Origin of the sequence: Ketobacter sp. MCCC 1A13808 (assembly GCF_009746715.1) — a bacterium.
In the GTDB taxonomy this organism is placed as follows: Bacteria; Pseudomonadota; Gammaproteobacteria; order Pseudomonadales; family Ketobacteraceae; genus Ketobacter.
This window is the reverse complement of sequence record NZ_VRKW01000014.1, coordinates 1-57,671: the sequence shown is the minus strand read 5'-3', so window position 1 is coordinate 57,671 and position 57,671 is coordinate 1. Positions and strand designations below refer to the sequence as shown.

Genomic DNA, 57,671 nt, shown 5'->3' with positions numbered 1-57,671 from the left:
GCGGGGGATTTTTTGCAGTTGGTAACAAACCAGAGCGGACGCTACTCAGTCGGGACGTTTGACCGTATCACCCACTTTCAGCGGTGCCTCGGCACGCAGAATCAGACCGTAGCTGACTTTATCGAAGGTCCGGAATACCATCAGAATACCGCGGCGTTCGTCGGGCAACTTAACCAGCTCCTGAGTAATGCGGTCTTTCACCACCTCGCCTTTATTCATAACCGCCAGCACATCACCCACTAACGCGCCGTCACGCTCACCGTAATTCATCACCACCACATCGTATTGGCTGACATTCCGTACGCCACTGAACACACTCAGAATATTGGCATCCACCTCCCCGTTTGGGGCTTTGGGATAGAACACGGAATCCACTTTACGCTCTTCGGTGGGAATCAGGCGATCACCGGGGCGAATATCCTCTTTGGAGTTGGTAATTTTGAACCGCGCCACTTCGTCTTCGTGTTTTTCGTAGCGCGCCATACCCATATCCAACGCCGCAAAACCCAGCACTTCCTTGGTTTTCGGATCCTGATAGGCTTGCCCTTTGCGATAGATGCCATACACCTGGTGCGCTTCTGACCAGTCACCCCGTGCGTACATATAATCATGCAGCCCCATCACAATATGCTGCTCGTCACCCGCCAGAATATAAGGGGACGCCATGATTTCTTCTTCGGTCATTACCCGGTTGTCTTTGAGGAAACTTTGGATATGTTCTAGGGGAATAGCCGGAATAACCGATGCCAGGGGTTCACTCCGCACTTGAGGGGTCAACTTAATGGAGTCACCCTTTTTGAACACCATCGGACCCCGTTCAACTTGCAGAACCGGTTGGCCGTCGATGTAAACCAGCTTAATCAGATCGCCAGGATAGATCAGGTGGGGATTATCAATCTGCGGATTAACCTGCCACAATTCTGGCCACAACCAGGGATCACTAAGGAACGCATTTGATATGTCCCAAAGGGTATCTCCCTGCTTCACCGGGTAGACATCGGGATGCCCCGGTTTCAATTCCACTGCCGAGGCTTGCATGGCGACACCGAGCAAACAGCCACCGACCAGCCTGAGAAATGATTTCATCATTGTGAGAATCCCTTTATCATTATCAAAGCCTGCTATCAGGCGCATTTTCACATACGGGAACTGGCAAACATCGGCGCGCCGATTTTGACCTACATTTTACTATAGACGCTTTAATCGCTTTTACAGTGCCGTGTTTTGCGACGTTTGCCTTTCAGTGTAGACAACATTGGAATAAACAGACAAAGCAAATCCTGTATGATCATAATCTTAGCAACATAATCTACAGTTATACTAGAAAAGTGGCATTCTCAAGATGGCAATACTGGATATTCTCGAATTTCCTGACCCTCGTCTGCGTACAAAGGCCAAACCGGTCACAAAAGTTGATGAAAAAATACGCAAACTGACCGACGATATGTTGCAGACGATGTACCAAGCGCCCGGCATCGGCCTGGCGGCGACACAGGTTAATGTGCACCAACGCATAGTGGTAATCGATGTCAGTGAAGAAAAAGACTCCCCCCTGATTCTGATCAATCCGGAATTTGAAATCCTGGAAGGCGAACAGGATTACGATGAAGGCTGTCTGTCCGTGCCTGGTCACTACGAAACCGTCACACGCGCGGAAAAGATTCTGCTAAAGGCCCTTGATCGCGACGGGAACCCCTATGAAATGGAGTGTGACGGCCTGCTCTCGACCTGCATCCAACACGAACTTGATCACTTGGATGGCAAACTGTTTGTTGACCACATATCCAAACTAAAACGCGAGCGAATCCGGAAAAAGCTGGTAAAAGAGCAGAAAGAGCGGGTAAGAGTACGCTAACGTGCGTCACTCTGCCAACTTACCCTTATTCATCCAACGCCTCTGCGCAGCACAGGAACCCGACCAGTGACATCCCCGTTAAAAATAATATTTGCCGGCACCCCGGACTTTGCCGCCAGCTCGCTACAGGCGATTCTGGACTCACCGCATCAGGTCATTGCCTGTTATACCCAACCCGACCGACCCGCCGGCCGTGGACGCAAACTGACCCCGAGCCCGGTCAAAGCCCTGGCCCGGCAACAGGGTATTCCGGTGTACCAACCATTGAATTTCAAACCAGAGCAAACCCTGCAGCAACTGGATGACTTAAAAGCCGATCTGATGGTCGTGGTGGCTTACGGCTTACTGCTGCCGAAAGCGGTGCTGGAAACCCCGCGCCTGGGTTGCATCAACGTGCATGCCTCGCTGCTGCCGCGCTGGCGGGGTGCTGCCCCGATTCAGCGGGCCATCGCCGCCGGTGACGTCGAATCCGGTGTCACCATAATGCAGATGGATGTGGGGCTCGATACCGGTGACATGCTGCTTAAAGTGAACACTCACATACAACCGGAGGACACTGGTGGCAGCCTGCACGACCGTCTGGCTGGCCTGGGTGCGAAAGCGTTGGTGCACTGTCTCGATCTCGTGGCAACCGGTCAGCTATCACCTGAACCGCAGCCTCATGACCTGGCGAACTACGCTCACAAACTCAGTAAGGATGATGCCAGGTTGGATTGGCGGTTATCTGCGACAGAACTGCATAACCGTATCCGGGCTTTTAATCCCTGGCCCGTCGCCCATACCGAGCTGGAGGGTGAGCGGGTGCGCGTTTGGCAATCCGCACTGATTGCAGGCACCACCACGTCCGCCGCCGGCACCTTAGTGAACGTGTGCAAAGAAGGCATCGATGTGGCGACGGGAGAAGGCGTATTGCGCTTGCAGGAACTCCAGTTCAGCGGCGGTAAACGCCTGACCGTGGAGGCCTTGTTGAATTCGAAAGGGGATTGGCTGGTGGCGGGGAAACAATTGCATTGAGTAACGCGGCAACCGACCTTAATACCCGCGCCCTGGCGGCTCAGATCCTGGTGCAGGTGCTGCCGCTGAATCGCCAGAACCTGCATCCCCGCTCGCTATCGGATCTGCTGCCGGCGGTAGCGGAGAAAGACAAGGATCAAGGGCTGTTGCAGGAACTGTGTTTCGGCGTGTGCCGCTGGTATACGCGACTGGATAAAGTCGCCACACCGTTTATCCGTCAGCCGTTCAAATCCCGGGATGCGGATTTGCATGCCTTACTATTACTCGGCCTGTATCAGATGCTCTATCTGCGGGTGCCGGATCACGCTGCCATCTCGGAAACCGTGGAAGCCTGCCGTCAACTTAATAAACCCTGGGCCGTGAAAGTCCTCAATGGCATGCTGCGCCAGGCACAACGCAACAAAAGCAACCTGGAAAACACATTGCCGGATAACCTGGCCATTAGCACTGCGCACCCGAAATGGCTGGTGGATGCACTTACGTCCGCCTGGCCGGCACAGGCGGAAAAGATTCTGCAGGCCAACAACGAACCCGGCCCCATGTGCCTGCGGGTGAATCGATTGCACGGCAGCCGCGACGCTTATCTGGCTCGCCTGAATGAAAAACAGATTAAAGCCCGGGCCGGCGAATTCGCCGACAGTGCCGTGTATCTGCAACAACCGGTGGATGTACTGGAACTGCCGGGATTCAGCGAGGGCCATGTTTCGGTGCAGGATGAAGCGGCTCAGTTAAGCGCACTGCTGTTAGCACCGCAACCCGGCGACCGGATACTGGACGCCTGCGCGGCACCGGGCGGAAAAACCGGACATATACTGGAGCTGCAACCGGCGTTGTCGGAACTGGTGGCACTGGATGTGGACAACACACGCCTGCAACGGGTTCAGGAAAATCTGACCCGGCTGCAATTGCGGGCCACCCTGGTGCATTCTGATCTGCAACAATACAACGCCGGGGCGGGCCTTTTTGACCGCATTCTGCTGGATGCACCCTGCTCAGCCACCGGGGTTATCCGCCGTCATCCGGATATTAAGTGGCTACGCAAACGCGCCGACATTCGGCAATTGGCTGAGACTCAATTACGCTTATTAAACGTTGCCTTTAACTTATTAAAGCCGGGTGGCAGTTTGTTGTACGCCACTTGCTCGGCTTTACCCCAGGAAAACAACCGCGTGGTGCAACTGTTTCTGGCGCATGAACCGCTCGCTCACGAAATCAAAATTGACGCCGATTGGGGTCAGGATGCCGGTATCGGACGCCAGTTGTTTGCCAACGAAAAAGCACACGACGGATTTTATTACGCGCATTTGATGCGCGAAGCACAAGGACACTGAACCACGAACGCCTATCATGATAGGATTGGGCACCACGTGAACGAGACGGGCGAATATGAAAATCATAATTCTCGGTGCTGGCCAGGTCGGTGGCACACTCGCTGCTAACCTGGCGAGTGAACATAACGATATTACCGTTGTTGATACGGATTCCGAGCGCCTGCACGAATTGCAGGACCGATACGATATTCGCACCATCACCGGCAAAGCGTCCTTTCCCTATGTGCTGCGCCAGGCCGGGGCCGACGACGCCGACATGCTGATTGCGGTCACCAACAGCGATGAAGTCAACATGGTCGCCTGCCAGGTGGCCTATTCACTGCACCGAACGCCCACCAAAATCGCCCGCGTGCGTTCCGCCAGTTATCTTTCCAAAGCCAGCGGCTTGTTCGGAAATGAAGCGTTTCCCATCGACGTCATTATTTCTCCTGAGCAAGTGGTGACGAACCACATTACCCGATTAATTGAGCACCCCGGCGCACTGCAGGTACTGGATTTTGCCGAAGGAAAGCTGCAACTGGTGGCGGTGAAAGCCTACTTCAACGGCCCACTGGTGGGACGTGAACTGCGCTACCTTCGTCAGCATATGCCCTCGGTGGATACTCGGGTTGCAGCGATTTTCCGCCGCGACCGGCCCATTATTCCAGAAGGCACCACGGTAATAGAAGCCGACGATGAAGTGTTCTTTATTGCCGCCAAAAATCACATCCGGGCGGTGATGAGTGAACTACGCGGGCTGGAACACAACTACAAAAAAATCATAATCGCAGGCGGCGGCAATATCGGTGAGCGCCTGTGCGATGCGCTGGAAGGGCGCTATCAGGTTAAAATCATTGAACGCAGCATCGAACGTTGCACCTTTCTGGCTGAAAAGCTCAACAAAACCATTGTCATTCGTGGGAATGCCTCGGACCAGGATTTGTTACTCGAAGAAAGCGTGGAAGACACGGACATCTTTATTGCCGTTACCAATGACGACGAAGCCAACATAATGTCATCGATGCTCGCCAAACGGTTAGGGGCACGTAAGGTGATGACGCTGATCAACAACCCGGCCTATGTGGATCTGGTGCAGGGCGGTGACATTGATATCGCTATTTCGCCACAGCAAGCCACCATCGGCAGTTTGTTGACTCATGTGCGACGAGGGGATGTGGCCAGCGTACACTCCCTGCGCAGGGGTGCGGCGGAAGCCATTGAAGCCATCGCCCACGGTGACGAAAAATCTTCCAAAGTCGTAGGCAAAGCCATCGGCGATATTGATCTGCCGGAAGGCACCACCATCGGCGCTATTATCCGTAACGATCAGGTGCTCATCGCTCACGATGATATTGTGGTGGAGTCCGATGATCACGTCGTGCTGTTCCTGGTGGATAAACGCCGGATTCAAGATGTGGAACGGCTTTTCCAGGTGGGAATTACCTTTTTTTGATGAGCAGGTATCACGATCTGCAAAATAATTGTTTTAATCGGGAATTGAGAATCTAACCATGCATCCAGCCGTGATTCTTCGCATATTGGGCATGCTGCTAATGGTCTATAGCAGCACCATGTTGATACCGGCGATGGTGGCGTTGCTGTATAACGACGGCGGAGAAAAACAATTCCTGTCAGCGTTTATCATTACTTTGGTGTCCGGCCTGCTGTGCTGGTTACCGGTGCAGAACCAGAAACAGGAATTGCGGGTACGCGATGGTTTTGTAATCGTGGTGTTGTTCTGGACGGTATTGGGTTGCTTCGGCGCTATCCCCTTGATGTTGGGAGAGCACCCCGGTATGAGTCCGACGGATGCCGTGTTTGAATCCATTTCCGGCTTAACCACCACCGGGGCAACCGTGGTGGCCAATATCGATGCATTGCCAAAATCGGTTTTATTTTATCGCCAGCAACTGCAATGGTTCGGCGGTATGGGAATAATCGTTCTTGCGGTAGCCATTCTGCCCATGCTGGGCGTCGGGGGCATGCAGTTATATCGCGCCGAAGCACCCGGCCCGATAAAAGACAACAAACTCACGCCCCGCATCACCGAAACCGCAAAAGCCCTCTGGTACATTTACGTTTCTCTCACCATCGCCTGCGGCTTGGCGTACTGGCTCTGTGGTATGAGTGCATTTGATGCCATTGCCCACAGTTTTTCTACCGTAGCGATTGGCGGCTTTTCAACCCACAACGCCAGCATCGGTTATTACGACAGTGCCGCGCTTGAAATGATCACCGTGGTGTTTATGTTACTGGCCGGTGTCAATTTCGGGTTGCATTTCCTGGCCTGGCGACGGCGAAGACTTGACACCTATCTGACCGACCCTGAATTACGTTTTTATATTACGGTGCTGTTATTGATCAGCGCGCTGGTGTTTATCGGCTTACTGATCACCAGTGAATTCAGTCAGTTCTGGGTTTCATTGCGTCATGCACTATTTCAAACCGTGTCCATTGCAACCACCACGGGTTATGGCATCGCCGACTTCTCCACTTGGCATCCGATGCTGGCAACTGCACTGTTAATGGGCAGCTTTATCGGTGCCTGCGCCGGTTCCACCGGTGGCGGCATTAAAGCCATTCGCGTGTTTTTGATGTTCAAACAAGGCTTACGGGAAATGCGCCGATTGATTCACCCGAACGCGGTGATGGTGATTAAATTATCCAACAAAGCCGTCCCCGATCGGGTGATTGAAGCGGTATGGGGTTTCTTCGGCATCTATCTCATTAGTTTCTGCGTGTTGTTTTTATCTATGCTCGCTACCGGTCTGGACTTTGTGACCGGGTTTTCAGCGGTGGCAGCGTGTATGAACAATTTAGGGCCGGGCCTGGGTGAAGTTGCTCTGCATTACGGCAACATCAGCGACACCGCCAAGTGGATTTTGTGTTTCGCCATGCTATTGGGCCGGCTGGAAATATTCACGTTATTGGTGCTCTTCACCCCCATGTTTTGGCGTCACTAAGCAACCGCTCGTTTGGTTTTTCCCAACGCGGGCCCGTTTATTACCCTATAGAATTAACGGCTTTCTGTAATTTTTTCACATTTTATCCCGCCAGTAAGCAAATCGCAGAAATCGCTGTCTATACTGAAAGTACATTCAACTACCCATAAGTATCATCGGCTATGTTCAATCGTGACGAGTGGATTCTTGAACAACAGAATCCGATGATTTCCAAAAAGAAATGGCAAACCACCGTTGATCTCATCGCTAAACTTTATGAAGCCCCGGCGGCCTACATAATTCAGCACACTTCGCGTGGCCTGCAAATTGTCATCAGCAGCAGCTCTCCCATTAATCCCTACCCGGCGGGAAAAGAATTTGCACACAGTGAATCTCTGTTCAGTCAGGCAGTCGTCAACAGCTGCGAACAACTCTATGTGAACCACGCTACCAACTCCAAGTTGTGGAAACAAAATCCAGTGGTGCAGGATCACAATGTGAACTCTTATCTGGGGGTTCCCATTTACTGGCCTGATGGTTCGTGTTTTGGTGCAATTTGCGTGGTGGATTTTGCGGTCACCCATTACAACAAAGCATTTCAGGAATTGATCTGGCAATTCCGGGATATTGTCGAAGCCGACTTAATGCTGAACAATCAGTTTCTACAATTACTGGAACTGTCCACCAAAGATGAGTTGAGCCGATTACTGAACCGGCGTGGTTTTTTTATTCAGGCTGAAAAACACATCCGCTTAGCGCAACGGCTGAATCAAAATGTCGGTGTCCTGTATATGGATCTGGATAACCTGAAAGCCATCAATGATCAGCATGGCCACCGCATTGGTGACAAAGCGATCTGCGCACTGTCCACTGCTGTGCGTAATGTCCTGCGTGAAAGTGATGTAGCGGGGCGTATCGGAGGCGATGAGTTTGTGGTGGTGATGCTGGCACAGGATCAACAGGCGTTGATAAAACTCACCGAGCGTATTCGTACCGAGCTTAGCAGTTTGTGTGTCGGTGAGCTGGAAAATATCGAGCTTAGTGCCAGCATCGGCAGCCGCCTATATGGTGCAACGGAGCTTATCAACATTGATAAGATGGTATCGGAAGTGGACGAGATTATGTATCGGGAAAAGAATCTTCATCACGCCGCCCAATCCGATGCCGGTTGAATTCAAGACCGCTTACTGCACCACCTCCGGTGACTTGACCGAAGTACCGCCGTCCAGACAGATTACACTGCCGGTAATATAAGCGGACGCGGGCGATGACAGAAAAACAGCTAACCCTTCCATATCCTGCGGCTGCCCCATTCGTTTCAGCGGTACTGCCTCGTTCTGCGCTTGCACCGATGCCTCATCCTTCATCGCAAATTTGGTCATACGGCTGGGGAATACACCCGGCGCAATGGCATTTACGGTGATGCAGCGGGCGGCCAGTTCTCCGGCCAGAATTTTGGTTAAGTGATTAAGCGCTGCTTTGCTCGGCCCATAGGCATAGGCGAGCATACTGGCTGTAACTTGTCCGGCCACCGAGGTGATATTAATCACACGGGCAGGATCCGCTTCGTTGCCGGCCGCTTCCAGCATCGGTAATAATTTTTGCGTCATCACAAAGGCGGATTTCACATTCAGGTTCTGGATTTTGTCCCAGGCTTCCGCCGGGTATTCTTCCAGCTTCGCACCCCAGGTCACACCGGCGTTGTTGACTAAAACGTGCAGCTTCGGCTCCCGTTCCTGCAATTGAGCCACCAAATCCAGGCAACCCTGTTCCGTAGACAAATCCGCCGCAATCCCGATGCATTCACCGAACTCAGACAAGGCTTCGGCGGTTTTCGCACAAGCATCCGCTTTACGCGATGCCACATACACTTTGGCACCGTGTTTTACCAAACCCTCTGCAATCATATAGCCGATGCCGCTGGTGCCACCGGTGACCAACGCCACTTTACCTTTGATTGAAAAAATTGATTCGCTCATTGAAAAATGCTCCCTTCCTTTCGGGTCAGATTAACTATTCGGTTTGTAATGAGTTTTCAGAATCTCCGCGGCATGCAACACATGCTCCTGCATCATAAAATCCGCGCGCTCCGCCTGCTGATTCTTCATCGCCATATAAATTGCCAGGTGATGGTCCTGTGCCCGCTGAAAAGCACGCATGGAATACCATTTGAAAGACCCGTTAAACACGATCGGGATATTGCGCGACGACCTGGCAAAGCGGATCAGTAAGTCATTTTGAGTTTCCAGTAAAATCGCCAGATGAAAGGATTTATTCATTTCCCGCCATTGCACCAGATCCGCTGCCGCCACATCACCTTTTGCCAGCATCGACTCGCCATCGCTCAACGCCGTTTTAAGGGTGGTATCCAGCGCCGCAGACATTCCCCGTTCTGCAATCAGCCGACATCCCAGGCCTTCAAGAACCGATCGTACACGAAAGGCGCTGAGAATATCCTCCAGGGAAAACTCCCGCACGCTGTACCCGCAATTAGGTTCGTAATCCAACAATCCATCCCGCGCCAGGACCCGCAATGCTTCCCGTATCGGTGTGCGCGATACCCGCATACGTTCGGCTAAGGCTGTTTCCTGTAGCCGGCTGTTGGGCGCGAATTCGCCTTGCAGCAATTGTTCGCGCAGGGTTTCAGTCACATTCAGGCCACGGGTAGATTTACTGCCCTGCATTATCGCCACAGCTCGCGGGGGAATATCTCATCTTTCTCCCACTGCTGATAATGGGGTTCGACCTCTTTGGCGGGAAACTTACGGAAATTGTCCCGAAACAGTTCCCGTTCCTGCGGATTGAGTGTGTTGTCTGACATAGTGATTCCCTCTGAGAAGAGAGTGGATTGTATACAATCTGGCGGCGGGTTTCATCCACGGATGAATGCACTGAACGCAACCACACATGCAATATCGTCGTTTGAGGCAGAGCGGATAAGACTGAACAATGGAGCCCTCTGCCAACCGCAACAGGACAGCGCCCATGCTTTCCCGATTTAGCTCCCGACTGATCGACAATATCCCCGCACATATAAACGCTAAATGGCGACTCAAATCATTGCGTAAACAACTACACGAGGGCTATCACCTATCAGAGTTCGACCATCATTATTTGCGTTACCGCACTGCCGGACGAGGTCAATTCCATCTGGTGTTTGCCGCCGATCCACCGGTGACCCTGGAGTGCTATGATTCTTTAATCCGTGAACTCAGCCCCCGTTACCGGATCAGCGTGCTTGAGCTGCCCGGTTTTGGCTATTCCTTTCCGAAACACAACTTCGATTTTGCTTTTGATCACTGCGTGGATGACCTGGCCAATGTACTAATGCATTGGCGAAGCGGGCCGTACGTTCTCGCTTTCCCTTGTGCGTCGGCCTTTTTTTCACTGGCACTGGCACAACGTTATCCTGCGCTGGTGTCTCATATCGCTATGATGCAGGCGCCCGATTGGCAGCAGGAACAACATTGGAAGCAACGGCTGGATCCGAAATCATTATTACGCACACCGGGGATCGGACAACTGCTGATGAAAGCGACGCAACAAAAAGTCGCCCGCGATTGGCTCGGCTATGCATCGAATACTCCGGCGTTTACCGAACAGGCCAGGCCGCATATTACCAATCAATTACACAAAGGCGGCTGTTATTGTCTGGCCTCGGCATTGCAAAGCAGTCTGCCGCAGAAAAGCCCTGAATTAGGCGGCATTACACAACCGGCTATGATGATCTACGGCGATCAGGATCGATCCCATCGTAAAACGGATTTCAACACCATTCGCTTGTACTCGGACGATATACGGGTTCAGGCCATTCCGGGCGCAGGTCATTTTCCGGAACTGGAATACCCACAGCAATTTTCCCGACTAATTGACCAATTGCTGGTGAACTCCGGTGTTCACTCCACGGCCATTTCCTGATTCAACCAGTTGATAAATAATTGCAGTCGAGAGTCATGATTCGATTTGGCACAAATGAAATAATAATCTGAATAAAGTTGTGGATGGCAATCTGACAGCCTGACCAAATGTCCGGCTGTTACGGTTGCTTCGACTAACGGCCAGGCCGCCATTGCCACACCGATACCATTTTTTGCAGCTTGCAAAGCCGTATCTGCATCATCGAAAAACATATTTTCATTTGCAAGCAGATTGGGTAGCCCCCAGGCGTCCGTCCATTGTTGCCACAAATCAGGTTGCGACAGGGTATGACACCAATTAAAGGCGGAAAGACATCGCAGATCGCCGTTCCAGTCTGACTTGTTCAACAACACCGGTGCAGCCACAGGAACTGCAAACTGTCGAAACAGTTTTTTTACATGAAGCCCTTTATCTATCGGTGGCGTAAAGCGAAAGCAACCGTCTATTTTATTGGCATCAAACGGTTTATACGTTAACTCTGATTCAAACTGTAATGAAACATTCGGGTATTGATGTTTAAATCTATGCAGCCTCGGTAACAACCAATGATTAGCAAAGTAAGGCTGAGCACTGATCACCAGTGGCTCACTTTTACTTTTATTGTGCGGGCTGATAATTTCCAGCGTGCTGTGCAACTGATCGAAAACAGATTCCAGCGTTGCACTTAATTTGGTTCCCTCGGGTGTTAATGCTAATCCACGAACCTGGCGCTGAAACAATTTACAGCCTATCTGGTCCTCCAGCCCCGCAATCTGCCTGCTCACCGCCGACGGCGACAAACACAGCTCATCGGCCGCGGCTTTAAAGCTCAAATGCTTTGCCGCAACAGAGAAGGTCCGTAATGTATTCAGGGAAGAGGGTAATGGCATCCGCATATTCAATCACATCCGGATGCCCGAACTCCACTCGAATATCAAAAACTCAGTTTTCCACCAAGCGTTTTGCCTGCATCCAGTTCAGGCAACAGGCAGTTGCTTCATCCAGCTTATCCTGCTGCCCGAAATAATAGTGGTTAGCGCCTTTTATCTCATGCATTTCCTTATCGTCATGACCTACCGCTTCAAATAAACGCCGGGTATGACTTGGCGTACAAGCGTCGTCAGCCGTGTTGCCAATCACCAGGGTCGGCACCGTAATGGTCTCAGCACAGGTTAAGCCATTCGCGTTGGAATCATCATAACTCCACTGGGATAACCAGCCTCGCAAGGTATTAAACCGGGCCAGACCAACCGGCCCGTTATTCACCACCTTTGGATCACCGAGATAGCACCAGTTGGCAGGGCGGTCGTTGGGATCCAAAGTCGGATCAATAAAACGCGGGTCAGCCATGGTGCCGTGAGTAACAAACGCAAATTCTTCACGGGCTAATCCATCCGCCCGATACGCTTCCAGCTTTTCTTTCACCCAAGCGGTAATGCGGCGGTTTCGGGCAATCTGCGCAGCACGATAACGTTCAATAAATTCTTTTGAATAGGGAGCCTGATTCGGATTATTGGGGTCATACAAATCCAGTTCCGGATCGCGTTTGGTGGGATCGTTCTCATCCAGTATTGACGCATCCATCCATTCGGTCATGGTGCCGGCGCGACTGATATGCGCAGCCAATAACATCAAGCCGTCAGCGGGAATTAAATTTGCGTCCACCAGATTAATGGGATCACCGGCTGGTGTTTCCGTTACCGTAGGGTTTTCTGCCTGACTCTGATAATACAGCGACAACGAACCACCGCCGCTCCAACCGGCCAGAACCACTTTTTTGTAGCCTTTTTTTTCTTTTGCATCGCGAATGCAGGCCCCCAGATCCAGCACCACTTTTTCCATTATCAACGCACTGTCTGTGCCGCGATAACGGCTGTTGCAATAAATCACATGGCAACCTTTTTTCGCTAAAGCCGACACCATGGGTAAATAAGATCCACCGCCGATGGGGTGCATAAATACAATCACTGTATCCGAGGGCTTATTCTCGGGCTTCAACCAATGGGCTTCCAGGGCCACGAAATCCATACTGCCCCCATAGGTATCTTTAAAGCTGGAAGTTTCGTGGAACGCCAGCACATAGGGAATACGTTGATACGGGTATTTTGCTGCGCTCATATCGGCTTCTCCTCACGACTGTCCGCCGATTCCGGAGATTTCATTTTCGAAAAATCCGCTTTGCTCATATCAACTCCCCGCATATCCAGGCTGTCCGCGGTCAGGTTTTTCAGTTTCATGGGACGTGTTTTTTCCGTCCAGGCTTTCAGCACATCGTGGGCTCTGGCAGCGTCCTGCTCCATAATCTCTTTGTAATCCGGCGCTTTTAACGTCAGCTCCACCTGCAATCCGTTGGGATCGTACATATAAATCGACTGCACAAATTCGTGATCGATCGGCCCGAAGCAAGGGCGACCCATTTTATTAATATGCCGACGCCAGGCTTTCAGTTGCTCCATGCTCTCCACTTCAAATGCAATGTGCTCATCAAATCCGTGACGGGCAATAAACATTTTTTCGTCCACGTCGTCGGGCACATCAAAAAACGCAATAAAATTACCGTCCGGGGTCTGAAAGAACAGATGCATATAATCCCGCTGCACGGTGCGTCCCGGCTCCTCATCGAATACCATGGCGGCCGCTAGTTTGAAGCCCAGCACCTCTTCGTAAAACCAGCGGGTTTGTTCTGCGTCCCGGCACCGATAGGCGGTGTGGTGCATGTTATTGGCAACTTTCAATGTGACGTCTGACATGGGCTCCCCCCTCATTTTTAATTGACTGATTGGTCACTATTCAATAGATTGTATACAATCATAGTCTAAACACCATTGCAACTGCGGAATTCGCTACCTCAGTTCACTTATTGCATACAAAAGGGGCTTCACATGGGCGCATTATCCGACGTAACCATTCTCGACCTTACCCATATGCTGTCCGGCCCTTATTCCAGCCAGCTGATGGCCGATATGGGCGCTAACTGCATAAAAATAGAACCTCCCGCGCGCGGTGAAGCTACCCGCAAGCTGCTCGCAGACGATGAGAACTATTCAATAGAAGGAGTGGGCGCTTACTTTCTTACACTCAGCCGAAATAAGAAAAGCGTCTGCATTGACCTGAAAAAGCCAGAGGGGCTGGCGCTGTTCTACGAACTGGTAAAGAAGGCGGACGTTGTCATTAATAATTTTGCCGCCGGCGTCCCGGCCCGGCTGGGCATCGATTACCAAAAGCTGAAGCACCACAATCCCGCCATCATCACCTGCTCCATTACCGGCTTTGGTGAAACCGGCCCGGAGCCCGATCGCGCCGCCTTTGATCTGGTAGCACAAGGCATGGGGGGCGGCATGTCGATCACCGGGGAAGAGGGTGCGCCACCTTTACGGGCAGGGATCCCCATCGGCGACCTGGGCGGCGGGCTGTTTGCCACTATCGGCATTCTCTCGGCCCTGAACCAGCGCCACAGTACAGGACGCGGACAGCATGTGGATATCTCGATGCAGGATTGCCAGATCTCCATGCTCAATTATATGGCGACTATGTATCTGATGAGCGGTGTGCAGCCACCGGCCGTGGGCAACAGCCATTTTGTTCATGTGCCCTATGGCACCTTTAAAACCCGCACCCGTTATCTGATTCTTGCCTGTATGGGTGATGCCTTTTATCTGAAGTTGGCCCACATGCTGGACGACCCCGAACTCATGTCACCCCGGTTTGCAACACAGCCGGTACGTTGGGCACACCGCCACTTTATCAATGAGCGGGTGCAACAGCATATCGAGAAACAAGACTGCGAATATTGGCTGCAACGCCTGAAGGAACATCGGATACCCGCCGCTCCGGTTAACGATTTCGCCTATGCTCTAAATGATCCCCAGGTATTGGCACGGGATATGGTCGTCGAGGTGCCATTAAACAACGGCACTAGCGTAAAACAGCCAGGCAATCCGGTGAAATTATCCGCCTCCCGAGCCAGTCCGATAACGCCTCCACCGGGCCTGGGTCAACATACTGAACAGATACTGTCGTCCTACCTGGATTTATCCCCTTCACAATTGGAAGAATTGCGAAACTCCGGGATTATCGCTTGATATTGCCTGCACTGACTGCCTTATAATCAGTATAACGATTATAAAAAAATGAAAAAAAGTTTTATGAGGGAGCAGTACCATGACCAATCGAGTCTACATCAACGAAGTAGGGCTGCGTGACGGCCTGCAGAACCAACCTAATCCGGTTTCCACGGAATCCAAACTGAAGCTGGCAGACGCTCTGATTGCTGCGGGTATCCGCCAGTTGGAAGCCGTGAGTTTTGTAAATCCTAAAGCAGTACCGCAAATGGCTGATGGAGCCCAGGTGTTGGCGGGATTGCCGACCATCGCCGATCTGAATGTCGCCGCGCTGGTGCCCAATATGAAAGGTTACGAGCGCGCCAAAGCAGAAGGGGTTAAATCCGTTGCCGTGGTCCTGGCTTCTACCGACACCTTCAATCTCCGCAATCTGAATATGACACTGGAGCAAACCAAAGCCACCTGCCAACAAGTCATTGCTCAAGCCAAGCAGGACGGCATTTTTGTGCGCGGCTACGTATCCGGCGCCATTGCCTGTCCTTATGACGGCACTACACCGGTTGACCTGGTGCACAAATTAACCCAGGACCTGATTGAATTCGGAGCCGATGAAATTTCCATTGCTGACACCATTGGAGCCGGTAATCCGCAACAAATCAACGACATTCTGGGGCCTCTGGTACAACAATACGGAGCGGACATTTTCAATCTGCACCTGCACGACACCCGCGGTCAGGCGCTTGCTATGGCCTGGGCCGGTATCACCCAGGGTGTGCGCCGTTTTGACAGTTCCATCGGTGGGCTGGGCGGTTGTCCATTTGCGCCGGGTGCCTCGGGTAATGTAGCGACAGAAGATCTGGTGTACATGCTGCAGGAATCCGGTTTCGAAACCGGCATCGATTTGCAGGGATTGCGCAACGCCGTCATCGTTGCAGAACAGGCTACCGGGCAATCCTTGGGCGGCAGCGTCGTACAGTGGATGAAATCCCAGGAACTACGAAAACAAAAAAATCAATCTCCCTGCATCTGACAGCAGGTTTAGACCCAACCAGGATCTGACACGCCTATGATGATTTCACCTGCAAAGTTCGGTGTGCTTTTGATGTTGCTTTTAGCTGCCTGTGCTGCTCAGGCAGACAAAGCCGATCGCGTCATTGAAGGTGAGAAAGCCAACACCAAGTTGGCAGCGGACTCACAACAGCGCATCAATAAAATCAGCGACAAAACTCAACAGCTGTTTCAAAATTTTCAATTGGAACTGAAACGGATTGACGATCTGACTCTTTATAATCAGCAAATGAAAGGACAGATCTCACGCCAGATGACCAGCATTACCGACACCACTCAAGCCATCGATGAGGTGGCTATTGTCGAGCGTCAATTATCACCACTTTTACATCGTATGGTCGATTCCCTGTCAACCTTTATCAAACTGGATGTACCCTTCCTGTTGGACGAACGTTTTGAGCGGGTTGCCTTTCTTCGCCACACGCTGGACCGCACCGATGTCACCCTGGCTGAAAAATTCCGCCAGGTGATCGAAGCCTATAACGTGGAAGTGGAATACGGCAACACCATAGAAAGTTATCGGGGCAATCTGAATCTGGGTGATCGATCCCGGGAAGTCGAGTTTCTTCGTATCGGGCGTGTCGCTCTGCTGTATCAGTCTCTGGATGGAAACGACCTGGGCGCCTGGAACAGCGATACGCATCGCTGGCAACCATTGGATGGACGCTATCGCCGGGACATTCGATTGGGACTCAAGGTCGCCAAAAAGCAGGCGGCACCTGAATTACTCCTGTTACCCGTTTTGGCACCGGAGTCCTGAATATGAAAACGTTACTTAGCTCAATATTGTGCGCTTTATCATTGGTCTTATTCGCGCCCGCGTTAACCGCCGCCAACAATCCTTTCGCTTCAAACGCTGAAATCGGTTCGCTTGACGAACTATTGGAGTTGGTAAAACAAGGTCGTATTGAACAGTCGAAATCCAATCAGCAGCGGGAACAGCGCTTTCTTGGTAATCAAAGTACGCAACAAAGCGAACTCGACAACGCCATTTCACAACGCAAGGCGCTTGAGCTTGAAAGTGAAAAACTGGAAGCAGACTACGACGCCCGCCGACAGGAACTCAACAAACTCACTCAGCGACTTGAAACCCGAATGGGTTCGCTGACCGAGCTTTTCAGTCATCTGCAAACCGCCACCAGCGATACTGCCTCACAATTACAGCAGTCGATAACCTCGGTGGAGTTGCCTTCACGGTCAGTGGAACTGGAAAGTCTGGCGGATCATCTTGGCAATAGCCGCTCATTACCGCGCATCGACGAAATAGAAAAACTGTGGTTTCAACTGCAGCGGGAAATGGTGGAATCGGGCAAAGTGAAACACCTGAACCTGAACGTCATCAATACCGACGGTCAATCGGTCAATGCCGACGTCGTGCGTATTGGCGCTTTCAATTTATTATCCGGTGATCGTTATCTGCAATACATTCCCGAAACCGGGAAGGTACTCGATCTGAATAAACAACCCGCCCGCTACATATCTGGCTATGCCGAAGATTTTACCCACAGCAAAGAAGGTTTCAATGCAGTCGCGATTGATCCGACTCGCGGCGCGTTGCTCAATATGTTATTGGATGAACCGGATTTTGTTGATCGCATTGAGCAAGGGGGTTTTATCGGCTACGTGATTCTGATTATCGGCGCCATCGGTATAATTCTGGCTCTGGAACGAATTATGTATCTGATCATGGTTACGCGGAAAGTAGCGGATCAGACCCGCAGCGAAACCATACGCAGTGACAATCCATTGGGCCGTATTCTGCTGTCCTATAAAAAGAATAAAAACCTGTCGCTGGAATCATTAGAACTTAAACTCGGCGAAGCCATTCTGCGCGAACGCGGGCCGCTGGAAAAACATCTGACGTTGATTAAAATCATTTCGGTGATCGCGCCTCTATTAGGTTTGCTGGGTACCGTTACCGGCATGATCAATACCTTCCAGACCATCACTTTGTTCGGCACCGGTGATCCCAAGTTAATGGCAGGTGGTATTTCCCAGGCGCTGGTCACTACCGTGCTCGGATTATCCGTCGCTATCCCGGTGGTATTTTTCCATACCCTGGCGAACACCCGCAGCAAAGCGGTATTGTCGGTATTGGAAGAACAAAGCACCGGCCTGGTAGCCGAAAAAGCGGAAAAGGATTCCGACTGATGTGGGCGATACTGGAAGCCTTTGCCATTGTCCGGGATTTTCATTTCGCCGGTGGGATTGTGCTTTGGGTTATCGGAACCAATACCCTGATCATGTGGACATTGATTTGCGAGCGCGGCTTATTTTATCGCTTTGGTTTGCAGCAAGAAATCAATCTGGCCGCCCAGAAATGGTTTTCCCGCGAGGACCGACATACCTGGTATGCACACCAGATTCGCTTAAAGTTAATCGCGGAAGTGCGCGCGCGTGCGCGTTTTTCGTTACCGGTTATCAAATGCATGATTACTCTGTTTCCGTTATTGGGGTTGATGGGTACGGTCACCGGTATGATTGAGATTTTTGATGTAATGAACGCGTTTGGAATGAGTAATACCCGCTCCATGGCGTCCGGCATTTCAAGAGCCACCTTGCCGACGATGGCTGGAATGGGTTCCGCGATCGTGGCATTGATGGCCTACCGAATCTTGTTTCGATACTACGAAAAACAAGCCCAGTTAATTGCAGATCGACTGACCCTTGTCACCGATAAAGGAGCAGATTAATGCGACGTCCGTTTTACCGCGTCACCGAAGAAGAAGAGAGTGGCATCGATATGACGCCGATGTTGGATATCGTATTTATTCTACTGATCTTTTTTGTAGTGACTGCTTCGTTTGTAAAAGAAACCGGTATCGAGATTAACCGTCCCCAGGCCAGCACTGCCACACCCAGGGAAACCGCCAATATCAAAATCGCCATTGATGCCAACGACAACATCTGGCTGGATAAGCGCAAAGTAGACGAACGCAGCGTAAAAGCCCTATTGGAACGGATGCATATTGAAAACCCCCAGGGTACGCTGATTATTCAGGCTGACCGCAGTTCAACCAACGACAAACTGGTGCGGGTAATGGATGCTGCGCGCGATGCAGGTATCAGTTCCATCTCCATTGCGGCTGAAGATCAGTAATCATGTTGAAGCGTTATTGCATCAGTTTCTCAATGGCGTCTGTCATCGTGACTGTGCTGTTTGCCATCATGATCGCCCTGATCAAAACCAGTGAAGTACCGGTGGACAGCAATGCAAACGCCAATGCCGTTAATTTCATCCGCATTAAAAAAGACAACTCGCTGCAATTGGAAGAAATTAAACCAGAGCCACCACCCGCACCGGAAAGTCCGCCCCCGCCAGCCGCCTTAAGTATTAAAGCCATGCAAACGTCAGAACAGTCTTTTACCATTTCAACCGACAATGAGATGGAGCCTCTGTCACTGGAGCCGGGGTTTTTCAGCGCCAAAGGGGATGATGAATATTTACCGGTGTTCCGGGTTCCGCCCCAGTATCCCAGCCAGGCTTTATTTGACCGCGTAGAAGGCTGGGTAGTGGTGGAGTTTACCATCGGCACTCAGGGGGAAGTGAAAGCGCCCAGGGTAGTCGATTCCACTCCCAAAGGTGTATTCGAACAAGCCGCACTCAGCGCAGTCAAACGTTTTCGTTTTAAACCCAGAACCATTGCCGGTACACCCATTGAAGTTCAGGGTGTACAGAATCGCATTCGCTTCTCACTGAAGAAATAACTATGGGAAAAACCTCGCATACAGAGCGCTCGCTAAGCCGATTAATCCGGATCATTATTTCCGGTTTTAGTATGGCTGCGCTGCTGTGTTTGGCATTTTCCTCCTACGCAGATGAGCCACCCGCCCTGACTGCCTTGGTCTATAAAAAACTGATCGAATCGCAACAAGCACTCGACGAAAAAAACAACGGACGTTCACTTTCAATTCTGCAATCTGTAGCAGGCAATCGTTTCAATACCGCTTATGACAACGCCATGATCTGGCACATGACCGGCTATATCGAATTCAAGCAAGGCAATTTGAAAGACAGCGCCCACGCCTTCGAAAAAGTGTTCGACTATGACATTCCGCTCAGCTTGAGTATCAGCAATCATAAGATACTCAGTCAGGTGTATATGAATCTGGGGCAGTATCAAAAGGCGCTACCCCATATTCAATTCTGGGTGGAGAACAACGACAAGGAGAGGGCGGACGCCAATGCTGTGCTGGCCCAATGTTATTACGAACTCAAACATTACAAGCAAGCTGCAAGCCATCTGCAGCAGGCCATCAATAACTATCAGGCCCAGGGTAAAACCCCCAAGGAACAATGGCTAAACTTATTGCAATCCAGTCAGGCTCAATTACAGGACCTGCAGCAACGCATACGCACCATTAAACTTCTGCTGACCTGGTTTCCGAAAAAAGAATACTGGATGGCTCTGGCCAGTGCCTATGCACAACAGGACAACATGGATAACTACCTGGCGATTCTGGCGTTGGCTGAGCGTAAGGAATTACTGGCCTCTGAATCTCAATATCTATCTTTGGCCAGTGTTTACTTAGCGCAGGGCGCGCCCATGAACGGAGCCCGGGTAGTGGAGGAAGGGTTAAGTAAGCAGCGTATTAAAGCCACATTGCGAAATCTGCGGTTTCTGGCGTCGGCCTATAGCCTGGCAAGAGAATACGAGCAGGCACTGGAGCCTCTGCAACAAGCAGCCACGCTGGACCAGGAGGGCGAAACCGATTTACTACTGGGAAATGCACTGTATCAACTCGCTCGCTGGCCCGAAGCCGCCAAAGCCTTTGAAACAGCGCTTGAAAAGGGTAACCTGAGCCAAACCACTAACGCTTGGCTGCTGTTGGGCCAGACGTACTTGAACACCAAACAATTCGATCGGTCTCTGGCTGCTTTTGAACAAGCTGCACAGGATGACGAAAAATCAGAGCAGGCTCAACAGTGGCTAAAGTATGTGCGCTATGAGCAACAACGGGCTCAAGCAGGCGACGGTTCGGATGAAAAGGACAATTCAACGTGAAAGCCATTCAGATACAAGCAGACAAATCCCTCACTTGGCAGGACGTTGCCGATCCAGCGCCACCGCAAGCTCACCAGATCGCCATTAAAGTCCACGCCACTGCCATCAACCGTGCTGACCTGATGCAACGCCTGGGTATGTATCCGCCACCACCGGGAGCCAGTGATATTCTGGGATTGGAATGCGCCGGCGAGGTCAGCGCGGTGGGTAAAGGCGTTTCCCGCTGGAAGCCAGGGGACAAAGTGTGCGCTTTACTCAGCGGAGGCGGTTTCGCTGAAACCGTCGTGTGCCACGCCGACCACGCGCTTCCGGTACCCGCTGGCTTCAGTTTTCAACAAGCTGCTGCGCTACCGGAGGTGTTTGCTACTGCCTGGTCGAACATTTACATGCTGGGCAACACGCAGCCCGGTCAAAAAGTGTTGCTGCATGCCGGTGCCAGTGGTGTCGGCACCGCGGCCATTCAATTGTGTAAACAGTTCGGTAATCCGGTGTTCGTCACCGTTGGTGAGCAGGCGAAATTGGACCGGTGCCTTGAGCTGGGCGCTGCTGCGGGCCATCTGCGCCACGACGGTGACTTTACCGAGGTGGTTAAAACCTGGGCCGGAAAGGACGGGGTGGCCACAATTCTTGATCCAGTTGGTGGTAACTATCTTGAACAGAACCTAAAATGCCTGGGCACCGATGGTCGTTTGGTTATTATTGGCCTGATGGGCGGGCGCAGCGCCGAACTGGACCTGGGCCGTCTGCTGATCAAACGTATACAAGTCATTGGCTCCACGTTACGGAGTCGTGATAACGAGAGCAAAGCACACATTATCTCGCAGTTGAACAACAAAGTGTGGCCATTATTTACACAAGGTAAGTTGAATCCGGTCATTGATCGGCAATATCCTATTGAACAAGCCAATGCTGCCTTCGACGTCGTGGATCAAAATAAAACCACAGGCAAGGTCATTCTGAATCTGGCTCATTAAAGGCCCACAAGTTGGCCTCATTTCTCGGCACATTTTTATAAAAAGACATTAGTTAAGAGGGGATATATGGCAGTGGAGACACTGGAAGTGGGGGTGGAACCCGTTGATTTGGTTATGTTTTCCTTTAAAGAAGACCTAGTCGACCCGAGTCTGGCCAAGCATTTCAACACCAAAGAACTGGATCAGACGATCAACAGCTCGGCTCACCGAGCGCTCCAGGTTTGTAATGCCACCGCTCAGCTTATGCTGGCCAAGTACATTACCGACAAGGTAGACGACGTTAACGCCGCTAAGCTCAGAGCAGAACACATCGCCTACGACCTGGGTGACGAGGAATACGATCCCGATCAGCCCCGCAACAACCCCTTCGAAGAACCCATACTGGCGGCCGCCTGGCAAGCCGGTTACGACAGTGCCAAGCATTCGAAACGGCTCAAACCATTGGCAGAGCTGGAAAGTAAATACTGGAATGAAGGTGTCAATACGGAAGACTCACGCTCTCAGTATGAGCTGTGTGCCCTTCAGCTGTATAAAATTGCTGCTCAACTGGAGCGAGGCAAAAATGCAGAGCGGGCTAAGCACCTGGCAATGGAAATGTGCCGATATCATGAAGGTGAAACCCCCTCGATCAAACGCCAGATAGAAATCGATCGTTTCATGGCCAGACAAGCCGAGCGCATAGCAGAAGAGATTGATTTTTAGGCATATTGCTGTAACGACCCGTTCAGATCTATCACCCCCGGTACCCTGCTCTCCGGCTGGCAGGGTCGCGGAAAACTCCTACACTTAGTTTGTATTCACTGACTAAAAGCTGGGAGTCATTCCCCTAACCCATGGCACTTGAACTCATTCCGTATCACAAAAAACGTGTGCTGATCATCGAAGATATGGCAGAAATGCGTACGTCCTTAAAATCGATGTTGAACAACATGGGGGTTAACCTGATGGAAACCGTCGGCAACGGCGAAGAAGCCATCATTAAGTTGAGCTACAACAACTACGATATCGTGTTTTCCGATTACGAGCTTGGACGTGGAAAAGACGGCCAGCAAGTACTGGAAGAAATGAAAGCATCCGGGAAAATGCCAGCCTCCACCGCCTACATCATGGTTACCGCTGCCCAAACCGTGGAAATGGTCATGGGCGCCTTGGAATACGAACCGGATGGCTATATCGCGAAACCGGTCACTTTGGATATCTTACGCACTCGACTCAATCGAATCATCCGCACCAAAGAGGTGTATCGGGAGATCAATCAGTTCATCGACAGGAAAGACATCGACGGCGCCCTGGAAGCCTGCAACCGGCTGGCGGTGGAGCGGCCTAAATTCGCATTACCGGCTTACCGCATTAAGGGCAAGCTGCTACTGAATGAAGAACGCTACGAAGAGGCCCGCGATATTTACGACACCGTGTTGGGCATTAAACGCGTCGCCTGGGCGGTACTGGGCATGGGTAAGGTCGAATTCCAGCAAGGTAACTACGAGGCCGCACAGAAATTACTGGAAGGTTTAACCAGAACCAAAGCCAAATACGTTGAAGCCTCCGACTGGTTAGCCAAAGCGCTGGAAGCACAAGGCAAATACAAGGCTGCACAACAGGTATTGGAGCAGGCGGTTGAGCAGTCCCCGAAAGCGATCCGGCGGCAACAGGCGTTGGCTCGCCTGGCCGACCTCAACGGCGATGCGGATGTCATGTTCAAAGCCAGCAAAAAGGCCAGCATACTGACAAAAAACTCCGCCTTCCGCGACGCCGACAACCAAATCCGTTATGCCAAAGCTCTACAAAAGGTGCTTAAATACGGCGGCATGCGCGAGCAAAAGATTGCCAGTAAAGAAGCCATGGTGGCACTGGAATCGGTCAAAACGGTCACCGATCTAACCTCGCTCCAACTACTGAAATGCGGACTGGTGGAAGCGCAAACCCTGTTCAATAGCAACCGTGAAGACGTCGCCAGAATTGCCTATAGTGGCTCCCTCGCCATGATGGGGGACGACCTGCAATTGTCCCCAGACGACAAACTGGATCTGCTTGCAGCCAAGCTGGTCATGGAAGATGAAGCCAGCAGTCAAGCGTACGCCGCCACTCTACTAAACGAAATCGGAAACGATCCGCGATTACTAAAAAAATATTACGGCGTTCTGGATTTTCACTTGATACCGGATCCGCAAAAACGCCACGCACTACTCAAACAACGCGGCGCTGAATTGCTGCAACTGAAAGACTACGAAGGTGCATGGGAGATCTACTACAAAGCCACCCGACTGCCCATCACCGACAGCGACTGTCAAATTGCAGCTCTGCAAGCGGCGGTAGGCTTGTATCGGGAAGGCCCCCGCTCCAGCGAACGGTTGCAGCTAACCAACGCGCTGTTCGGTGAATTGCAGGATATGAGCAACAACGACCCCCATTACCCCGAACTGGAAAAACTACGCCTGCAATGGACACGACAGACTCAAGAAGATGACGACCAAAGCACAACTGGCTGAGCAACTGCTGGCCGCTTCCATACATGAGATTAAAAATCGCTTTGGTCTGATGTTCTCCCAACTCGATACGCTTTTGACGACACTGCCGCTCAATGAGCAGCATCAACACGACGCCGAGCACATCAAAAGCGAAGCCCAATTCGTCGGCAGTGAATTGGTGCGGGTATTGGCCAGCTATAAAGCCTTAATGTACGGAGACACTGGCAACGACACATTAGAGCACGATCAGCAATTTGTGCTGGATTTTCTGGAAGAGAAAATCGCCCGCCACAGCAACACCGTAAGAGCCCACGCCCTACAGCTGAACTACGAATGCGATGAAGATCTGGACGGCTTTTTTGATCCCGCTCTGATTAGTATCATTCTGGATACCGCCATCTACAATGCTGTAAAAGAACACGCCAGAACCCTGCTACTGAGTGCCGAAAAACGCGTGGCAGAGGGCAGCGCTGAGACATTGCTAATCCGCATCGAAGACGATGGACCCGGTTTTCCGCAAAGTGTGCTCGAAGACACCGGCAATCCCGCAGCCCCGGGCCACACCCGCCCGCTCCGCGACGATGGCCATTCCACCGGCTTGGGGCTGTACTTTGCCCGCACACTGATTGCCCAACATCACGCAGGCGGCCGCCAGGGTCAAATTCATTTAGGTGTCAGCGATCACCTCGGTGGTGCCAGCGTCACCCTGATTTTGCCACAATAGGCTAATCTGCCTCCTCAAACCCTTCATTCCACTGCTAAAAACCCGACTAGACCAAGCAAGCCGCGTCATTATCAGGCTATAATACGCCTCTTTTTTATGTACCAAGAACAAGGTTACACATGAGCGAACAGCACGCATCCGGTCCGCAATCGGGCCTTACTTTTCAGGAACTGATCCTCACGCTACAGAATTTCTGGGCCTCCCAAGGCTGCATCGTGGTTCAACCCTATGATATGGAAATGGGCGCCGGTACCTTCCACACCGCCACCTTTTTACGCGCCATCGGCCCGGAAACCTGGAACGCGGCCTATGTGCAACCCAGCCGCCGCCCCACTGACGGACGCTACGGGGAAAACCCCAACCGACTGCAGCATTATTATCAGTTTCAGGTTGTGCTCAAACCATCGCCTGCCAATATTCAAGAGCTGTACCTGGAATCCCTTCGCCTGCTGGGAATCGATACCAACGCCCATGACGTGCGTTTTGTGGAAGACAACTGGGAATCTCCGACACTGGGCGCCTGGGGCCTGGGCTGGGAAGTCTGGCTCAACGGCATGGAAGTCACTCAATTCACCTACTTCCAGCAGGTAGGCGGCGTCGAGTGCTACCCGGTCACCGGTGAAATCACCTACGGACTGGAGCGGCTTTGTATGTATTTGCAGGGCGTGGATTCGGTTTACGATCTGGTCTGGACCGACGGCCCCTTCGGTAAAGTCACCTACGGCGACGTGTTCCATCAAAACGAAGTAGAGATGTCGACGTTCAATTTTGAACACGCCAATGTACCCAAACTGTTTGAGCTGTTCGATTACTACGAAGCCGAATCCAATAGCCTGATGGAAAAACAATTACCGCTACCGGCTTATGAGATGGTGGTAAAAGCCTCACACACGTTCAACCTGCTCGATGCCCGTCGCGCCATTTCGGTCACCGAACGTCAACGCTACATTCTGCGAGTGCGTACCTTGTCCCGCAATATTGCAAAAAGCTATCTGGCAGCCCGCGCCCGTCTGGGATTTCCTATGGCACCGGTCGATTTACGCGATGAAGTATTGGCGAAACTGGCGAAGGAGGACGAAGCGTGAGTACATTGGATTTTCTGGTAGAACTGGGCACCGAAGAATTGCCGCCCAAAGCACTGAAAAAATTATCCGCCAGCTTTCGCAGCGGCATAGAAAAGGGTTTGGCAGAAGTCGGCTTGCCACACGGCGAAGTCGTCGCCTATGCGGCGCCGCGCCGGTTAGCGATTTTCATTAAAGACCTCACCATTCAGCAACCGGATCGAATTGAGAATATCGACGGACCGCCAATGAGAGCCGCCTTTGACGCAGACGGTAAACCAACGAAAGCGGCGCTTGGTTTCGCCCGCAAAAACGGTGTCGAGGTTTCCGATCTTGATAACAGCGGCGAAAAACTACGCTACGTTAAAGAAGTCAAAGGCAACCCGGCAAAACAATTACTACCGGACATTGTCGCGCAATCGTTAAACGACTTACCCATTCCGAAACGCATGCGTTGGGGTGCCAGCCGCGTTGAATTTGTCAGACCAACACAGTGGCTGGTGATGTTGCTGGGTAACGAAGTCGTGGATTGCGAAATACTGGCGCAAAAGGCCGGACAGGAATCCCGCGGCCACCGCTTTCATCATCCGCACACGGTCCGTATCAGTTCTCCGGCAAATTATCAGGAAGACCTGCGCGCAGCCTGGGTAATTGTCGATTTTGATGAACGTCGTCAGATGATTCAACAACGGGTTGAACAACTGGCGCAACAGGAAAACGGTCGCGCCATCGTACCGCATGACTTGCTCGACGAAGTAACCGCATTGGTGGAGTGGCCTGTACCGTTGGTGTGTTCCTTCGAAGAACGATTTCTGCAGGTGCCCCAGGAAGCGTTAATTTCCACCATGCAGGATAACCAAAAATACTTTTGTCTGCTGGATGCCTCAGACAAATTACTACCGCGTTTTATAACCGTCGCTAATTTGGAAAGTACCTCACCTCATTTTATTGTGGAGGGCAACGAAAAAGTCGTGCGGCCACGCCTGAACGACGCTGAATTCTTTTTTAATCAAGATAAAAAACAGCCCTTGGAAGCCCATAACGAGCGTTTAAAAAATGTCGTTTTCCAGGCAGAACTCGGCAGTGTGTATGAAAAAGCGGTGCGCGTATCCAAACTGGCTGCCAGCATTGCTTCACACCTTTCCGCTGATGTTGCACTGGCCGAACGGGCAGGGCTTTTGTCGAAGTGCGATCTTTCCACCGAAATGGTCGGTGAATTTCCCGAATTGCAAGGCATTATGGGCACCTATTACGCACGCCACGACGGCGAAGCAGAAGCGGTTGCAATCGCCCTAAACGAACAATACCAACCGCGTTTTGCGGGGGATGAACTGCCCGCATCGGTCACCGGACAAGCCGTCGCCATAGCCGATAAAATCGATACTCTGGTCGGCACACTCGGCATCGGTAAACACCCCACCGGCGACCGCGACCCGTTCGGATTACGTCGCGCCGCATTAGGTGTATTGCGCATCATTGTCGGCCGCAACCTAAACCTGGATCTATTGGATTTGGTTGACCAGGCTACTGCAAATTACGGCAGCCAATTAAGCAATAAAAAGGTAAAAGCCGATTTTCTCGCGTTTATGAATGGCCGCTATCAAACCTGGTTCTCGGAAGAGGGTATTGATGTGGATATTGTGAAAGCGGTATTAGCAGTTAATCCCACCAAGCCATTGGATTTTTATCAACGTGCTACGGCAGTACAGGCGTTTAAACAACTACCACAGGCAGCTGCGTTAGCGGCCGCCAACAAACGCGTCGGCAACATTCTTTCCAAGCGTGACCAGACGCAAGCTTTACCGCCACTCAACAATGAATTGTTGCAACTGGAAGAGGAGCAAGTACTCGCCAGCGCCATAGGGCTTCATCAATCTGACATAAAGGACGATTACCCCTCCCGTCTGCAATCGTTGGCTGCATTAAAAGAGCCAGTCGACGATTTCTTTGCTAAAGTAATGGTCAACGTCGACGACGATGCTTTGCGTAACAACCGATTGGCGTTACTTAGCCAGCTTCACGGTCTGTTTCTGGATATTGCCGATATAGCCGAGCTGCAATAATTTTTTTGCTAGCGAATGCCCCGGAGAGATCAACATTTTCGACGGGGCTTCTAAGAAAGTGGTGGTGATGAATTCGCTTCGCGGACTGATATTTAATATTTGTTACGTTCTAAGTGTAATCCTGCTCAGCGTACCCTTTATGCTGATGGCTCCTTTCCTGAATATTTTTCACCGGGCAAAACTATTCGTATTCTGGTCTTCTGTAGTACAAAAGTTACTGGAGTGGATTTGTGGTGTCCGGGTAAAGATCATCGGCGTCGAGAATATCCCGCAACAGCCGGTGGTCGTGGTATCCAACCACCAGAGCACATGGGAAACCCTGGCGTTATATCGAATGCTGTTTCCGCTCTCCACCGTTCTGAAAAAAGAGCTGACTTATATACCGTTGTTCGGCTGGCTGTTACTGATGGCCAAACCCATCGTCATTGATCGTAAAAAGAAAGCCACGGCGATGAAGGAAATTCTGCGGCAGGGTAAGCAGCGTCTTGAAGAAGGGTTATCGGTGCTGATCTTTCCCGAAGGCACCCGCGTCCCCCCTCATGAAACCAAAGATCATTTGCCAGGGGGTGCCTTGTTAGCGGTCAAAGCCGGATGCCAGGTATTGCCGATCGTCCATAACGCCGGCCTGCACTGGCCAGCCCATAAACTGGCCAAGGTTCCTGGAGAAATAATTGTCAAAATTGGAAAGCCCGTTTCGGCAGCCGGCCGTTCAGCAAAAGAGCTGAATCACTCACTGGAACAATGGCTGAACCGAGAAAAGTCCGAATTATTGCAGCCTGACATCCCGCCTGATTAACCACCTCGTCAGGCTCACCGACATCGGGAGCCACTCTGATGTTTCGCTAGGTAACACAATTATCCACAACTGGGTCTAATTGCTACCAGATCATTCATTCCGCTCTGAACAAGTAAGTCATCACTTACCGGCTAACCGCAAACCGGCTCGACACCAAAACGATAACTTGTTGTTTATAAAGGATTTATATTAATTCAAACGGGAGAGCACCAAGCCTGCTGATAGTTAGTATTTACTATCTGAATTCAGAACTTCGCTCCGTAAAGAAACCTGATTTCCAATTTCCATTCACAGAGTTATCCACATCTTTGTCCAGCGGTATTAATTAGGCGATAACTTGTTTAATGACATCCAGGTTGACTGGTTTGAGCAGGTGATGGTCAAAAGGGGAGACGTCTTGTTCTTCCTTGCTGAGTTCCTGTCCACTCAATGCCACCAGAATACAGGATGTGCCCTTGGCAAGTGAGCGTAATTGCGCAGCCAACTCCAGTCCCGCGCAGTCAGGCAGGTTCAAATCCATTAACACCATATCCGGAATAGAGTGATTAAAAGAGGCTATGGCCTCTGCCCCGGTCGCGGCCTGAGATACCTCCAAGCCCAGGCTTTCGATCAACATAGCGGTGATAACGCGGGTATCGTGATCGTCTTCCACCAACAAAATATGGTTCGGAGTTACTTCTTTTTGCGCTATTTTAATTTGCCCCAGATGCAATAAAATGCGCTCCATTAGCTGACTTTCATCCACCGGTTTACTTAGGTGATCTGAATACCCGGCGGCCAGGCAACGCTCCCTTTCGCCCCGCATCGTCGCCGCAGTGAGCGCCAGAATCGGCCCGGTGAATCCCTCCTTGCGCAATATTTGTGTCGCTTCCAGGCCACCCATAACCGGCATCTGAACGTCCATCAGAATCAGATCGAACGGGGATTTGAGTTGCTGCGCTTGTCTGACCTGATTGATGGCATCCTGACCGTTAATCGCGAAGATCACCTGCGCTCCGGTATTTTCAATCAGATGTCCTAATAGTTGACGCAGGTCCGGCAGGTCATCCGCTATTAGAATCCGGGCGTTGATTTGCTGTGCATTCAGGCGGGGACGGTTGGCTTCAATAAGCTCGATATTCAGTAATTGTTGCTCAACTGATTCTTCAATACCCGCTTTTATGGTGACCGTAAAGCAGCTGCCTTCTCCTGACACACTGCTCACCTCTACACCTCCACCCAAACGTTGAGCCAGGCGCTGACTAATCGCCAGGCCTAAACCGGTACCGTTTTCGGAACGGCTCTCCACATTTTTTGTTTGTGAAAACGGTTTAAACAATTTGGGTATCTCGTCCTCTTCGATACCGATTCCGGTATCCTTTATGGCAAAGACAATTTCCGCCGCTTTCGCATCGCTGTGCCCGGCTGCTTCCGTATTAGCGATGTCCGGTTCCTTTTCCTGCTCGCTGCTGTCACTGCCTTCCGCTATGCCCTCAGCAAAGTCCCAACTGACTTGCAGTGTAACGGACCCGCTGTCGGTAAATTTTATCGCGTTGCCAAGCAGGTTCAGCAGAATCTGACGTAATCGGGTGGGATCAGCTTCAATAAATTTCGGTAACGCCTGATCTGCTTCGACCAATAAACGGATATTTTTATCTTCAGCTCTCACCAATATCAAATGGTAAACGTCGGATAAAAATTCCGGGAAATTCACTGCTTTATTTTCCAGCTCAAATTTACCGGCTTCTATTTTTGATAAATCCAACACGTCGTTCAGCAAACTTAATAAATGCTGGCCGTTGCGTTTGATTATCTGGAGGTGATCGTCGTTGTCGTTGCGCGTCTTTTGTTTTAACAAAAGATCGGTGTACCCCAGAATCGAGGTCAGCGGAGTGCGCAATTCATGACTTAAATGCGCGAGAAATTCACTTTTAGACCGGTTTTCTGCTTGCGCCCGTAAACGTTCAACCCGCTCAACTTCCATCTCACGACGCGCAATCGCGTAGCGAATGGCTCTTGCCAAGCGGGATTGCGTTAAGTTCGATTTCACCAGGTAGTCTACAGCTCCTGCAGACAAGGCTTCCTCGTCAAGTCGTTCATCATCCTGACCTGTGAGCATAATAATGGGACTGCTAAAACCTAGCGCCGTTGCTTCTTTTAACAAAGACACGCCGTCTTCGGGCCCCAAAGCATAATCCATCAGGCAAACATCATGCTGGTTCGCGGAAAGTTGTTTTCTTGCGGTTTCCAAATCGGAAGCCCAATCCAAACGATAACGTCTGGAGAATATATCGTCTAACAGATCCCGCGTAATGATGTAGTCGTCTTCATCATCTTCAACCAACAGCAGTTTAATTTCTCGCACAGCCTACCGCCTCAGTCCGTTTGCTTATCGGAACCGGGCAATTCCACGAACTCGACCCAATAACGACCCAGTATCTGCATTAAATCCACCAAGCCTTCAAAGGTAACCGGTTTCGTTAAATAAGAAGCAGCACCCAGGTCGTAGCCACGTAACATATCCTCTTCGGTTTTCGAGGTAGTCAGAATTACAACAGGGATTCGCCGCAGCTTGGGATCGCTCTTCAATTCAGCAAGTGCTTCACGGCCATCCTTACGCGGCATGTTCAAATCCAGCAAGATCAAACCCGGCCAGGGATTATCGCTGGAGGCAAATTTGCCCTCGCTACGCAGATACTCCATAAGCTCTACACCGTCGTTAACAATTTTCAGAATATTAGTGACTCTACTTTCCTGTAACGCTTCCTTCGCTAATAGCTGATCATCAACATCATCGTCAGCCATCAATATGACGATTGATTTGCTTTCAGAATTCATACTCAATCAACTCTTTGGTTAACGTATCGACCTTATCGCTCTGATACGCTGGTAAATCAATAATAAATGTAGTGCCCGCATCCAGTTCACTGCTTGCCCACAGCTCACCCTGATGTCGTTGCACTATACGCCGACAAATTGCCAAACCAATGCCTGTTCCCTCGTATTGCTCTCGTCCATGTAACCGCTGAAAGGGGGTAAATATTTTTTCAAGATACTTCTCGTCAAAGCCGATGCCGTTGTCTTCCACTTCAATGCGAAACCACTTAACAAACGAACCCGCCTTGCCATCTGTATTTTGTGTTTCTGCCACCCTAACACTAATTTTGGGCGTCACGCCCGGCCGGGTAAATTTTAATGCGTTGCCCACTAAATTCTGGAATAACTGCTTCATTTGGCTCGAATCAGCTTCAACGGTCGGCAAGGCCTCAACATTGATTTCTGCGCCTTTTTCTTCGATGGCAATTTCAAGCGTATCCAGGATTTCTTTCATCGTCTCATTCAGGTCCACTGACTCGATGGGGTTGGACCGGGTTGTCACTCTGGAAAAGGTCAACAAGTCTTCAATTAGCTTGGACATTCGCTCGGCTGCATTCTGCATCCGATAAACGTAGTCTGCGCCATCTCCCAAGGCTTCAGAATAACGGGACGCCAAACGATCTCCAAATGCCCTGATTTTTCGCAAGGGTTCCTGCAAATCGTGGGAGGCTACAAACGCAAAATCCTGCAATTCCCCATTACTGCGCTGAAGCTCTTCAGAAAAGTGTTTCAACTCCCTGGTGCGCTTTTCCACCATCGCTTCTAACCAGGCGGCTTCCGTTTTCTGGCGTTTGATGGCCCGACTAACCAACACACCAATTACAATAACCAGCACTAAACCAATGCCATTCGCTATGATAATGGTGGCCTTAACTTTCGACCTGCTTTTCCGCGCCTGAAGATACTGTTGGTTTAGCAGTTCAAATTCCGCCTCTTCCATTTCGGAAATCAGTGCGCGAATGCGAATCATGCTTTCATGGCTAATCAACATATTGCGGGAGGCAACCCGATCCGAATTTACATTAACACTTTTCTGATTAATATTCTGAGTCATTTGGTGCAAGCGTTCTTCGATGACTTTCTCCAACTGACGAATGCGTTGCTCCTGCTCCGGCAACTCCGATTGAATGCCTTTTAGCGTAGTGATATTTTCCTTAATACTGTTCAGCGAAATAAAGTAAGGTCGTAGTTGATCGGCTTTACCTGAAATCAAAAAACCGCGTAGTCCCAGCTCAGCATCCTGTACAGATGAATACACATCTTTTACTGCCCTCAACATCGACTTGGTATTGCTCGTGCGCGATTCGTTCATCACCAATTCCGATATGCTGGAATAGGATTGAATTGCATTGATCGCCAGTAAGGAAACTAACGCCAGCACGCTGAATGACCAAAGACGATTCAGTACCGCAAATCGCTCCAACATAAATCAGGAAGCCGAGTCGGACAGGTTATTCAGGAACTCGCCGCATGCTTTACATTCATCTAACATTCTTTCGATACTCAATAATATTTTTTCGGGTGGGGTGGACTGTTGAATCTGCAATTTGACCAATTCAGCGTTCATTGTGATGTTATTCAGTTGATTGCGCAGATGATGCCGGGTTGCCGCTATATCGTTAGGGTCGCTCACAATGAATTCCTCAACCTGGTACGTTACTATTGAGTGCGCTTAATTGACTATTTTCATACTGGTTCAATCGGTTGTACAACGTCTTCAAACTGATACCTAACATGGTTGCCGCTTTCGGCTTATCGTCATTGACCTCTGCCAATGTTGCCATGATTAATTCTTTCTCCATCTCCTGAATCGTTTTCCCGGCCGCTAAAGATGGTGTCGTCGGGAGTTCTTTGGAAAAGGGTGAACTCAAATCGTCCGGAAGTTGCAGATTGTCTTGTCCGGGATCGGTCATAATAAATGAACGATGTATCGCATGCCGCAATTCCCGAACATTGCCAGGCCAGGAATAGTTCTGTAAGCGGGCCATCGACGCTTCATCAATTGTCAGTGCGCAGCCCTGGTCTTCATTCAGTTCAGCTAAGAACGCGTTACACAGCAAAGGAATATCTTCTCGACGCTGACTCAGCGTGGGCGACTGCACGGGAAAAACCGCCAAACGGAAATAAATGTCTTCGCGCAAACACTGCTCCGTTGCCAATTGCTCACGTGTCCGGTTGGTGGCGGATAGAACGCGGCAGTGCACGTCTATTTCCTGCGTGCCACCCAAACGAGTAATTCTTCCTGTCTCGAGCACTCGCAGTAAATTCGGTTGCAGTTCCAACGGCATCTCGGTGATTTCATCTAAAAACAAGGTACCGCCGTGGGCCCGTTCAAATAATCCCGCTTTGCGGCTTGCTGCTCCGGTGAATGCCCCTTTTTCGTGTCCGAATAATTCACTGCCAATCAATTCCGTTGGCATCGCGCCACAGTTGGCAGCAACAAAGGCGCCTTCACATTGCGAGGCATTGTGTATCGCCCGTGCGATCAGCTCTTTGCCGCTGCCGCTTTCGCCCATGATCATTACGTTCGCCTGCGAAGCTCCGACACGTTCAATCATTTTATACAATGATTGCATTGGAGCTGATTCACCTATCAACACACCAAAATGACGTAAGACTGATGCGTCCTTGTTGGATTCTGCTAATTCCACCTTCGCCAGAAGAGCGCGGATCTTATCGATGTCTATCGGTTTCAACAGAAAACTTACATCTGATCCGGCCACCGATCTGATCATATTTTTTATCGCTGCCTGGCCGGTGATGAACGTGATATGGCGAGGCTTACGTGATGTAGGAATACTATCAAGAACTTCAAAACCACTACCATCCGGGAGCATAATATCCAAAAGAAGAATGTCGAAAGAGCCTACTGCCAGCTGGGTTTTCGCTTCTTCGACTGAAGCGGCAGCAACCACTTGATGGCCAAGAATCTCAAGGATCTCCTGGGTTGCCATGGTAAAACTGGTGTCATCATCCACCATTAATACTTGCATAGTTTTGTCCGGTCCTTGCCTGAATATTGAGGGCATCAAGATATATCACATCTCAATAATCACTACCAGAATGCGCTAGTGCAATGCCCCGAAGTTACTAGTTGGTGAGCCTAATCTCGCAAGGCTCACAGCTTTATTTGCTTTGACTCTATATATAGGATTCAGTACGCAGCCGCGTCATCAACAAGCCGACAGCCTTCGCAAAAATCGTCAACTACCGAATTGGTGTATCTGAAGAGTTATTTAACGATAAATGCGATTCAGTTCGTATCCACCGTTTTCCTTGTCTAAGCATGAGCAAGAAGCCTGCCACGTAAGATTTACTCAAACTTTTTACCTTTTTACGTGGATTCGCTCTTTTTACGTCCACACCCAGTCCTTTAAAAAGTGGGTTTTACAATTTCTCTGTAAGGCTTACAAAAATTGATGGAAAAACACACTACTTTATTCAACACGGGATAAACCCGGGCTAATTTACCATGGCTGGCACGATATTAGCTTTGTCAGTACTCAATCATTCAGCTTAGGTAAGAACACGATAGGGATGGAGAACAGGATGAACGCTTTTAAGCTTTCAAAACTAGCAGGGAGCCTGGCATTAATAACCCTCGCAGCGACGGGTTGCAGTACCACTTCAACCAACATTGCAGATGATGAAGCGCAAGTATCGATGGAGACCGGCTCCGATCAAAACACCGGATCCGTTTCTGTTCCAGGTGCGGTATCCGTTCAAACCGAAAGCGAGGCGGCGGTAGCAGAAACAGCAATGCAAAGAGCGGCTGCTGAGGACACGACGAGGGATCCGGAAACCGTCTTGGAAGCGAGTCGTAAAATTGTCTATTTCAACTTTGACTCAGCGGAGCTTACAACAGAAGCGGAAGTAGAGCTGGACGACATCGTTGAAGAAATATCTGCCAACGATATGCAAAGCACCCGGATTTATGCTGCCGGCTACACCGATTCCATGGGTCCCGAGGTTTATAACCAAAGTCTTTCGGAAGAAAGAGCGCTATCGGTCATCGGTTACCTTAAAAGGCAACTCGATGCCAGCGAATGGAAGGTGGATTATTTTGGAGAGGAATTTCCTAGCGCCTCAAATGATTCTGAGCAAGGGCGGGAAAAAAATCGCCGAGTTGTTATCGAGTACGTTTCGTCAAATAACCCCGATGAATTAGTCAGCATGAATCGGGAAGTAAGTAGTAAAGAGTAAGTCACCTAGCTAAATAACCTAACATTGTTTTCAGGAGGAAAGAGATATGTTTGGATGGGCAATTACATTTTTAGTAATAGGGCTGATCGCCGCCGTACTTGGTTTTTCCGGTATCGCAGGCACAGCAACCAACATAGCGTGGATACTATTCGTTGTCGGTATCATTCTCGCGGTTGTATTCGCGGTGATGGGAAGGGGACGACCCAGGGTCTGACGCTATAGAACACACTTAACATAAACAGGAGCCGGCATTCGCCGGCTTTTTCTTTTCCTGTATAAACGTTCTTAACATTGCTCGGCTTTTTTTACAGCCAGTAAACTCGCTTCTTTCTGCACTCCATTTAGTCGTCGTTTTACTTTGTAGTTTTACAAACTCAAGGTTTGTAATGGATACACATGGAGCTGTAACTCTTATAAATAAATCTTCGGTTGCCGCCACATTATTTCCTTTCGCCTTTTCAAATAGCACAATAAAATCATTAATAATCAATAACTTATATTAATTTATTATTTATGGCACGGTACTTGATATCTAATTAATCAGAAACGATAAAACGGAACATTAATTTAAAACCAAGGAGTTACACCATGAAAAATTTATTATTCCCAGCTCTGCTTGTATCGAGCCTTTTCCTCGCCGCTTGTGATGTTGACGAAGGTGGACCGGAAGAACTCGGCGAAAACATTGAAGAGACTACACAAGACGCGGGCAACCAAATCGAAGATCTTTGTGAAGATGCTAAGGATGGTATGGACGCAAAAGACACCGACTGCTAATAGCGATTACACGCAACTTAAATTTACGGAAGACTAAAATTAGACAATTGGAGACTCAAATGAAAACTACACTAGCTTACTCAATGATTGCAGCCATGTTAATTCCAGCAGCCTCTATGGCTCAGGATAGAAAGGAATCCGGAGTTTACATTGGTGGCGCCTACGGTATGTATAAAGTAGAGGGCGAAGGTAAGAACGAAGGCGATGCCAAATTTGATGATGATCAAGATGTGTTTCAAGCCATCTTGGGTGGTCAGGTAAACAAATATTTCGCTGTCGAAGGTAGCTATATCAACTTCGGAGAATACGGTGGCAACCTGGCAAGCGCCGACGTCGACGGTATGACTCTGGCTGTGAAAGGTATTCTGCCTATATCCGATGTCTTCTCCATCTATGCTAAAGGCGGACAACTTTGGTGGGATGCGGATTATCAAGTAGGTGAAGGCCTGCTGGAAGCCAACGGCTCTACTGACGGATCAGAACCTTTCTATGGTATCGGCGTTGCATTTGCCGTAACCGATCGCATGGATATCAATTTGGATTACACCCGTTACGAAATTGAGCTGGAAACCGACGAAGTTGGTCTGCTTGCCAGCGACAGCTACGACTCCGACCTGGACCAAGCCAGTGTTGGTGTCCGTTACTTGTTCTAATGAACACGCTAACCCCTGTTTCATAGGTACTCCTATACCCAACTCTCTGGTCAGGGGAGTTGGGATTTTTTTAGGCACTTTTACCTCTCTGAACACACAGTCCGGATGAAAAGAAGAAATAGAGTAAAGCGCATCAAAGTACGTAAGCCAAACCAAGGAAGTAAAACTCAAGGACGTAAGAAACGCTTTCGAAAGAAAGGGAGAAAAATATGAAATCATTTATCGAAACCACCATAATTTCAGTCGCGACAGCGGCTCTGTTTATCGCCGGACCGGTCTTTTCCGAAGACCAGCATCACGAGAAAAAGATCGAAGCCATGTCAGAAGGTGCACAGCGCTATTTTCGTAATGGCTGGCAGGAAGGCAAAATCGAGACTGCCATTTTGTTCAATGAAAGCCTGAACAGCTTCAAAATTGACGTAGAAGTCAACGATGGTGTCGCTGTATTGGTTGGCGATGTCTCGAGCGGAATAGAAAAAGATCTGGCAGAAGAAATCGCTTTGAGCGTAGACGGCGTGGAATCTCTGGACAATCAACTGGTTGTGAAGTCCGACGCTGAGCGGATTAAACCTACCACTGAAGAAGATTCGTTTCTCGGTTCAGTAGAAGACGCCTCCATCTCGGCTCAAGCTAAAATGAAACTACTGGCCAACGAATATATTGAAGGTATGGACATCAACGTTGGCACTAAGGGTCATGTAGTGACTCTGGAAGGTCAGGTTAAGACTAACGCTGAAAAAGATTTGGCTGAAAAGATAGTCGAGAATATTGACTCTGTAGTCATGGTAAAAAATGAGCTGAAAGTAGTGAGCAGCTAATGATTCGGATATCTTTCCTGAAAATATAAAAGGGCTACTGATTTGTAGCCCTTTTGCTGTAAGCCATTAAAATGATAGTAATTACTTACTTTGTGGGATCCCATTATTTGCAAAATCATATCTTATTGATTTTTAAGCCTTTTCATAATTTACGGTATTATTCAACCTCAATGAAATCCCGTAAACTATGCTCTACTGCCCACCAAATCCCATAAATCATGAAATCTTTTTAAAATCATATACTTAATGGATATCTAAATAAATCCAGAGTTGCGCCTATCAGGCATACGACACAAGGAACCTAGAACCTTTTAAAGGCTACAGTTATGCACAGGCTTACCCACATCCTAGGTATCGTATCAAGTAATTGGCACGATACTGCATTTTTTATTCGACTGCACAAAGTTTAGTCATTTTAGATAGCATGCAGCAGCATGCTACAAGTCACCCAGCAAGGTTTTATACCTTTCCTTCTTTAAGAAATCAGAATCGATTTTGACCAATTTTCCATCTTCAGCGCTTATGAATGCGAAAGATTTGTCCTTTCCACCCGAATATCTAACCGTGTAGCCTCCAACTTGCCAAAGCTCTACATCTTTATTACTAATAAAGGTTTCTCGCAAAATGCCTAAGTTTTCAGCGTTACAGGTGGAGTCACCACCGGAAAACAGGTCATCAAAGAACACTTTGATTGGGCAACCATAGTCTAAAGACTTATCGTTGGTCATATCAGTAAACGCGATGTAGTTTTTCCCTTTATCATTCCCATATCGAATGATCAGTATGTTATCCTCGCCACCGACATCACCAATCAATGTGAATTGGCCTGGTAGCTTAACTTTCAGATCCGAATATAAGAGTTCCACTTCAGGCTCGGCATGAACACTCATCGTTATCATCAGAAAGAGTGTAGCTATCGTGGTCTTGATCATAATCAAATGCCTCTCAGTGCCATCACAATCTCGGATTTAAAGTTCACACCTACCTTCACTTTACATGTGTTGTATATAGAAGTATCACCGGACAAAATTCTCTTACCAATCTTCGCTAGTTGCTTGATTGCATAAGTTGAGCTGGGAACACCCATCGGCCTAGGCACGAGATCCATAGAATCAGAACAAATATTGGCCTGCTCTAGAGCACCATAAGCCACTACTGCTGCCGACTCATTTACTGATTGTGGCGTGGTTAAATTCGGCCCCCAAAAGTAATTAATCACAGCGGCAATATAGTCACGATCATGTACATCCATTTATAAAAGCTCCCTTATCATGGGGTAAAATTAAACTTTTTATATAGCTAACACACAAAGAAAGGGATCAGATTGCATGTTTTTTCGAGAATTTATTATATAAATAGACACCTTCCACATAAACTCAAGCGCCACACGATAACCGTCAGCTTGTGTTGTGTGCAATTAAGAGAACAGCTCACTATCCAAGATAATTGCTCGTTCACCCTTTTTTTCTGTTTTTTTAGTGACCCCAACTTTATCTAGTCTTTCAAGTGCTGAACTTACACGGCCAGATAAAGAGGACTTACTGCAAGACTTTAGTTCGTTATTCCATCTTGACAACTTAATCATTAACTCTTTTACAACCACTATTTCTTGTTGCTTTCCGGTTTGGTAAATATATGCGATCAGTAAACATAAAACCCATTTGTATTTATCGCCGTACGCATCAACTAAGCATTTGATAACAACATTATTCTTCAATAATCCATTAGTGGAAAGCGCTAGGTACGCGGCTACTGGCAGGGGGATGTCTCGTTTCTCTTCAGGTGATAATGAAATTGATACTCTCATTATCGCATTCCAGTGATTTATTTCTTGTTCAAATTCGAAGCTACGCTCTGAATAACCATATCCACATACTAGACATGCTTTTTTGAAAAGCTTAGTTTGATGTGGCGTAGCACATCGACATTTTACACATTGAAATATTTCTGGATTATAAAAACAACCCAAATCATCCTCATTAAAGGGGCGAAAGCGATTGAAATAGGTGTTAGATTTGTCGTTGCAAGTATATAGCGTAGATGGACATTCACGCACCAAATCTTCCCAAAAATACCAATCAGTATTTTCTTTTGAGTTCGAATATAGTAAGTATCCACCCCATTGATCACACCAACTAAAAAGGTCATTTTCTTCTATCACTTGATGTAATGTTAAAGGTGGATTACTGATCTGGAAACCAAACGTAGCCCTGTGCAGAAACTCTTTGTAAATTTCTCTTGCTTTAGCGCTTGTTGATATCTCTGTTAATTTAATGTCGTTTTTTACAATGGCACAAGCATCAAAAACAACTATGCATCTCGATGTACACCGAGAGTATGCACAATAAAGTGTTTCAGCTGTCACTTCGCCATTGACTACAACAACAATAATTGAGGACTCTACTCCACGAAAGCGTCCAATTGTTTCAACCCTGTAGCCCAAATTTGATAGCCATTCCAGTTGCCCGTTGCTATAGGGTATGAGAAAGGTAACCTGGCCAGGCCTTATGCTATCTCTCTGGAATTGCTCATTTAACTTTGCTAACTGGTGATCTACATCCAAGACAGCGATTTCGTGATATGTGTCTTCTTCTATCGGCCTCGGATTTACGACTGAATACGAAGGGGACACAAGAGTCTTGAGTCGATTACATACTTTTTTAGGTACTCTCAAGCTTTTTGTTAGTAGGAAATGGCTAACTTCTAATAATTCTTCCAAATCGCTAAGTGACATTTTGGTTTCATACGGAAAAGCCTGAATTTCATCACATAGCGCTACAATCCTACGTTTGCAAAATAATTGAAATAGAGTATCCCACCACATCGGATTGATTATTTGTGCTTCATCAACGATTAGAACATCAAATTTGTTTAAAAAACCTAATTGAATTGCAGCCATGAGCGACTGAGCAGACTCAGACTTATACCAGTCTTGATTTTTATTCTTGGACTCTTTATTGAGAAACTGTTCAGCTTCTATGCAAAGTTGGTGAAAACTTCTAACAGTGCAGTGATCACTGTGTTCTAACTGATACTTTATCTCTTTGGTTAACAGTTCATTGAAAGCAACGAAAAGAACTTGCTTACTCGTTTCAGAAAGCCTCCTTGCTGTTTCAATACCGACTATAGTTTTCCCCGTTCCAGGCCACCCACTAACCAATAACCGAGGAGAATTCAACGCAAGATTTACGCACTCTTCTTGTTCCTCAGTAAGCCTGAGCCATAGAACCTCATCATTCCTGATACGAGAACTCCAGCATGCAGCGAAATCTGCTTCTGGCAAAATATAGCCAATAACATGCTCAATTTCTGATGTTGAAAATGACTCTTGTTGATAGACTTTTCCATAGTATTTCATGAGGCGTTCAATACGTTCACCAATGCATTTGACGTCTCGTATATCAAAAACAAGCGAAATATCTTCATGACTATCAACAAGATTAGGCGGCAAGTTTATTGGCTCGACTTTGCTGTCACATAAAAAATAGGCAGCGCCAATTTTTAATTTTTTCCCACGCTTGCTTAAGAAAGATTGCAACGCATACCTACCACGACCTAACTGGCTATCAAAGGATACGCTTTCTTTCTTGCCTTTCTTTTTGTAGTGAAAGCCAGAGCAGTCATGATGTAAAGTGCCACCCTTAACTTCTATAGCAAGAAAGCCAAGGGTTGGATGTAGTACTAGAAAGTCTATTTCTCCAATGCCACTGCATTTATCTGAAAAACCATCAACGACAGATGAGAGCCAAGGGATACTGTGAATAACATGAAATTCATCATTCAATTGCTCCTGTAAAAGACTATAAACCAAAGGTTCTGCACGGGTGCTTTCATTCGTTTTTGGCCCAAAGCCTGGATACATTATTGCCATTTGAGTATAAAAATTGATGGGCTAGTCGTGGGTTAGATTACACAGAAAATTGATCGGTTGAATATATTTGTTCAAATGTAATTATTCACTATCTTTTTACAGCTAAATTTTTAGCAGATCTAAGGGTCGTCCTGTGGCACTAAATCAATACGATTATCGGAAATTTTAAGGGATTCAGAGAGCAGTTCGGTAACTTTCTTTTCAGTGTCAGTGTATTTCGCAACCAATATGGAATCTACATGCTCTGAATCAACTAATGTATTAGTAATAGCCTTCCCATCGGTATCGTCTTTTCTTTTTCCTTTCGCTAAAAAGAAAGACTGATATCTTGTGGGTGCGACACCTTCAAATGAAGAGATAGCCAACTTTTCGTTTGATTGTTCTTCAACACAGATAGAATCGCTATGTAAATCAATAGCCAGACTTTTCGCATAGGGCTCAATATATACAACCCTTTTGATACCAGCAGCGACAATATGTCTCGCACAATTGTGGCAAGGAAAGGTGGTTGTATAAATGATGGTACCTTTACTACTGCTTTGCATACTTCTAGCTAAGGTTGTAATTGCATCCATTTCCGCATGGATTGCTCTTGAAAATTCTATTAAAGAACCGAGGGGTGTATTTTCAGCGATGTTTTCCATCAATTTATGGGATATGTTCTCAGCAACCCCACCATCTTTAACTAAAATAACCCTGATCTTTTCCTTTAGCTGGTTAATTTTTTCCGTGTTATAGCATTTTGCACCATGATTAATACATCGATGATCATTTGCTCCATCTTCGACGGTATAAAGCCCCCCGGTAAACTTTGGGACATCATTTCTCCCAACAGCTAAAACATTTCCATCGTCGTCACATATAGCTGCACCGACCTGCCTTGATAAACAAGCAGAACGTAGCGACGTCGAATAAGCAGTATACATGCCTACTTCATCCTTGGTTGGCGTGATACCATTTACGCCGTGAGCAAGACAAAGAAATCTGTTTATATTGGATTTTATAGAAGGTAAATTGTTAGAGGTATTAGATATAAAGTAGTCGGAAAAAGATAAAGTTTTTTCTAATTTTTGACCATGCTTGTATTCTTGATTTCGGTCATCTTCGATTAGTTTAACTGCATTAGATCTGCTGATCCCATTATTTTTAAGCCGAGATAGCTTCTCTTCTTCCGTGGATAATATTCCAAGCTGGTAGAATATCTTTCCATATATAAGTTTAAGTAATTTAGCTTCATCAGGATGTTTCAATTGATCAATTATGAAAGCAGTATTATGCATGACAGCAATTTTATCTGCTTCAGTTTGCTCGGGATGGTTTTTTCTCCACAGCGCAATTTCCTGGACAGCTAACTGGGCAACCACATCATTACTCGAGTAGTTTCTAAGCTCATTTCCTAAACGTTGTAATTTGGAGATCCGGTCGAAATTATCTGTGCCTTCAGAGGGTAAATACTCCTTCAAGCTCAATAACTTCTTGTGTTCGTTAACAGCCAATCTCATCAGGTCGCTAAGTCGAATATCGACGACTTCATAACCTGCAGATTTCAATTCATCCGTCAGCAGCCTTTTAACTTGCTTGATACCACAACCAAGAGGGCCAGCTAATGCAACAACAAGCTCTTTGGATTGTCTTTGAGAAAGGGTTTCCTTTAGAGATAGGACATCCTTCGATCGCGGGTTATTGTCGGCTGTTGCTTTTTGTTGCCTTTCAGCCAATTTGCCTCCATCCTTTCAGGCTAAAATTACCAATCTAACTTTCGAGAGCTTTCTATCACGCTTTCTAACGCTCTTTTTCTTTCATCTAGCTGTTTCTTTACTCTGTATCCAGCCATTGTGACCGTCTTGTGAGTGGCAGGCTGATCACTACCTTTATTACTAGTATGCCAGTTGCTTCCATTATTAATGTTATTTCTATCCGTTAACTTTGGCATAACAAAGAACCCCCACGTGTGAAGTACCAATTTAAAAGTAGCATCCCTAACTCAGTTATTCCATCTAATTGATACTAAAAGCAAAAACATAATGCAATTTTCGGCCCAGGATAGTAAATGATAATTACGTGCCGAAGCAACGGATAAGCGCGAATATTCATTACAACCACGCCGACCTGACCAATACATATATTTAGTCAATTAAAATCAATAAGTTAACAGTTACACAATCTTGTATCGTTCAAATATCGCTTCATTAACTCAAGCCTATCCTTCAGAGCCAAACGCACTTTTATCACCTTTCCATTGGACAAATGAGCTTCAACAGTTAATAACAATAAGAAAATCAGAACGATAGCCTTATTGCCAAAAGTTTCCCCTGATGCCACATACACATCAAGCATCTTCTCTACATCAATGACCGCTGATACTCGGCCCCCGTTCGAAATGGCACAATTTTCCAAGTCAAAACTATATTCTGCGACTGAGTCACTCACATAACTAACCGACGGCGATAAGCACTCTCCGATACAAGTCAGCTGTCTAGCCACTCTGCTCGAAAAATCCGTTGAAACATAATCCCACACAGTTAATGGCAATCTCAGAGCCTCGATATTCACAGGCCTCTCCCCATCATTTTGACAGCAAATAGAGATCACTGGTGCACCAGACACTAAATGGACAGATGACCCTACCTTAATTCGAGGGATCTTTGAGCGTATCTGCACGCTAAGACCAATCAAGGATATGGCTAAAGCTATTAAAGAAATGATAGTGGTCATAAATTCTCCTCCGGCTTTCCCATGCGAAAAGACGATATTAGGCATACTCGCAAAGTCTCACATATAACGACTATAATACCACGGACTATAAATCTCATTTATGGAATATTGACCGGAGGAGTCACTTATGACTGGATTCATTCTTGCGTGTTTGTTGGTAGGTCTTGGCGTTGCTGTAATCCTTGTTGGCTTGGTCAAATCTGCCTCTTGGGAGCAGAAAAAGCCTACCAGACCCGACGGCCTAGAGGACATTACAAACCCCTCTCACAGCTGGCACCCACTAAATATGTGGAACGATGATAATTAATTTTTCCCGCGCAATTATGTTTATTGTCTGTTTACGTGGCATTATTCTGGCCGTTTAGCTAAACGGAAGTAGAGTACAAGAAATGGACAATCCCGATGATTATTTAGAAGTATCCCCCAATGAGATCCTGCACAGAACCAGCCATGTTCGGGATGTTGTTAGAGATCCTAAAATTGAAGACCTACCCATCGAATCCCTACCTTGGGAGGACTTCGAAAAAATGTCCTTGATGCTCTTCAGCGAGCTAAAGCACACTCAAGGGCTTCAGGTATTTCGGTACGGTAGTAACGGATACAAACAACATGGGCTGGACTTAATAGCTCTTAACAAAGCTACCGGAAAGCTCATTGTCGCAGAATGCAAAAGGGTTGCGAAACTCAATGAAAAAACACTGTCTTCTTGGGTAGAGCGCTTTCTGGAAGGTGAAAAGGCTGAACAATCTGAAAAATTTTTCCTGATAACAACAAATAATATCAGCGCTAAGCCATCATTGGTGGATCATTGGCACAAACTCTCCCTACAGTTAATCCAACAAGGCATTGAATCGGAACTTTGGGATTTCAGCAAGCTTATTACCTTACTAAAACATTCCTACTCTACGGTGGAAGATATATACGGCTTTTCCACAGCTGAAAGATTTTGTCTCGCTTCATCCGGTATGACGAAATACCCAAGCGCTTTTGGTGTTAAAAAAATATCAGAATCTTCAGGGATGACACTAATTGAAAACAGAAGTATACGGCTTGATATTTCACCACCTTCCAAGAAAAAGCCCCATCTATGTGGAGGCCTGTTATTTGCCCGTGCAGACTTAAATGGTTTTTCCATTGCGTTGAATTCCCAGTTTTTTATCAAGATGATGCAATACCGCGCTCACTCGCCGTCTCTTAGAGGAAGCCCTTTTTTCTATGGCCCAGACGAAGATGGAAAATATTTGTTTGCCTTACCTTATGCTCGACTAACACTAGATAACGCAGAGCTTGACGACCTCGACTGGATCATTGAACAAGCTTGGAGTTGTTACATTGAATCAGCAAGAGCCCTTGAGTCAAATTGGAGAACACTTAGGTTTGCAAGGCTTAGCGACGACAGATTTGTCTTCAAGTTATGCAAAGTTGAGCGATGGTTTTGGAACATCATAAAAAGCTATTTACACGAGTTTGATTGCGACAAAGGATCAACAGAACATTATATTTACGATTCTGCAGGCTGCATTAAGGTCTACGTCCCAACAAAACGCGGGAACATTGAACCCGGCTACCACCTGATCATGTATGCACACCCGAGCGACTCCACTTACTCTACTGATCTTATTCTCGGTTGGGAGCCATTAAGTGATATTGGAGGATCTCCCGTTGATCTCTCACCGAGGAAAGGCTGGGATGCTGAGTACACACATAACTGGCTGATGGACTATTTTTTCCCAAGAGTATATGAATGGGCTATTCAGAGAGAATCCAACAGCAATAAATCTATTTTAGATAAGCCGATCAAAGAAATATTCACCAGACAACCCAATCCAGAATATATAAAACTGGAAAATATAGTTTGGTCTTGCACGGATATCAGCAGGAGAAATATTGGCCTAAGAGTCACGAACAAAGAAGAGGCTGTAAATCTTGCTCTCTTCCTTCAGAGCCATTACAGCGTCTATTTATCAAAAGCGCCAATTGAGCCTGAACTCATCAGATCTGTAATTCGTGTTTGCAGTTATGTCTTGTCTACCAGGCCTAACTACACTGATCATTATTTTAAAAGTAATCTTCGAATTTCCGGTACTGATTTATATACAGAGATAGTTGAATTAGAAAAACAACTGCGTGAAGGGGTATCTCCCCAATTTAACCTCGACTTGGCACTACGATCACTATATGCATTATTCAAAGACTTATCAGATCTAAGCGATGACGACTTCACACAACTATCCGAACTAATACGCCCAGTTTGGGAAAGGTGTATCGAAGATATTATTTGTGCCTCATATTACTAATAAAGGCGGTAGAACATGAAAAATACTACTCAAAGCGAAAATAATAAGCTGGAAAATCTGAAGCTGCTCATACATCAAGGATTAAGAGATCTAGAAGCCGGAAACGTGTCACCAGGCAAAGAGGTATTTTCAGAAATCAGAGAAAGCCTTGAAGAAGGCTCGCTCAACAGAAAGTAAACATTTTGCATTGATGACTATAATTCCACGGTCTATAGCACTCTTTTCAGAAAATGCTTTTAAGCTATGGATCTTCAAGAAAATTTCTACCTTGGTAAGTGTTGGGCAGCCATTAGTAACAACGAAGTAATTGGTATTATTTCCATGCGCGTCCCAAATTCAGTGGATTTTGAGGCTTTCCGCACCAGAGCGATTGCCTGCCTAGAATTACTGGGAGAAATCAGGACAGGTGAGCTGGTTGAGAGGGGAGGGGAGCGCTACTTTGTGCAGCGCTCGAACCATGCCAGGCGTGGCAAAATACCAAAACCAGAAAAAGAGTTTCTGATATTCCACCCTTCTCACGCACAAAATGACTCAGATATACCCGGATAAGAGTTGGACATTTACCAACCTCTCTCTTTCGTAGACTTTTTGTCTAAGTGGTTGCCCCCACTTCTGGTCAACTGGATGAATCTCCCGGCTGGCAAGGTAGTTCAGTAAAGTCCTTGAATTAAGCTGAATCCTTTTCGCCAACTTGGAAAGCAGGACATATTTATCGCGGAAATCATTGATCCCTTGCTGCGATACCCATCTCGACGAATAGCCATCATTTGACGACGTCTCTATAAGCCCAGCTTCAACCAACTGATAGGTAAATTGTTGTTGGAGGCCCAATAATTTTGCCGTAGATGGAATACTCACTAAACTGCTATTCGCTTTGTAGCGCTCATACCATTCCAGAAAGTCATCTTTACTGAATAGCATTGAAGACAGGCCAGGAGCAGAATTTAACCTGGCTGATACTTTCAAGTGCTTCTGCTCAATGGCATTCAATATCGTAACAAGAGGATCGTCAATCTGCCCACCGAAATACTGCAATAATTGGGGAAGAGACCAGTATTCTCCCGAAACATCTGCCAGGCCTTTCAGAAACATATCCCTGTACCGGTATATTTCATCTCGTGAAAATTGCCAGGTCATATTTCCATGCGTACCAGGCTCAACCATCACGTCAAAACAGCCAGTTTCCCTTAGCCTGGAAAACTGCAATTTCGTCAGGCCTAGAATTGTCGCTGCTTCTTTAGCCGAAATCAGACTTCTTAACCGGTCAATCCTATCCACTAAATCAGGTTTAAATACCATCATGATCACACGTCGATCTTTTTCTAATGGTTTACTTCTAACCAGGTTTTGCCGCAATGCCTGCCGCAACGTACTTTTATGTACATCGAATTCTCGACAAGCTTGTTGCAGCGGTATCCAAGGGTGTTCGTCTATCGTCCTTTTATCAAAGTTCTTATTTCTTTTGGTCAGCGGCTTATACCAATACAAATTCAGATAACGTTCTATCAGGTGTTTGTAGGGCTTAAATTCATCGTCTGGAAATGTCTTATAGAAAGACTGATGGAACTTAGTAAATAGATCAGGATTTGTCGCATTCCCAGAATATCCATGCATATGCACGTATTTCAAGAAGCATGTAAACCCTATTTCTCCTGAGAAGAGTGCTTCACTTACATCAGACATAAAGTCCCGTGCACACTCTTGATCCTGAAAAATATTCATCGTATCAACTTTCTTCCACCGCTCCTTTTTGATCCATCTTAAGAAGAATCGCAAGAATTCTATTCGACGGCTTAAGCTAAAGCTGGACGCATTATCTAAAAGACACGCTCCTGCATCTATATTTCCGAAATGCCCTTCCAAGAACCTTTGCATATTCAGAATGTCATCAGAGCAAAACTCTACCTCCGCGTCGCTGACTTTCTTGCCGCAGATACACTGATAAATCTTGTGATCAGTGAAGCCTCCTTGTGATTGGCAAAACGGACATCGATCAAGAAGAAATACACCGTGCTCGATACAAGCGGTGGACAACTTATACTGCCATTGAACTTTGTAGAAGCCATCTTTTCTTAGGCACAAGGGACAAAACTTGAGTTTATTAGCGACCATATTGCACGTATGGACTGACAACGCTTCAGAAACGATTTTGTTATCAAGTTTGAAGCCAGACCATTCAGTATCGACCAACAAACGGTAGCACTGGTTATGCGATAGGGTGTGGGTCGGTACTTCCTCTGAACCAAACAGCCACCGGTACGATTTATAGGCATTCAGTTCTGCTATTCTAATCAAGTAAGCCATTGGTGCTTCATCTTCATATCCAGCAGGATGAATGAGTGGTTTGATGAGTTCATATTTAGTCTTCATACCGCCACCCTCAAGCTTTTTGATTGTTTCGGACGATGAAATGGCATTCCAGGCTTATCCAGCTTCTTATGCCTGAATTTTTCATGAAAAGGGTTAAGTTCACCATCTCCTTCAATCCAAATACACTCGCAAAAGGCTATTTGAAAGCATTCTTTAGTAAGGCCATTGCATTCCAAATTTATCGCTTGCTCATAGGCGCCGATAAAGAGCTTTACCATGTAATCAATTATTCCATTAGTTGCAAAATAAATTGATTTGATAATCTCTGTATCCTCAAGGTTAATCTGAATCGGTAATCCAATCTTTTCATCCAGCACCTTTATGACACCAAGAAAGCTTTTTACGGATTCTTTGTCTTGGATATTAAATGGATGAATATTGACCCTTCTCGTAAACCGCCTCCTTAACTGCTCATTGACCTCTAGCAACTCTTCACATCTATCCAACCCCATTAAGACCGTAGATACTTGCGCCTTATCGATTACAGTTTTAAGCCAGTCAGCAACTTCATGGGGAGTTCTACGATTTCCCTGATCAATAAAGTGTTGTAGCTCATCAAAAATGATCATCTTGACTTCACACTTGATCAGGTAGTTTAGAACCCGATTAGTTTTATCTATTGCAGAACCCTTGTTAAATCTTGGATCACCTAACTGAATCAACATTTCTTCAGCCATATTCTTTATTGTGGGTACAGAAGGCGTATCGACCACCAATACAGGTATGATTTTCTTTTCGTTATTTCGTTGAGCAGGATAAGTAATTTTCACCTTTTCCTTTAAGGTGGACTTTCCTGTACCAGACTGGCCAACACAAATAATATTTAGGGCTGAATTGACATGCGCTTTCATTTGATAAGCATGAGTAACGACATCGTAAGCACGATCAAATTGCGGATGATTAATAAAAAGCGTTCTCAACGAAGCAATTTTCTGTTGTTGTTCTATGGTTAAAGTCATGATTCAACCCTACCTTTCCATTACAGAGAAGGTTGGGATTTCATCAAGATCCCAGTCACCAATGGGAAATTCATTGTTGCTACTCTCTGTAGAATTAGCAGACCACGCGGTAGACTCCGGCGACTTCCGCAAAGCCTCAGAGTTATCACGCGCCGCTTTTCGACGCTCTCTGAGTAATTTGTGCTGACTCTTCTTCTCGATTTTCTTTCTGAATCGTTCCTTACTTTTTATTAACGCTTCACTGTCCTGGTCAGATGCTCCTTTAGCGCGAGCCTCAGCCCTGATTTGGAGATGCTGCCGTAATGTCAGCCCGTCGGCATAGTCCGGATCAATACAGGGTACCTTAAGGTAGTTACCTTCGAATTCATCGTACACCCAGATATAACCAAGGTTTTCCTTATCGTACCTGAATTTGAGCTTTAACGAATCATGGCTTCGATGGCGAAATGCTCCCAACTCAGATGAATTGTAGAAAAGCCCTTTAAATTCAATCCCCCTATGACTGAGCACCCTTTCATCTTCTACAGTCAAAATAAGATCCAATTGGTCGCGGCTTTCAGGCAGCATCGGCTCCACCACTTTGAGACCATCGCTCCAAAGCGAATAGGGCGTTCGTTGTGTGACTTTATGAGTTGTTTGGCAATAGATATCTATGACCCACTCGTGAACCAACTCTTTCAAATCTTCCAACGTGATTATTGCCTCCTGTTCAGATTCATAATCCCCGCGCTGATTGATGTTTGAAAATGTGGTGCCTGGTAGCCGGTGACAAACTGCTCTATTCAATGTACCCAAAATTCTTTCGACAGAGCCTTTATATTCGGGCCTTTTCTTGGGGCAGAACTGCAAGTCAATATCCAGTTCTCCGCACATGCGCCTAAGCTGATGAGAATGGAATTCCAGACCATTATCACAGATCAACATGATCGGTTTACCAAATGCTATCCACTTGTGTTTGAAATCTGGAAAGGATTTTTCAATGTAGGTTTTGGGAAGAATGGCATTGCGCAACGCCCTCATGACCGATATTTCTGAGGGAGGCTCAAAACCAATTTCAAAACCCAGGGGCATACGCGAATATCGGTCCAGAAGAAGTGTAAGATACGGCCTTCCATCGGCTTTTCCGGTTTCAGGGTTAAGGAGATGAACATCCAAGGGCGTATGATCTACTTCGACACGTTCGAGGATGTTGTTTGGCTGGGCACCTAACCCAGTTGCCCTATAAGTCTTATCAGCCGCTCTTTTTCCCTCACGCGCAGCCATGATTTCATATTTATCAAAACCATTCACAATTCGATAAAAGGATGCTCTACTCGGTATAGGTAACGGTTTTTTTCTTGCCATATTCAATGTCGTGATTTGAGCAACTAGAGCATCGTAGGTGGCTTGTTTTGAGTCTTTCTGACGGGTAAGGAATACTTCTTCAACAACACGAACCAGCTCCTGATATACCGTACCTTTAAATTTTCTCAACCCTTTTGGCCCAGGCGATTTGTTAACGAACACCCCGATATCGTAGTGATTTTCTCGCCAGCTTCGCCACCAGCGATATACACTGGACTCACTCGGAGGATTATCGTCATCCAGTTTTTCCGATACTCGCTCAATAACTATGTCCAATTCATTCTTGACCGGTATTTCACCCAAAATATCTCTGGCAGCCTTCACATAATGATATTTACGCATTACCAGCCGTTGGTTGTTCTCGGTAAAACCGTTAATATCGACTTCACTCCTGTGGTTGGTCTTCGGAACAACATCTTTTCCATGAATAACTAATTCACCGTTAAAAAATGCATCCATAAGCTGAGTTTTAGATCTTTTCACCACAGCGAGATCGGATTTACGTTCGAGGTAGCAATCACCCGTTTCAAGAATTCGATTCACAATGAATGGAACGTCGTTCAAAGTCAGGTGCAGTCCGGTACGTAAAGAGGCAAGTTTCATCGTTGATATCCTTTAAAGTAGATAATTGGGTTTCGAGGCTAATGGGCTTGTCCAGGTCAATGGCAATGTGGCCCTGGGCTATCAGTGAATAGACTTTATTGAGAGAGCCGGTAAATTCAGATAGGCCCTGAACAGTGGCGTCCTGGTTCTGTAGGAGCCACTTGGTTGCGGCATCAACCAGCTCACGATTACAGGCAGGTTTCAGGTGTGGCCGTAAGAAAGACAGATTGTGTTGTCGAACAGGTTGGTTGAGTTCTTCATCCGTTATTACGATGAAGTGACAATCGTGCTGCATCCAGAACGCAGAGATATTCCGCAGCCTTTTAATCAGCTCCTGATCTTTCAGCTTTGAAGCAGGCTTAACTTCAACAAAGACACGTTGTTTGGTTGTAAGCAGCAATTCAAAGTCAGGCGTGTATTTACGCATCTTTCCTTCACAGGGGTAGAAGATCGTAATTGGCTGCTCCCGGTAAGAAAGCACCCCTGATGAGAATTCAAACAACAGACAAGCCCGCTTTTCCAATTGCGACTCCCAGGCTATTTGTCGGTTGTTTTTCGCTGAAGGGAAGAATCCCACTACTTTCCCAGCCGTAGGCCGAACTGGCTCCCTGGCTCTGGTGACGGGTGGCTGCGGGGCAATATTCAGGCGTAACCGATCCCCCCGTCTGGCTCCGAAAGGAACCACGGTATTTTTTAAAGACATAGAAATCCCTTACCCTTTGAGGTAATAGAAATTACTGTTTCTGGTTAAGTTTTGACTGAGACCTTGACGCGCCGGGCAGGGAAAGGGGATACTCGTGGTTCTCAAGCCGTAAGTATCAACTTACACAAACACAGCGGGGCAGGCCTTACGGGTTGTCCCGTTTTGTTTTTAAGCCATTACATACTCCTGATCTCAATTCCCGGTTTTGTTTTGGTGTTTCCACCCAATTTCAGGGTATTCCGAATAATCTCTATCTGTTCCATGCTTAATGCCCCCAAATGCCTGCGCATATCACGCATTAAGGAATACTCCTCTGCCGTCGCGTTATCAGGCAGCCGTATCGTCCTTTTGGACTGATCGACGTAGTCCCAAAGCACTTCTTGCTCCTTTTCGTCCAGGTTTAACTCGGCAATTAACTTTTCCAGCACAGGTTTGGAAGGAGGGCCTTTTTTGCCATTCTCTATGGCACTGACATAACAGGAATTCACACCAAGAAGATCAGCCAATTGAACTTGCTGCAACTGGCGGCTTCTTCTCAATGATTCGAGGAACAGTCCAAATGGCGTCATACAAAAATCGTTCAAATAATGGAATTATTTGGTCTAGGATAAGGTAAAACACTTACCTAAATCAAAGGAAAGGAACGATAAAAATCATCTAAAAATCAAAGTGTTATGCTTTGATGAATCAACAGGGGTTGACTTGATTAAGCAGGGGCGTGCTTGGTTGCGATGAGACTTTTTAGCGTTGCAAGTGATTCAATATTTCAATCCAATTCCCAATCTTCGATGATGTATTTGTACATACCGCGGACGTAATCAACCACATATTCACGGACTGAATCCGTTCCCCTATCGCAATCCGGCACATGACTATCCAGCCAGTTTTCCCCTCCACTAAACAGCGCACAGGGACATTCCATATCTGAATTGAGCAATTGAAATTCTGAGCCCACAAATGCGATTTGCACCTCACCTTCCGTCACTTTTATTAGATCAGTAGTTGGCAGAGATTTAATGAATTGAACCGCGTCAGGCAAATTAGATTTCACGATTAGTCCTTATCTCGAAAAATGGGTATTATAGTCCGTGGAGCAATAGGCAACAAAACGGAATAGTTCTATCTTTTGGGATAGGGCTAAAAGATGCGAGATCCAAAACTCCAGGCTTTCGGGCAGAGGGTTCGGGAACTACGAAAAGAACAGGGGTATTCGCAGGAGCAGTTTGCGGATCTTGCGGGTTTGGATCGTAGCTATATGGGGCATATAGAAAGGGGAGAGAAAAATATTACCCTTTTAAAAATCTATCAGATAAGCCACGCATTGAACTTAAGCCCAAAAGATCTCTTTTAGTTTTTATTCACAATGAACTATTTACTCCGTTAACCTATGCACCTTACCAAACGCTTTCAGGCTACAGGGGCCATCTCTATCAAAGCTTTATTGGTTTCTGCAAAAAAACATATGCGCAACTAGAAAACACATATTTATAGGAGCCATCAACAGCAATGAGCACTAATTCGGGAGATGGCGAGCGTACTGCAATGTTAGGCTATGTACCGCAGTATGAAATAGCGGCAAGCCTAATATATGAAGCATTGCTTGATGGTAGTCTGGATTGGTTTCGGGTCGCTGATCCAAGCGCAGGGAGCTTGGATGATATATTAATTGCAACTACAGGTAAGCTTGACGCATATCAGGTGAAATGGGCCGAGTTTACTGGAGTAATAAGCTATAGCGACTTTGTCAGAGATAGCAGAACAAAAAAGGGAGATGTAAAACTTAGCCTCTTAAGACAGCTTACTGAAGGATGGTTACACCTTGCCACGAACTACAAGGAAAGGTCGATAAAAGTTCATCTGCTCCACAAACTAATTCCTAGTTCAAGTACTAAAGCCGAAATCCCTCTTGGTGATATTCAACCACAATACCCCCATTTTCAATCCTTCCTAAAAGAGTGCTGGCTTGATAGGTCATGGTGTCAATCCGGTCTTGATGCAGCAACCGAATGTTGGAAAGAGACATTATTAGATCTAAAAAGGCGGTCAGGATTCGGCCATGAGGATTTTTTAAAATTTATTCCCTGTTGTGAACTTGAATTCAACTATAAACGACCTAGCGAAATCCCTGTTACAAATAAAGGACAAGCAAGAAGAAAAAGCGACATTGATAAAATATATAACCTCCTGACACAAATGGCTGGAGGTGAGCGACGAATTGTTGAGATGTCTAAAGATGACATGTTGGAAAAGCTGTCGTGGAATCATAGATTTAAACACAAATTTGTGCATGAATTTCCAGTAGATCGAACATACCAAGAAATTGAGCAAACTGTCGAAGCTATATCTGAAGTTTTATCACAAAAAAGCAGTGGATATATCGCGCTACTTGGAAGTCCTGGATCAGGAAAGTCCACAACTCTTACTCATACTTTAAAATATAAAGCTGGCTATAAATTAGTGAGATATTACGCCTATGTTCCAGATAGTACGTATCAAGGGCGTGGTGAAGCTAATACGTTCCTACATGACATTACATTATCCCTGAGAAATCATGGATTTCGTGGCGAGAATTCTGGACAACCAGAATCAAGAGAAGAATATCTATCTTTGCTTGGGGAACAACTTCAGCAAGCCCATGAGAAATGGAAACTCGATGATGTCACAACCATTGTAATGGTTGATGGATTAGATCACATTCAGCGTGAACAAAACCCTCTACAGAGCCTATTGTCAGATTTGCCCCCGCCAAACACCATACCTGACGGTGTAATATTCGTTTTGGGAAGCCAAACACTTGAGTTGACTGATCTTTCTGATGCTATCAAAGAACATATTAAACAAGAAAATCGCGCAGTTGTTATATCTCCTTTAACTCGATCAAATGTTTATGCAGCCATTAACCAATGGCGCGGCTGTTCTGCTCTAACAGAGGAGAATAAAAGAGCTATTTTCGAAAAGTCGTTGGGGCATCCATTATCTTTGGTCTATTTGTTACAGTTTATTATTGAAAATTCTGACGAAGACTTTGATGTAATTATTAACGGATACCCCGCATATCAAGGACATATTGAACAAAACTACTCCATCTATTGGCGGAAAATCGAGGGGGATCAGAATCTTGTTAAATTACTCGCACTCTTATCAAGAATTCGAGTACCAATAAATACTCAAGTACTTGATAACTGGGCTGATCATTCAACAATTTATCAGTTTATTTCTAGCGCAGCACACTACTTTAAGAAGGATAGTGATGTAAATTGGCGATTCTTTCACAATAGTTTCAGACAATTTATTTTGGACAAAACTAGCCGTAATTTATTCGGAAATATCGACGAGCAAAAAAATATAGAGTATCACAAGATATTAGCCGATCATTGTCTCCAATCAGATTTTTCAGATCCTATGCGCTGGGAAACTATTTACCATCTTTACAATGCTAAACAGATCGAATCTGTAATTAAAACAGGAACGCAACACTATTTTAGAGAGCAGTTCTTTAAGCTGCGAAACATCTCAAGTGTTAGTGATGATATCGATTGCGTTCTCCAGTCTGCTAAAGAATTGAATGACCCTCTCGCACTAATCAGATGTATCTTAGTTGAATCTGAGTTGAGAGAGAGACAAGAAGCTCTAAATGAAATCGACGTACTAAATCTCTTATTCGAATCTGAGGGACTTAATTCAGCAATCGGATACGTTTTTGATGGGGAGCTACTTCAGGTAAGCGACTCAGAAGCACTTATCTTTTCTAAACTCCTTGCTAAAAATGAATTTTTTAATGAGGCCAGACGGGTATTCGACTCGGCTGAACCGCTAAGTTACTTGTCGGGCGGGGATAGAGTTGATCCTCATCATGGAGGATCGGAAGTTTTGAAGCAATGGGCAGATGTGGCTCATTATTTTATCCCCCTGAGCGATATTGTATCTGCCATTTTTCAAACAAAGTATAAAGATAATGATACCAGCGCTTGGAGAAAAGCGGTGTCTGTCAACATTGTTGTCGCATAAAAGTACTCAGCTCTTTAACAATTTACCGCCTTTTCCGGGTTCAGAGTTACTGAGTCCGGCAAGCTGAGGTTTCTGATGTTACCCGACCATCGTTCCGGGTGCTCGGATTTGAACGCCTCTATCACGGCTTTGCGATTCGCTAGAACTTCATCAGCCAGGCCGTTGTGTCGCTGCTGCGGTGTCACGTAGTTTATTCCGCTATGGCGATGTTCGTTGTTGTACCAGTCAACGAACTGTTGTGTCCACTCCCTTGCC

At 47.2% G+C, this 57,671-nt stretch carries 56 protein-coding genes; 32 read left to right on the top strand and 24 right to left on the bottom strand.

What is annotated here, in order from left to right; all coding sequences use genetic code 11:
- Positions 1-45: 45 nt before the first annotated feature.
- Positions 46-1,089: a LysM peptidoglycan-binding domain-containing protein gene (locus FT643_RS19300; protein ID WP_156873060.1), complete on the bottom strand. Its 1,044-nt coding sequence runs from the start codon at positions 1,087-1,089 to the stop codon at positions 46-48.
- Positions 1,090-1,342: 253 nt separating this feature from the next.
- On the opposite strand from FT643_RS19300, the gene def reads away from it, so the two are divergent.
- The 6 genes from def (at position 1,343) to FT643_RS19270 (ending at position 8,293) form a co-directional block, all read left to right on the top strand.
- On the top strand, positions 1,343-1,855 hold the full coding sequence (gene def, locus FT643_RS19295) for a peptide deformylase (RefSeq protein WP_156873059.1): 513 nt from the start codon (positions 1,343-1,345) through the stop codon (positions 1,853-1,855).
- A 66-nt stretch (positions 1,856-1,921) separates the two neighbouring features.
- Complete coding sequence (gene fmt, locus FT643_RS19290; RefSeq protein WP_317622079.1) at positions 1,922-2,869, top strand: methionyl-tRNA formyltransferase; 948 nt, start codon at positions 1,922-1,924, stop codon at positions 2,867-2,869.
- Positions 2,866-4,200, top strand: a complete 1,335-nt coding sequence (gene rsmB / locus FT643_RS19285; protein ID WP_156873057.1) for a 16S rRNA (cytosine(967)-C(5))-methyltransferase RsmB — start codon at positions 2,866-2,868, stop codon at positions 4,198-4,200. Before fmt ends, rsmB begins: the two co-directional genes overlap by 4 nt.
- Positions 4,201-4,255: 55 nt before the next feature.
- Complete coding sequence (gene trkA, locus FT643_RS19280) at positions 4,256-5,632, top strand: Trk system potassium transporter TrkA (RefSeq protein WP_156873056.1); 1,377 nt, start codon at positions 4,256-4,258, stop codon at positions 5,630-5,632.
- Between the two features lie 58 nt (positions 5,633-5,690).
- Positions 5,691-7,142 (top strand): TrkH family potassium uptake protein, encoded by a 1,452-nt coding sequence (locus FT643_RS19275; RefSeq protein WP_156873055.1) that lies wholly within the window; start codon positions 5,691-5,693, stop codon positions 7,140-7,142.
- Positions 7,143-7,303: 161 nt separating this feature from the next.
- The gene (locus tag FT643_RS19270) at positions 7,304-8,293 is read left to right on the top strand and encodes a sensor domain-containing diguanylate cyclase (RefSeq protein ID WP_156873054.1); all 990 of its coding nucleotides are present in this window, start codon (positions 7,304-7,306) and stop codon (positions 8,291-8,293) included.
- 12 nt (positions 8,294-8,305) lie between these two features.
- Here the strand turns inward: FT643_RS19270 and FT643_RS19265 are convergent, their stop codons facing one another.
- Genes FT643_RS19265 through FT643_RS19255 form a run of 3 tightly spaced genes read right to left on the bottom strand, consistent with a single transcriptional unit; the run spans position 8,306 to position 9,942 of the window.
- On the bottom strand, positions 8,306-9,100 hold the full coding sequence (locus FT643_RS19265; RefSeq protein ID WP_156873053.1) for an SDR family oxidoreductase: 795 nt from the start codon (positions 9,098-9,100) through the stop codon (positions 8,306-8,308).
- A 30-nt stretch (positions 9,101-9,130) separates the two neighbouring features.
- Complete coding sequence (locus tag FT643_RS19260) at positions 9,131-9,805, bottom strand: GntR family transcriptional regulator (RefSeq protein ID WP_156873052.1); 675 nt, start codon at positions 9,803-9,805, stop codon at positions 9,131-9,133.
- A complete protein-coding gene (locus tag FT643_RS19255; protein ID WP_156873051.1) occupies positions 9,805-9,942 on the bottom strand; it encodes an acyl-CoA dehydrogenase family protein in 138 nt (45 codons plus the stop codon). The genes FT643_RS19260 and FT643_RS19255 overlap by 1 nt, the downstream gene beginning before the upstream one ends.
- A gap of 164 nt (positions 9,943-10,106) precedes the next feature.
- On the opposite strand from FT643_RS19255, the gene FT643_RS19250 reads away from it, so the two are divergent.
- Positions 10,107-11,039 (top strand): alpha/beta fold hydrolase, encoded by a 933-nt coding sequence (locus FT643_RS19250; protein ID WP_198043708.1) that lies wholly within the window; start codon positions 10,107-10,109, stop codon positions 11,037-11,039.
- Here FT643_RS19250 and FT643_RS19245 read toward each other — a convergent pair.
- From FT643_RS19245 to FT643_RS19235, 3 genes are read right to left on the bottom strand one after another with little or no spacing between them, the layout of a single operon-like run.
- Positions 11,018-11,908, bottom strand: coding sequence for a LysR substrate-binding domain-containing protein (locus FT643_RS19245; RefSeq protein ID WP_198043707.1), 891 nt, complete (start codon positions 11,906-11,908; stop codon positions 11,018-11,020). The genes FT643_RS19250 and FT643_RS19245 overlap by 22 nt on opposite strands.
- A 52-nt stretch (positions 11,909-11,960) precedes the next feature.
- Positions 11,961-13,136, bottom strand: a complete 1,176-nt coding sequence (locus FT643_RS19240) for an alpha/beta hydrolase family protein (RefSeq protein WP_156873048.1) — start codon at positions 13,134-13,136, stop codon at positions 11,961-11,963.
- A complete protein-coding gene (locus FT643_RS19235) occupies positions 13,133-13,768 on the bottom strand; it encodes a VOC family protein (RefSeq protein ID WP_156873047.1) in 636 nt (211 codons plus the stop codon). Before FT643_RS19235 ends, FT643_RS19240 begins: the two co-directional genes overlap by 4 nt.
- Before the next feature lie 132 nt (positions 13,769-13,900).
- Between FT643_RS19235 and FT643_RS19230 the strand changes: the two genes are divergently transcribed.
- The 15 genes from FT643_RS19230 (at position 13,901) to FT643_RS19160 (ending at position 29,239) form a co-directional block, all read left to right on the top strand.
- The gene (locus FT643_RS19230; RefSeq protein WP_156873046.1) at positions 13,901-15,100 is read left to right on the top strand and encodes a CaiB/BaiF CoA transferase family protein; all 1,200 of its coding nucleotides are present in this window, start codon (positions 13,901-13,903) and stop codon (positions 15,098-15,100) included.
- Between the two features lie 79 nt (positions 15,101-15,179).
- Complete coding sequence (locus tag FT643_RS19225) at positions 15,180-16,109, top strand: hydroxymethylglutaryl-CoA lyase (protein WP_156873045.1); 930 nt, start codon at positions 15,180-15,182, stop codon at positions 16,107-16,109.
- 36 nt (positions 16,110-16,145) lie between these two features.
- Positions 16,146-16,907 (top strand): DUF3450 domain-containing protein, encoded by a 762-nt coding sequence (locus FT643_RS19220; RefSeq protein WP_156873044.1) that lies wholly within the window; start codon positions 16,146-16,148, stop codon positions 16,905-16,907.
- A 2-nt stretch (positions 16,908-16,909) separates the two neighbouring features.
- Positions 16,910-18,298: a MotA/TolQ/ExbB proton channel family protein gene (locus tag FT643_RS19215; protein WP_156873043.1), complete on the top strand. Its 1,389-nt coding sequence runs from the start codon at positions 16,910-16,912 to the stop codon at positions 18,296-18,298.
- Positions 18,298-18,840 (top strand): MotA/TolQ/ExbB proton channel family protein, encoded by a 543-nt coding sequence (locus tag FT643_RS19210; RefSeq protein WP_156873042.1) that lies wholly within the window; start codon positions 18,298-18,300, stop codon positions 18,838-18,840. The genes FT643_RS19215 and FT643_RS19210 overlap by 1 nt, the downstream gene beginning before the upstream one ends.
- Positions 18,840-19,247, top strand: a complete 408-nt coding sequence (locus FT643_RS19205; RefSeq protein WP_156873041.1) for an ExbD/TolR family protein — start codon at positions 18,840-18,842, stop codon at positions 19,245-19,247. The genes FT643_RS19210 and FT643_RS19205 overlap by 1 nt, the downstream gene beginning before the upstream one ends.
- Positions 19,248-19,249: 2 nt before the next feature.
- Positions 19,250-19,855 (top strand): energy transducer TonB, encoded by a 606-nt coding sequence (locus FT643_RS19200; RefSeq protein ID WP_156873040.1) that lies wholly within the window; start codon positions 19,250-19,252, stop codon positions 19,853-19,855.
- A gap of 2 nt (positions 19,856-19,857) precedes the next feature.
- Positions 19,858-21,153, top strand: a complete 1,296-nt coding sequence (locus FT643_RS19195) for a tetratricopeptide repeat protein (protein WP_156873039.1) — start codon at positions 19,858-19,860, stop codon at positions 21,151-21,153.
- A complete protein-coding gene (locus FT643_RS19190; RefSeq protein WP_317622078.1) occupies positions 21,150-22,127 on the top strand; it encodes an NAD(P)H-quinone oxidoreductase in 978 nt (325 codons plus the stop codon). The genes FT643_RS19195 and FT643_RS19190 overlap by 4 nt, the downstream gene beginning before the upstream one ends.
- A gap of 66 nt (positions 22,128-22,193) precedes the next feature.
- Entirely contained in the window at positions 22,194-22,829 is a 636-nt protein-coding gene (locus FT643_RS19185) for a hypothetical protein (protein WP_156873038.1), read from the top strand.
- 131 nt (positions 22,830-22,960) lie between these two features.
- Entirely contained in the window at positions 22,961-24,616 is a 1,656-nt protein-coding gene (locus tag FT643_RS19180; protein WP_156873037.1) for a response regulator, read from the top strand.
- The gene (locus FT643_RS19175; protein WP_156873036.1) at positions 24,591-25,319 is read left to right on the top strand and encodes a sensor histidine kinase; all 729 of its coding nucleotides are present in this window, start codon (positions 24,591-24,593) and stop codon (positions 25,317-25,319) included. The genes FT643_RS19180 and FT643_RS19175 overlap by 26 nt, the downstream gene beginning before the upstream one ends.
- 119 nt (positions 25,320-25,438) lie before the next feature.
- Positions 25,439-26,404, top strand: a complete 966-nt coding sequence (glyQ, locus tag FT643_RS19170) for a glycine--tRNA ligase subunit alpha (RefSeq protein ID WP_156873035.1) — start codon at positions 25,439-25,441, stop codon at positions 26,402-26,404.
- On the top strand, positions 26,401-28,443 hold the full coding sequence (gene glyS / locus FT643_RS19165) for a glycine--tRNA ligase subunit beta (protein WP_317622077.1): 2,043 nt from the start codon (positions 26,401-26,403) through the stop codon (positions 28,441-28,443). The genes glyQ and glyS overlap by 4 nt, the downstream gene beginning before the upstream one ends.
- Positions 28,444-28,510: 67 nt before the next feature.
- Positions 28,511-29,239, top strand: a complete 729-nt coding sequence (locus FT643_RS19160; RefSeq protein ID WP_156873034.1) for a lysophospholipid acyltransferase family protein — start codon at positions 28,511-28,513, stop codon at positions 29,237-29,239.
- Between the two features lie 325 nt (positions 29,240-29,564).
- Here the strand turns inward: FT643_RS19160 and FT643_RS19155 are convergent, their stop codons facing one another.
- From FT643_RS19155 to FT643_RS19135, 5 genes are read right to left on the bottom strand one after another with little or no spacing between them, the layout of a single operon-like run.
- Complete coding sequence (locus FT643_RS19155) at positions 29,565-31,583, bottom strand: response regulator (protein WP_156873033.1); 2,019 nt, start codon at positions 31,581-31,583, stop codon at positions 29,565-29,567.
- An 11-nt stretch (positions 31,584-31,594) separates the two neighbouring features.
- Positions 31,595-32,056 (bottom strand): response regulator, encoded by a 462-nt coding sequence (locus FT643_RS19150; protein ID WP_156873032.1) that lies wholly within the window; start codon positions 32,054-32,056, stop codon positions 31,595-31,597.
- A complete protein-coding gene (locus tag FT643_RS19145; RefSeq protein ID WP_156873031.1) occupies positions 32,046-33,521 on the bottom strand; it encodes a sensor histidine kinase in 1,476 nt (491 codons plus the stop codon). Before FT643_RS19145 ends, FT643_RS19150 begins: the two co-directional genes overlap by 11 nt.
- 3 nt (positions 33,522-33,524) lie before the next feature.
- Positions 33,525-33,728 carry a histidine kinase gene (locus tag FT643_RS19140; RefSeq protein ID WP_156873030.1) on the bottom strand — a complete coding sequence of 68 codons (204 nt, stop codon included), beginning with the start codon at positions 33,726-33,728 and terminating at the stop codon, positions 33,525-33,527.
- Positions 33,729-33,738: 10 nt separating this feature from the next.
- Positions 33,739-35,088, bottom strand: coding sequence for a sigma-54-dependent transcriptional regulator (locus FT643_RS19135; protein ID WP_156873029.1), 1,350 nt, complete (start codon positions 35,086-35,088; stop codon positions 33,739-33,741).
- A 556-nt stretch (positions 35,089-35,644) separates the two neighbouring features.
- On the opposite strand from FT643_RS19135, the gene FT643_RS19130 reads away from it, so the two are divergent.
- The 5 genes from FT643_RS19130 to FT643_RS19110 all read left to right on the top strand — a co-directional run bounded on the left by FT643_RS19130 (position 35,645) and on the right by FT643_RS19110 (position 38,546).
- Complete coding sequence (locus FT643_RS19130; RefSeq protein ID WP_198043706.1) at positions 35,645-36,298, top strand: OmpA family protein; 654 nt, start codon at positions 35,645-35,647, stop codon at positions 36,296-36,298.
- Positions 36,299-36,344: 46 nt separating this feature from the next.
- Positions 36,345-36,512, top strand: coding sequence for a DUF1328 domain-containing protein (locus FT643_RS19125; protein ID WP_156873027.1), 168 nt, complete (start codon positions 36,345-36,347; stop codon positions 36,510-36,512).
- Positions 36,513-36,886: 374 nt separating this feature from the next.
- Complete coding sequence (locus FT643_RS19120; protein WP_156873026.1) at positions 36,887-37,075, top strand: hypothetical protein; 189 nt, start codon at positions 36,887-36,889, stop codon at positions 37,073-37,075.
- A gap of 59 nt (positions 37,076-37,134) precedes the next feature.
- A complete protein-coding gene (locus FT643_RS19115; RefSeq protein ID WP_156873025.1) occupies positions 37,135-37,728 on the top strand; it encodes an outer membrane beta-barrel protein in 594 nt (197 codons plus the stop codon).
- Positions 37,729-37,937: 209 nt separating this feature from the next.
- Positions 37,938-38,546: a BON domain-containing protein gene (locus tag FT643_RS19110; RefSeq protein ID WP_156873024.1), complete on the top strand. Its 609-nt coding sequence runs from the start codon at positions 37,938-37,940 to the stop codon at positions 38,544-38,546.
- A 437-nt stretch (positions 38,547-38,983) separates the two neighbouring features.
- Here FT643_RS19110 and FT643_RS19105 read toward each other — a convergent pair whose 3' ends face one another.
- The 5 genes from FT643_RS19105 to FT643_RS19085 form a co-directional block, all read right to left on the bottom strand.
- Positions 38,984-39,478: a hypothetical protein gene (locus FT643_RS19105; protein ID WP_156873023.1), complete on the bottom strand. Its 495-nt coding sequence runs from the start codon at positions 39,476-39,478 to the stop codon at positions 38,984-38,986.
- 2 nt (positions 39,479-39,480) lie between these two features.
- A complete protein-coding gene (locus tag FT643_RS19100) occupies positions 39,481-39,798 on the bottom strand; it encodes a hypothetical protein (RefSeq protein ID WP_156873022.1) in 318 nt (105 codons plus the stop codon).
- A 165-nt stretch (positions 39,799-39,963) separates the two neighbouring features.
- A complete protein-coding gene (locus tag FT643_RS19095) occupies positions 39,964-42,408 on the bottom strand; it encodes a nuclease-related domain-containing DEAD/DEAH box helicase (protein WP_255473974.1) in 2,445 nt (814 codons plus the stop codon).
- Positions 42,409-42,536: 128 nt separating this feature from the next.
- Positions 42,537-44,135 carry an anti-phage dCTP deaminase gene (locus FT643_RS19090; protein ID WP_156873020.1) on the bottom strand — a complete coding sequence of 533 codons (1,599 nt, stop codon included), beginning with the start codon at positions 44,133-44,135 and terminating at the stop codon, positions 42,537-42,539.
- A gap of 430 nt (positions 44,136-44,565) precedes the next feature.
- Complete coding sequence (locus tag FT643_RS19085) at positions 44,566-45,132, bottom strand: hypothetical protein (protein ID WP_156873019.1); 567 nt, start codon at positions 45,130-45,132, stop codon at positions 44,566-44,568.
- 389 nt (positions 45,133-45,521) lie between these two features.
- Here FT643_RS19085 and FT643_RS19080 point away from each other — a divergent pair, with 389 nt between their 5' ends.
- The 3 genes from FT643_RS19080 to FT643_RS19070 all read left to right on the top strand — a co-directional run bounded on the left by FT643_RS19080 (position 45,522) and on the right by FT643_RS19070 (position 47,978).
- Positions 45,522-47,429: a hypothetical protein gene (locus FT643_RS19080; protein ID WP_156873018.1), complete on the top strand. Its 1,908-nt coding sequence runs from the start codon at positions 45,522-45,524 to the stop codon at positions 47,427-47,429.
- 15 nt (positions 47,430-47,444) lie between these two features.
- Complete coding sequence (locus FT643_RS19075) at positions 47,445-47,606, top strand: hypothetical protein (RefSeq protein WP_156873017.1); 162 nt, start codon at positions 47,445-47,447, stop codon at positions 47,604-47,606.
- 66 nt (positions 47,607-47,672) lie between these two features.
- Positions 47,673-47,978, top strand: a complete 306-nt coding sequence (locus tag FT643_RS19070; protein ID WP_156873016.1) for a hypothetical protein — start codon at positions 47,673-47,675, stop codon at positions 47,976-47,978.
- Here FT643_RS19070 and FT643_RS19065 read toward each other — a convergent pair.
- The 6 genes from FT643_RS19065 to FT643_RS19040 form a co-directional block, all read right to left on the bottom strand.
- Complete coding sequence (locus FT643_RS19065; protein ID WP_156873015.1) at positions 47,961-49,799, bottom strand: TniQ family protein; 1,839 nt, start codon at positions 49,797-49,799, stop codon at positions 47,961-47,963. The two genes, FT643_RS19070 and FT643_RS19065, sit on opposite strands and share 18 nt — an antisense overlap.
- On the bottom strand, positions 49,796-50,758 hold the full coding sequence (locus tag FT643_RS19060) for a TniB family NTP-binding protein (protein ID WP_156873014.1): 963 nt from the start codon (positions 50,756-50,758) through the stop codon (positions 49,796-49,798). Before FT643_RS19060 ends, FT643_RS19065 begins: the two co-directional genes overlap by 4 nt.
- Positions 50,759-50,767: 9 nt before the next feature.
- Entirely contained in the window at positions 50,768-52,705 is a 1,938-nt protein-coding gene (locus FT643_RS19055; RefSeq protein WP_156873013.1) for a Mu transposase C-terminal domain-containing protein, read from the bottom strand.
- Positions 52,629-53,408, bottom strand: a complete 780-nt coding sequence (locus FT643_RS19050; RefSeq protein WP_156873012.1) for a TnsA endonuclease N-terminal domain-containing protein — start codon at positions 53,406-53,408, stop codon at positions 52,629-52,631. Before FT643_RS19050 ends, FT643_RS19055 begins: the two co-directional genes overlap by 77 nt.
- 176 nt (positions 53,409-53,584) lie before the next feature.
- A complete protein-coding gene (locus FT643_RS19045) occupies positions 53,585-53,977 on the bottom strand; it encodes a helix-turn-helix domain-containing protein (RefSeq protein ID WP_156873011.1) in 393 nt (130 codons plus the stop codon).
- Between the two features lie 197 nt (positions 53,978-54,174).
- Positions 54,175-54,459 carry a hypothetical protein gene (locus FT643_RS19040; RefSeq protein ID WP_156873010.1) on the bottom strand — a complete coding sequence of 95 codons (285 nt, stop codon included), beginning with the start codon at positions 54,457-54,459 and terminating at the stop codon, positions 54,175-54,177.
- 93 nt (positions 54,460-54,552) lie between these two features.
- Between FT643_RS19040 and FT643_RS19035 the strand changes: the two genes are divergently transcribed.
- Both FT643_RS19035 and FT643_RS19030 read left to right on the top strand, forming a co-directional pair.
- Entirely contained in the window at positions 54,553-54,759 is a 207-nt protein-coding gene (locus FT643_RS19035; RefSeq protein ID WP_156873009.1) for a helix-turn-helix domain-containing protein, read from the top strand.
- Positions 54,760-54,914: 155 nt separating this feature from the next.
- A complete protein-coding gene (locus FT643_RS19030) occupies positions 54,915-57,416 on the top strand; it encodes an NACHT domain-containing protein (RefSeq protein ID WP_198043704.1) in 2,502 nt (833 codons plus the stop codon).
- A 14-nt stretch (positions 57,417-57,430) separates the two neighbouring features.
- Here the strand turns inward: FT643_RS19030 and FT643_RS19025 are convergent.
- Positions 57,431-57,671, bottom strand: a 241-nt coding sequence (locus FT643_RS19025; RefSeq protein WP_156873008.1) for an integrase core domain-containing protein, incomplete at its 5' end; no start/stop codon positions are given.

Excerpts from the sequence above, each read along its gene's own strand:
- FT643_RS19300 (WP_156873060.1), bottom strand. The coding sequence starts at position 1,089 with ATGATGAAATCATTTCTCAGGCTGGTCGGTGGCTGTTTGCTCGGTGTC.
- def (WP_156873059.1), top strand. The coding sequence starts at position 1,343 with ATGGCAATACTGGATATTCTCGAATTTCCTGACCCTCGTCTGCGTACA.
- trkA (WP_156873056.1), top strand. The coding sequence starts at position 4,256 with ATGAAAATCATAATTCTCGGTGCTGGCCAGGTCGGTGGCACACTCGCT.
- FT643_RS19275 (WP_156873055.1), top strand. The coding sequence starts at position 5,691 with ATGCATCCAGCCGTGATTCTTCGCATATTGGGCATGCTGCTAATGGTC.
- FT643_RS19270 (WP_156873054.1), top strand. The coding sequence starts at position 7,304 with ATGTTCAATCGTGACGAGTGGATTCTTGAACAACAGAATCCGATGATT.
- FT643_RS19265 (WP_156873053.1), bottom strand. The coding sequence starts at position 9,100 with ATGAGCGAATCAATTTTTTCAATCAAAGGTAAAGTGGCGTTGGTCACC.
- FT643_RS19260 (WP_156873052.1), bottom strand. The coding sequence starts at position 9,805 with ATGCAGGGCAGTAAATCTACCCGTGGCCTGAATGTGACTGAAACCCTG.
- FT643_RS19255 (WP_156873051.1), bottom strand. The coding sequence starts at position 9,942 with ATGTCAGACAACACACTCAATCCGCAGGAACGGGAACTGTTTCGGGAC.
- FT643_RS19250 (WP_198043708.1), top strand. The coding sequence starts at position 10,107 with ATGCTTTCCCGATTTAGCTCCCGACTGATCGACAATATCCCCGCACAT.
- FT643_RS19245 (WP_198043707.1), bottom strand. The coding sequence starts at position 11,908 with ATGCCATTACCCTCTTCCCTGAATACATTACGGACCTTCTCTGTTGCG.
- FT643_RS19240 (WP_156873048.1), bottom strand. The coding sequence starts at position 13,136 with ATGAGCGCAGCAAAATACCCGTATCAACGTATTCCCTATGTGCTGGCG.
- FT643_RS19235 (WP_156873047.1), bottom strand. The coding sequence starts at position 13,768 with ATGTCAGACGTCACATTGAAAGTTGCCAATAACATGCACCACACCGCC.
- FT643_RS19230 (WP_156873046.1), top strand. The coding sequence starts at position 13,901 with ATGGGCGCATTATCCGACGTAACCATTCTCGACCTTACCCATATGCTG.
- FT643_RS19225 (WP_156873045.1), top strand. The coding sequence starts at position 15,180 with ATGACCAATCGAGTCTACATCAACGAAGTAGGGCTGCGTGACGGCCTG.
- FT643_RS19220 (WP_156873044.1), top strand. The coding sequence starts at position 16,146 with ATGATGATTTCACCTGCAAAGTTCGGTGTGCTTTTGATGTTGCTTTTA.
- FT643_RS19215 (WP_156873043.1), top strand. The coding sequence starts at position 16,910 with ATGAAAACGTTACTTAGCTCAATATTGTGCGCTTTATCATTGGTCTTA.
- FT643_RS19210 (WP_156873042.1), top strand. The coding sequence starts at position 18,298 with ATGTGGGCGATACTGGAAGCCTTTGCCATTGTCCGGGATTTTCATTTC.
- FT643_RS19205 (WP_156873041.1), top strand. The coding sequence starts at position 18,840 with ATGCGACGTCCGTTTTACCGCGTCACCGAAGAAGAAGAGAGTGGCATC.
- FT643_RS19200 (WP_156873040.1), top strand. The coding sequence starts at position 19,250 with ATGTTGAAGCGTTATTGCATCAGTTTCTCAATGGCGTCTGTCATCGTG.
- FT643_RS19195 (WP_156873039.1), top strand. The coding sequence starts at position 19,858 with ATGGGAAAAACCTCGCATACAGAGCGCTCGCTAAGCCGATTAATCCGG.
- FT643_RS19185 (WP_156873038.1), top strand. The coding sequence starts at position 22,194 with ATGGCAGTGGAGACACTGGAAGTGGGGGTGGAACCCGTTGATTTGGTT.
- FT643_RS19180 (WP_156873037.1), top strand. The coding sequence starts at position 22,961 with ATGGCACTTGAACTCATTCCGTATCACAAAAAACGTGTGCTGATCATC.
- FT643_RS19175 (WP_156873036.1), top strand. The coding sequence starts at position 24,591 with ATGACGACCAAAGCACAACTGGCTGAGCAACTGCTGGCCGCTTCCATA.
- glyQ (WP_156873035.1), top strand. The coding sequence starts at position 25,439 with ATGAGCGAACAGCACGCATCCGGTCCGCAATCGGGCCTTACTTTTCAG.
- FT643_RS19160 (WP_156873034.1), top strand. The coding sequence starts at position 28,511 with ATGAATTCGCTTCGCGGACTGATATTTAATATTTGTTACGTTCTAAGT.
- FT643_RS19150 (WP_156873032.1), bottom strand. The coding sequence starts at position 32,056 with ATGAATTCTGAAAGCAAATCAATCGTCATATTGATGGCTGACGATGAT.
- FT643_RS19145 (WP_156873031.1), bottom strand. The coding sequence starts at position 33,521 with ATGTTGGAGCGATTTGCGGTACTGAATCGTCTTTGGTCATTCAGCGTG.
- FT643_RS19135 (WP_156873029.1), bottom strand. The coding sequence starts at position 35,088 with ATGCAAGTATTAATGGTGGATGATGACACCAGTTTTACCATGGCAACC.
- FT643_RS19130 (WP_198043706.1), top strand. The coding sequence starts at position 35,645 with ATGAACGCTTTTAAGCTTTCAAAACTAGCAGGGAGCCTGGCATTAATA.
- FT643_RS19125 (WP_156873027.1), top strand. The coding sequence starts at position 36,345 with ATGTTTGGATGGGCAATTACATTTTTAGTAATAGGGCTGATCGCCGCC.
- FT643_RS19120 (WP_156873026.1), top strand. The coding sequence starts at position 36,887 with ATGAAAAATTTATTATTCCCAGCTCTGCTTGTATCGAGCCTTTTCCTC.
- FT643_RS19115 (WP_156873025.1), top strand. The coding sequence starts at position 37,135 with ATGAAAACTACACTAGCTTACTCAATGATTGCAGCCATGTTAATTCCA.
- FT643_RS19110 (WP_156873024.1), top strand. The coding sequence starts at position 37,938 with ATGAAATCATTTATCGAAACCACCATAATTTCAGTCGCGACAGCGGCT.
- FT643_RS19105 (WP_156873023.1), bottom strand. The coding sequence starts at position 39,478 with ATGATCAAGACCACGATAGCTACACTCTTTCTGATGATAACGATGAGT.
- FT643_RS19100 (WP_156873022.1), bottom strand. The coding sequence starts at position 39,798 with ATGGATGTACATGATCGTGACTATATTGCCGCTGTGATTAATTACTTT.
- FT643_RS19095 (WP_255473974.1), bottom strand. The coding sequence starts at position 42,408 with ATGTATCCAGGCTTTGGGCCAAAAACGAATGAAAGCACCCGTGCAGAA.
- FT643_RS19085 (WP_156873019.1), bottom strand. The coding sequence starts at position 45,132 with ATGACCACTATCATTTCTTTAATAGCTTTAGCCATATCCTTGATTGGT.
- FT643_RS19080 (WP_156873018.1), top strand. The coding sequence starts at position 45,522 with ATGGACAATCCCGATGATTATTTAGAAGTATCCCCCAATGAGATCCTG.
- FT643_RS19075 (WP_156873017.1), top strand. The coding sequence starts at position 47,445 with ATGAAAAATACTACTCAAAGCGAAAATAATAAGCTGGAAAATCTGAAG.
- FT643_RS19070 (WP_156873016.1), top strand. The coding sequence starts at position 47,673 with ATGGATCTTCAAGAAAATTTCTACCTTGGTAAGTGTTGGGCAGCCATT.
- FT643_RS19065 (WP_156873015.1), bottom strand. The coding sequence starts at position 49,799 with ATGAAGACTAAATATGAACTCATCAAACCACTCATTCATCCTGCTGGA.
- FT643_RS19060 (WP_156873014.1), bottom strand. The coding sequence starts at position 50,758 with ATGACTTTAACCATAGAACAACAACAGAAAATTGCTTCGTTGAGAACG.
- FT643_RS19055 (WP_156873013.1), bottom strand. The coding sequence starts at position 52,705 with ATGAAACTTGCCTCTTTACGTACCGGACTGCACCTGACTTTGAACGAC.
- FT643_RS19050 (WP_156873012.1), bottom strand. The coding sequence starts at position 53,408 with ATGTCTTTAAAAAATACCGTGGTTCCTTTCGGAGCCAGACGGGGGGAT.
- FT643_RS19045 (WP_156873011.1), bottom strand. The coding sequence starts at position 53,977 with ATGACGCCATTTGGACTGTTCCTCGAATCATTGAGAAGAAGCCGCCAG.
- FT643_RS19035 (WP_156873009.1), top strand. The coding sequence starts at position 54,553 with ATGCGAGATCCAAAACTCCAGGCTTTCGGGCAGAGGGTTCGGGAACTA.
- FT643_RS19030 (WP_198043704.1), top strand. The coding sequence starts at position 54,915 with ATGAGCACTAATTCGGGAGATGGCGAGCGTACTGCAATGTTAGGCTAT.